This window comes from Arthrobacter sp. LAR12-1-1.1, assembly GCF_040676555.1.
Lineage (GTDB): Bacteria > Actinomycetota > Actinomycetes > Actinomycetales > Micrococcaceae > Arthrobacter.
Genome location: NZ_JBEGIG010000002.1, coordinates 1 through 56,084, shown reverse-complemented (window position 1 = coordinate 56,084; position 56,084 = coordinate 1). Strand labels below are relative to the sequence as shown.

Annotated in this window: 54 protein-coding genes, 1 tRNA gene, 1 rRNA gene and 2 pseudogenes (1 of these 58 running past the window's edge); 25 read left to right on the top strand and 33 right to left on the bottom strand. The window is 66.8% G+C overall.

The window, feature by feature from the left end:
* Window positions 1–1,134 carry the 5' portion of a pyruvate carboxylase gene (locus MRBLAR12_RS04320; RefSeq protein ID WP_229992554.1) on the bottom strand. The gene continues 2,262 nt to the left of window position 1, outside the view, so the window shows 1,134 of its 3,396 coding nt (coding positions 1–1,134); the start codon lies at window positions 1,132–1,134; its stop codon lies beyond the left edge, outside the window.
* Window positions 1,135–1,452: 318 nt separating this feature from the next.
* Between MRBLAR12_RS04320 and MRBLAR12_RS04315 the strand changes: the two genes are divergently transcribed.
* A complete protein-coding gene (locus MRBLAR12_RS04315; protein WP_229992553.1) occupies window positions 1,453–2,328 on the top strand; it encodes a ParA family protein in 876 nt (291 codons plus the stop codon).
* A 93-nt stretch (window positions 2,329–2,421) separates the two neighbouring features.
* Here MRBLAR12_RS04315 and MRBLAR12_RS04310 read toward each other — a convergent pair whose 3' ends face one another.
* The 5 genes from MRBLAR12_RS04310 to gcvH form a co-directional block, all read right to left on the bottom strand.
* The gene (locus tag MRBLAR12_RS04310) at window positions 2,422–3,018 is read right to left on the bottom strand and encodes a MerR family transcriptional regulator (RefSeq protein ID WP_018772320.1); all 597 of its coding nucleotides are present in this window, start codon (window positions 3,016–3,018) and stop codon (window positions 2,422–2,424) included.
* A gap of 350 nt (window positions 3,019–3,368) precedes the next feature.
* A complete protein-coding gene (locus tag MRBLAR12_RS04305; protein WP_229992552.1) occupies window positions 3,369–3,872 on the bottom strand; it encodes a bifunctional nuclease family protein in 504 nt (167 codons plus the stop codon).
* On the bottom strand, window positions 3,872–4,594 hold the full coding sequence (locus MRBLAR12_RS04300) for a MerR family transcriptional regulator (protein WP_229992551.1): 723 nt from the start codon (window positions 4,592–4,594) through the stop codon (window positions 3,872–3,874). Before MRBLAR12_RS04300 ends, MRBLAR12_RS04305 begins: the two co-directional genes overlap by 1 nt.
* A gap of 18 nt (window positions 4,595–4,612) precedes the next feature.
* Entirely contained in the window at window positions 4,613–5,089 is a 477-nt protein-coding gene (locus MRBLAR12_RS04295) for an FHA domain-containing protein (RefSeq protein WP_229992550.1), read from the bottom strand.
* A gap of 159 nt (window positions 5,090–5,248) precedes the next feature.
* A complete protein-coding gene (gcvH, locus tag MRBLAR12_RS04290) occupies window positions 5,249–5,635 on the bottom strand; it encodes a glycine cleavage system protein GcvH (RefSeq protein WP_229992549.1) in 387 nt (128 codons plus the stop codon).
* Between the two features lie 196 nt (window positions 5,636–5,831).
* On the opposite strand from gcvH, the gene MRBLAR12_RS04285 reads away from it, so the two are divergent.
* Together MRBLAR12_RS04285 and MRBLAR12_RS04280 are read left to right on the top strand one after the other, a co-directional pair.
* A complete protein-coding gene (locus tag MRBLAR12_RS04285) occupies window positions 5,832–6,701 on the top strand; it encodes an Fpg/Nei family DNA glycosylase (protein WP_229992548.1) in 870 nt (289 codons plus the stop codon).
* A gap of 114 nt (window positions 6,702–6,815) precedes the next feature.
* Entirely contained in the window at window positions 6,816–7,433 is a 618-nt protein-coding gene (locus tag MRBLAR12_RS04280; RefSeq protein WP_229992579.1) for an adenylate kinase, read from the top strand.
* A 62-nt stretch (window positions 7,434–7,495) separates the two neighbouring features.
* Here MRBLAR12_RS04280 and MRBLAR12_RS04275 read toward each other — a convergent pair.
* The 9 genes from MRBLAR12_RS04275 to MRBLAR12_RS04235 all read right to left on the bottom strand — a co-directional run bounded on the left by MRBLAR12_RS04275 (window position 7,496) and on the right by MRBLAR12_RS04235 (window position 15,795).
* A tRNA-Pro gene (locus MRBLAR12_RS04275) sits at window positions 7,496–7,572 on the bottom strand.
* A 149-nt stretch (window positions 7,573–7,721) separates the two neighbouring features.
* A complete protein-coding gene (gene der / locus MRBLAR12_RS04270) occupies window positions 7,722–9,272 on the bottom strand; it encodes a ribosome biogenesis GTPase Der (protein WP_229992547.1) in 1,551 nt (516 codons plus the stop codon).
* The gene (locus tag MRBLAR12_RS04265; protein ID WP_364743904.1) at window positions 9,269–9,997 is read right to left on the bottom strand and encodes a lysophospholipid acyltransferase family protein; all 729 of its coding nucleotides are present in this window, start codon (window positions 9,995–9,997) and stop codon (window positions 9,269–9,271) included. The genes der and MRBLAR12_RS04265 overlap by 4 nt, the downstream gene beginning before the upstream one ends.
* A gap of 25 nt (window positions 9,998–10,022) precedes the next feature.
* Window positions 10,023–10,766 carry a (d)CMP kinase gene (gene cmk / locus MRBLAR12_RS04260; protein WP_229992546.1) on the bottom strand — a complete coding sequence of 248 codons (744 nt, stop codon included), beginning with the start codon at window positions 10,764–10,766 and terminating at the stop codon, window positions 10,023–10,025.
* The gene (locus MRBLAR12_RS04255; protein WP_229992545.1) at window positions 10,766–11,875 is read right to left on the bottom strand and encodes a prephenate dehydrogenase; all 1,110 of its coding nucleotides are present in this window, start codon (window positions 11,873–11,875) and stop codon (window positions 10,766–10,768) included. The genes cmk and MRBLAR12_RS04255 overlap by 1 nt, the downstream gene beginning before the upstream one ends.
* A gap of 2 nt (window positions 11,876–11,877) precedes the next feature.
* Window positions 11,878–13,131 carry a pseudouridine synthase gene (locus MRBLAR12_RS04250; RefSeq protein ID WP_364743842.1) on the bottom strand — a complete coding sequence of 418 codons (1,254 nt, stop codon included), beginning with the start codon at window positions 13,129–13,131 and terminating at the stop codon, window positions 11,878–11,880.
* Between the two features lie 119 nt (window positions 13,132–13,250).
* Window positions 13,251–13,856 (bottom strand): SMC-Scp complex subunit ScpB, encoded by a 606-nt coding sequence (gene scpB, locus MRBLAR12_RS04245; RefSeq protein WP_229992577.1) that lies wholly within the window; start codon window positions 13,854–13,856, stop codon window positions 13,251–13,253.
* Window positions 13,857–13,957: 101 nt separating this feature from the next.
* Window positions 13,958–14,851 (bottom strand): segregation and condensation protein A, encoded by an 894-nt coding sequence (locus MRBLAR12_RS04240; protein WP_364743839.1) that lies wholly within the window; start codon window positions 14,849–14,851, stop codon window positions 13,958–13,960.
* 44 nt (window positions 14,852–14,895) lie between these two features.
* Window positions 14,896–15,795: a ParA family protein gene (locus MRBLAR12_RS04235; RefSeq protein ID WP_229992542.1), complete on the bottom strand. Its 900-nt coding sequence runs from the start codon at window positions 15,793–15,795 to the stop codon at window positions 14,896–14,898.
* Window positions 15,796–16,126: 331 nt separating this feature from the next.
* Here MRBLAR12_RS04235 and MRBLAR12_RS04230 point away from each other — a divergent pair, with 331 nt between their 5' ends.
* The 11 genes from MRBLAR12_RS04230 to MRBLAR12_RS04185 all read left to right on the top strand — a co-directional run bounded on the left by MRBLAR12_RS04230 (window position 16,127) and on the right by MRBLAR12_RS04185 (window position 25,175).
* A complete protein-coding gene (locus MRBLAR12_RS04230) occupies window positions 16,127–16,456 on the top strand; it encodes a hydrogenase maturation nickel metallochaperone HypA (protein ID WP_229992541.1) in 330 nt (109 codons plus the stop codon).
* 65 nt (window positions 16,457–16,521) lie between these two features.
* A complete protein-coding gene (gene hypB / locus MRBLAR12_RS04225) occupies window positions 16,522–17,379 on the top strand; it encodes a hydrogenase nickel incorporation protein HypB (protein WP_364743836.1) in 858 nt (285 codons plus the stop codon).
* 57 nt (window positions 17,380–17,436) lie between these two features.
* On the top strand, window positions 17,437–18,495 hold the full coding sequence (locus MRBLAR12_RS04220) for a hydrogenase expression protein HypE (protein WP_229992539.1): 1,059 nt from the start codon (window positions 17,437–17,439) through the stop codon (window positions 18,493–18,495).
* Window positions 18,496–18,520: 25 nt separating this feature from the next.
* Window positions 18,521–20,314: a nickel-dependent hydrogenase large subunit gene (locus tag MRBLAR12_RS04215; RefSeq protein WP_364743833.1), complete on the top strand. Its 1,794-nt coding sequence runs from the start codon at window positions 18,521–18,523 to the stop codon at window positions 20,312–20,314.
* 6 nt (window positions 20,315–20,320) lie between these two features.
* The gene (locus MRBLAR12_RS04210; protein WP_364743830.1) at window positions 20,321–21,295 is read left to right on the top strand and encodes a NifU family protein; all 975 of its coding nucleotides are present in this window, start codon (window positions 20,321–20,323) and stop codon (window positions 21,293–21,295) included.
* Window positions 21,296–21,337: 42 nt separating this feature from the next.
* Window positions 21,338–22,084, top strand: a complete 747-nt coding sequence (locus MRBLAR12_RS04205; protein ID WP_229992536.1) for a DUF5947 family protein — start codon at window positions 21,338–21,340, stop codon at window positions 22,082–22,084.
* Window positions 22,077–22,718 (top strand): DUF6084 family protein, encoded by a 642-nt coding sequence (locus MRBLAR12_RS04200; protein WP_229992535.1) that lies wholly within the window; start codon window positions 22,077–22,079, stop codon window positions 22,716–22,718. Before MRBLAR12_RS04205 ends, MRBLAR12_RS04200 begins: the two co-directional genes overlap by 8 nt.
* Window positions 22,715–24,208: a hypothetical protein gene (locus MRBLAR12_RS04195; protein WP_229992534.1), complete on the top strand. Its 1,494-nt coding sequence runs from the start codon at window positions 22,715–22,717 to the stop codon at window positions 24,206–24,208. Before MRBLAR12_RS04200 ends, MRBLAR12_RS04195 begins: the two co-directional genes overlap by 4 nt.
* Entirely contained in the window at window positions 24,205–24,324 is a 120-nt protein-coding gene (locus MRBLAR12_RS23705; protein ID WP_414645459.1) for a DUF6893 family small protein, read from the top strand. Before MRBLAR12_RS04195 ends, MRBLAR12_RS23705 begins: the two co-directional genes overlap by 4 nt.
* Before the next feature lie 7 nt (window positions 24,325–24,331).
* The gene (locus MRBLAR12_RS04190) at window positions 24,332–24,904 is read left to right on the top strand and encodes a hydrogenase maturation protease (RefSeq protein WP_229992533.1); all 573 of its coding nucleotides are present in this window, start codon (window positions 24,332–24,334) and stop codon (window positions 24,902–24,904) included.
* Window positions 24,905–24,917: 13 nt separating this feature from the next.
* Window positions 24,918–25,175: a HypC/HybG/HupF family hydrogenase formation chaperone gene (locus tag MRBLAR12_RS04185; protein WP_229992532.1), complete on the top strand. Its 258-nt coding sequence runs from the start codon at window positions 24,918–24,920 to the stop codon at window positions 25,173–25,175.
* 28 nt (window positions 25,176–25,203) lie between these two features.
* Here the strand turns inward: MRBLAR12_RS04185 and MRBLAR12_RS04180 are convergent, their stop codons facing one another.
* Window positions 25,204–25,977 (bottom strand): DUF6390 family protein, encoded by a 774-nt coding sequence (locus MRBLAR12_RS04180; protein ID WP_229992531.1) that lies wholly within the window; start codon window positions 25,975–25,977, stop codon window positions 25,204–25,206.
* 213 nt (window positions 25,978–26,190) lie between these two features.
* Between MRBLAR12_RS04180 and MRBLAR12_RS04175 the strand changes: the two genes are divergently transcribed.
* The 3 genes from MRBLAR12_RS04175 to MRBLAR12_RS04165 are packed head-to-tail and all read left to right on the top strand — an operon-like array spanning window position 26,191 to window position 29,177.
* Window positions 26,191–27,369, top strand: coding sequence for an ABC transporter substrate-binding protein (locus MRBLAR12_RS04175; RefSeq protein ID WP_364743824.1), 1,179 nt, complete (start codon window positions 26,191–26,193; stop codon window positions 27,367–27,369).
* Entirely contained in the window at window positions 27,329–28,435 is a 1,107-nt protein-coding gene (locus MRBLAR12_RS04170) for a FecCD family ABC transporter permease (protein WP_229992529.1), read from the top strand. Before MRBLAR12_RS04175 ends, MRBLAR12_RS04170 begins: the two co-directional genes overlap by 41 nt.
* Window positions 28,428–29,177: an ABC transporter ATP-binding protein gene (locus MRBLAR12_RS04165; protein WP_229992528.1), complete on the top strand. Its 750-nt coding sequence runs from the start codon at window positions 28,428–28,430 to the stop codon at window positions 29,175–29,177. The genes MRBLAR12_RS04170 and MRBLAR12_RS04165 overlap by 8 nt, the downstream gene beginning before the upstream one ends.
* Window positions 29,178–29,301: 124 nt before the next feature.
* Here MRBLAR12_RS04165 and MRBLAR12_RS04160 read toward each other — a convergent pair whose 3' ends face one another.
* Window positions 29,302–30,660: a cation:dicarboxylate symporter family transporter gene (locus MRBLAR12_RS04160; RefSeq protein ID WP_229992527.1), complete on the bottom strand. Its 1,359-nt coding sequence runs from the start codon at window positions 30,658–30,660 to the stop codon at window positions 29,302–29,304.
* A gap of 139 nt (window positions 30,661–30,799) precedes the next feature.
* Between MRBLAR12_RS04160 and MRBLAR12_RS04155 the strand changes: the two genes are divergently transcribed.
* Together MRBLAR12_RS04155 and MRBLAR12_RS04150 are read left to right on the top strand one after the other, a co-directional pair.
* Window positions 30,800–32,491 (top strand): sensor histidine kinase, encoded by a 1,692-nt coding sequence (locus MRBLAR12_RS04155; protein ID WP_229992526.1) that lies wholly within the window; start codon window positions 30,800–30,802, stop codon window positions 32,489–32,491.
* Entirely contained in the window at window positions 32,488–33,207 is a 720-nt protein-coding gene (locus tag MRBLAR12_RS04150) for a response regulator (protein ID WP_229992525.1), read from the top strand. The genes MRBLAR12_RS04155 and MRBLAR12_RS04150 overlap by 4 nt, the downstream gene beginning before the upstream one ends.
* Window positions 33,208–33,286: 79 nt before the next feature.
* On the opposite strand, the gene MRBLAR12_RS04145 is transcribed toward MRBLAR12_RS04150, so the two are convergent.
* Complete coding sequence (locus tag MRBLAR12_RS04145; RefSeq protein WP_229992524.1) at window positions 33,287–35,200, bottom strand: AMP-binding protein; 1,914 nt, start codon at window positions 35,198–35,200, stop codon at window positions 33,287–33,289.
* Between the two features lie 189 nt (window positions 35,201–35,389).
* Between MRBLAR12_RS04145 and MRBLAR12_RS04140 the strand changes: the two genes are divergently transcribed.
* The 4 genes from MRBLAR12_RS04140 (at window position 35,390) to MRBLAR12_RS04125 (ending at window position 39,666) form a co-directional block, all read left to right on the top strand.
* Window positions 35,390–36,049, top strand: coding sequence for a GntR family transcriptional regulator (locus tag MRBLAR12_RS04140; RefSeq protein ID WP_091564429.1), 660 nt, complete (start codon window positions 35,390–35,392; stop codon window positions 36,047–36,049).
* On the top strand, window positions 36,042–37,562 hold the full coding sequence (locus MRBLAR12_RS04135; RefSeq protein ID WP_229992523.1) for an MmgE/PrpD family protein: 1,521 nt from the start codon (window positions 36,042–36,044) through the stop codon (window positions 37,560–37,562). The genes MRBLAR12_RS04140 and MRBLAR12_RS04135 overlap by 8 nt, the downstream gene beginning before the upstream one ends.
* A complete protein-coding gene (gene prpB / locus MRBLAR12_RS04130; RefSeq protein ID WP_364743819.1) occupies window positions 37,562–38,464 on the top strand; it encodes a methylisocitrate lyase in 903 nt (300 codons plus the stop codon). Before MRBLAR12_RS04135 ends, prpB begins: the two co-directional genes overlap by 1 nt.
* A 62-nt stretch (window positions 38,465–38,526) precedes the next feature.
* Window positions 38,527–39,666, top strand: coding sequence for a bifunctional 2-methylcitrate synthase/citrate synthase (locus MRBLAR12_RS04125; protein WP_229992521.1), 1,140 nt, complete (start codon window positions 38,527–38,529; stop codon window positions 39,664–39,666).
* Between the two features lie 120 nt (window positions 39,667–39,786).
* Here the strand turns inward: MRBLAR12_RS04125 and MRBLAR12_RS04120 are convergent, their stop codons facing one another.
* The 14 genes and pseudogenes from MRBLAR12_RS04120 to MRBLAR12_RS04055 form a co-directional block, all read right to left on the bottom strand.
* A complete protein-coding gene (locus MRBLAR12_RS04120) occupies window positions 39,787–40,671 on the bottom strand; it encodes a hypothetical protein (protein WP_364743816.1) in 885 nt (294 codons plus the stop codon).
* 137 nt (window positions 40,672–40,808) lie between these two features.
* Complete coding sequence (locus MRBLAR12_RS04115; protein WP_364743813.1) at window positions 40,809–42,161, bottom strand: hypothetical protein; 1,353 nt, start codon at window positions 42,159–42,161, stop codon at window positions 40,809–40,811.
* Window positions 42,154–42,645: an RNA polymerase sigma factor gene (locus tag MRBLAR12_RS04110; protein ID WP_229992518.1), complete on the bottom strand. Its 492-nt coding sequence runs from the start codon at window positions 42,643–42,645 to the stop codon at window positions 42,154–42,156. The genes MRBLAR12_RS04115 and MRBLAR12_RS04110 overlap by 8 nt, the downstream gene beginning before the upstream one ends.
* Window positions 42,646–42,731: 86 nt before the next feature.
* Complete coding sequence (locus MRBLAR12_RS04105; protein ID WP_229992517.1) at window positions 42,732–43,220, bottom strand: 8-oxo-dGTP diphosphatase; 489 nt, start codon at window positions 43,218–43,220, stop codon at window positions 42,732–42,734.
* 66 nt (window positions 43,221–43,286) lie between these two features.
* Entirely contained in the window at window positions 43,287–44,336 is a 1,050-nt protein-coding gene (gene xerD, locus MRBLAR12_RS04100; protein WP_364743809.1) for a site-specific tyrosine recombinase XerD, read from the bottom strand.
* Window positions 44,333–44,998: an NUDIX hydrolase gene (locus MRBLAR12_RS04095; RefSeq protein WP_364743806.1), complete on the bottom strand. Its 666-nt coding sequence runs from the start codon at window positions 44,996–44,998 to the stop codon at window positions 44,333–44,335. Before MRBLAR12_RS04095 ends, xerD begins: the two co-directional genes overlap by 4 nt.
* Before the next feature lie 27 nt (window positions 44,999–45,025).
* Window positions 45,026–46,807 (bottom strand): CTP synthase, encoded by a 1,782-nt coding sequence (locus MRBLAR12_RS04090; protein ID WP_364743803.1) that lies wholly within the window; start codon window positions 46,805–46,807, stop codon window positions 45,026–45,028.
* 100 nt (window positions 46,808–46,907) lie between these two features.
* Window positions 46,908–48,644 (bottom strand): DNA repair protein RecN, encoded by a 1,737-nt coding sequence (gene recN / locus MRBLAR12_RS04085; protein ID WP_364743800.1) that lies wholly within the window; start codon window positions 48,642–48,644, stop codon window positions 46,908–46,910.
* Between the two features lie 3 nt (window positions 48,645–48,647).
* A complete protein-coding gene (locus tag MRBLAR12_RS04080) occupies window positions 48,648–49,673 on the bottom strand; it encodes an NAD kinase (RefSeq protein WP_229992513.1) in 1,026 nt (341 codons plus the stop codon).
* A 22-nt stretch (window positions 49,674–49,695) separates the two neighbouring features.
* Window positions 49,696–50,508, bottom strand: coding sequence for a TlyA family RNA methyltransferase (locus MRBLAR12_RS04075; RefSeq protein WP_229992512.1), 813 nt, complete (start codon window positions 50,506–50,508; stop codon window positions 49,696–49,698).
* Window positions 50,505–50,870: a hypothetical protein gene (locus MRBLAR12_RS04070; RefSeq protein ID WP_364743795.1), complete on the bottom strand. Its 366-nt coding sequence runs from the start codon at window positions 50,868–50,870 to the stop codon at window positions 50,505–50,507. Before MRBLAR12_RS04070 ends, MRBLAR12_RS04075 begins: the two co-directional genes overlap by 4 nt.
* A gap of 9 nt (window positions 50,871–50,879) precedes the next feature.
* Window positions 50,880–51,869 (bottom strand): HAD-IIA family hydrolase, encoded by a 990-nt coding sequence (locus MRBLAR12_RS04065; protein ID WP_229992509.1) that lies wholly within the window; start codon window positions 51,867–51,869, stop codon window positions 50,880–50,882.
* 4 nt (window positions 51,870–51,873) lie between these two features.
* The gene (locus MRBLAR12_RS04060) at window positions 51,874–53,025 is read right to left on the bottom strand and encodes a hypothetical protein (protein WP_364743792.1); all 1,152 of its coding nucleotides are present in this window, start codon (window positions 53,023–53,025) and stop codon (window positions 51,874–51,876) included.
* Window positions 53,026–54,360: 1,335 nt separating this feature from the next.
* Window positions 54,361–54,495 (bottom strand): annotated as a pseudogene (locus tag MRBLAR12_RS04055) (transposase); the annotation flags it as partial.
* A gap of 243 nt (window positions 54,496–54,738) precedes the next feature.
* Here MRBLAR12_RS04055 and MRBLAR12_RS04050 point away from each other — a divergent pair.
* The gene (locus MRBLAR12_RS04050) at window positions 54,739–55,320 is read left to right on the top strand and encodes a dihydrofolate reductase family protein (RefSeq protein ID WP_229992575.1); all 582 of its coding nucleotides are present in this window, start codon (window positions 54,739–54,741) and stop codon (window positions 55,318–55,320) included.
* A gap of 150 nt (window positions 55,321–55,470) precedes the next feature.
* Window positions 55,471–55,719: pseudogene (locus MRBLAR12_RS04045) on the top strand (transposase); the annotation flags it as partial.
* Window positions 55,720–56,012: 293 nt separating this feature from the next.
* Here MRBLAR12_RS04045 and rrf read toward each other — a convergent pair.
* Window positions 56,013–56,084: ribosomal RNA gene (gene rrf / locus MRBLAR12_RS23810) — 5S ribosomal RNA — on the bottom strand; the annotation flags it as partial.

Sequence of the window (56,084 nt, the reverse complement as noted above, 5' to 3'; positions counted from 1 at the left end):
GCCGCCGTCGAGCCGGACACCGGCGCCGCCGGCCGAGCGGTAGCCGGTGATCTTGCCGACGTCGGGCCGGAAGCCGTTGGCCGGGTCCTCCGTGGTGATGCGGCACTGCAGGGCGGCGCCCTTGAGCTGGACGCTCTCCTGCGACAGGCCCAGATCCGCGAGGCTCTCACCGGCGGCGATGCGCAGCTGCGCCTGGACGAGGTCGACGTCGGTGACTTCCTCGGTGACGGTGTGCTCGACCTGGATGCGCGGGTTCATTTCAATGAACACGTGCTGGCCGGCGCGCTCCCCTACTGTGTCGACAAGGAATTCGACCGTACCGGCGTTGACGTAGTTCAGCGCCTTCGCGAACTTCACGGCGTCGCGGTACAGCGCCTGCCGGATGCCTTCGTCGAGGTTCGGGGCCGGTGCGATCTCCACCACTTTCTGGTGGCGGCGCTGGATGGAGCAGTCACGCTCGAAGAGGTGCATGATGTTGCCCTGGGCATCGGCCAGGATCTGGACCTCGATGTGCCGCGGGCGCAGGACGGCCTGCTCGAGGAACATGGTGGGGTCCCCGAACGCGGCGTCCGCTTCGCGCATGGCGGCCTGCAGGGCCTCCGGGAGCGCTTCGCGGGTGTCCACGCGGCGCATGCCGCGCCCGCCGCCACCGGCGACGGCCTTGGCGAAGATCGGGAAGCCGATCTCATCCGCGGCGGCGATCAGCTCGTCCATGTCCTTCGACGGCTGGCTGGACTTGAGCACCGGGACGCCGGCCTTGCGGGCGGCCTCCAGGGCGGCAACCTTGTTGCCCGCGAGTTCCAGGACCTCCGCCGGCGGGCCGACGAACGTGATGCCGGCCGCCTTCGCGGCCCGCGCCAGGCGCGGGTTCTCGGAGAGGAAGCCGTAGCCGGGGTAGATGGCGTCCGCCCCGGACTCCTTGGCGACCCGCACCACCTCGTCTACGTCGAGGTACGCCCGGACCGGGTGGCCCTCTTCGCCGATCAGATACGCCTCATCGGCCTTCTGGCGGTGAATAGAGTTGCGGTCCTCGTGGGGAAACACAGCGACAGTCTTGGCACCCAGCTCGTAGCTCGCGCGGAAAGCGCGAATCGCGATCTCGCCGCGGTTGGCCACCAGAATCTTAGAAAACATACTTCTCCTGCATCATCGCGGGCGTATCGGTAAGTGCTCACAGTGTCTAGGACCTGTGCGGGCAAACACAAATCATTGTGGCCACTGTCACAGCATTATCCGTCACGGACGCTGCGATGGGCAGGGCCCCGGCCATAGAGCTTTCCCCGCCGGCCCGGTTCGCGAGGTTCCGGCGCCCCCGCGCCGGATGAAACGGGATTCGCCGGAGCATCAACATATGATGAGTGGGTGGGTGGCGCATGCACGCCCCGGCTCCGAAGAACGCAGGAGCCGGCACGACCCCGTCTCGGCAACCGGCGTTAGGTATTGGTTTTTCAAGTGCAAGTAGTGAGCATCAGCAGCCTCAAAGGCGGTGTCGGCAAGACATCCGTGACCACTGGACTGGCATCGGCAGCATTGGCCGCCGGCATCCCCACCCTCGTCGTTGACCTTGACCCGCACGCTGACGCCAGCACCGCCCTCGGCGTGAGCCCGGACGATCAGCTCGATATCGGCAGGATGCTGAGGTCGCCCCGGCGGGCGCACCTGGCGGACAACGTGGTTCCCAGCGGCTGGGTGGAGCGCGCCAGGATCAACGGCGCCGCCAACGGCCGCGCCAATGGTAGAACGCAAGCCGGCGCTGCAACCTCAGTCCTCGACGTAGCCGTCGGCTCTGCCTACACCGGCATCTACGACCGGCCTGACTTGGGCCGCCGCGACCTCCGCCGGCTTTCCACTGTGCTGGCCGGCGCCACGAACTACGAACTCGTCCTGGTCGATTGTCCCCCGTCGCTGAACGGCCTGACCCGGATGGCCTGGTCCGCAAGCGACAAGGTGACCCTGGTGGCCGAACCCGGACTCTTCTCGGTGGCCGGCACGGAGCGCACCATGCGCGCCATCCAGCTGTTCCGGCAGGAATTCGCGCCCAATCTGTCCCCCGCCGGCATCGTGGCCAACCGGGTGCGCAGCGGCTCGGCCGAACACACGTTCCGGCTCTCGGAGATGGAATCCATGTTCGGCCAGCTGCTGCTGAGCCCGCACATCCCTGAGCAGGCCAACTGGCAGCAAATCCAGGGCGCGGCCCACTCCATCCACCACTGGCCCGGAGACTCGGCCAAGAATGCGGCCGGACTCTTCGATGCCCTGCTGCAGAACCTGCTGCATCCCAACGGCGCGGCCCCGGCCGGCACCGTCCGCGACCGCAGCCAGCGCTGACCAGCGACCGGCGCACCCGGGCGCAACGCTCAACGAACTGAGGCCGCCTCCCTGTCCGGGAGGCGGCCTCAGTCTTGTCTGTAACGGTGTGTGCTAGCCGATCTTGCGGGCCGCGCGGCGCTTGCTCAGTTCGTCGTCGGGAAAGGACTGGTCCGCGGCGTGTTCGCTGGGAAGGGCTGCGAGGCTTCCTTCAACTTCGCGCCACACACGGCCGACGGCGATGCCGAACACCCCCTGGCCGCCCTGGACGAGATCAATCACTTCATCCGCCGACGTGCACTCGTAGACGCTCGCACCGTCGCTCATCAGCGTGATCTGGGCGAGGTCTTCGACGCCGCGCTCCCGCAGGTGCTCCACGGCGGTGCGGATCTGCTGCAGGGAGACGCCGGTGTCCAGGAGCCGTTTGACTACTTTAAGGACCAGGATGTCGCGGAAACCGTAGAGCCGCTGGGAGCCGGAGCCGGCTGCGCCGCGGACGGCGGGCTCAACCAGTCCGGTGCGTGCCCAGTAGTCGAGTTGGCGGTAGGTGATGCCGGCCGCCTTGCAGGCGGTGGGCCCGCGGTAGCCCGCATCTTCGTCCAGAACGGGAAGATCCTCGGTGAACAGCAGGCCTTGGGCACCGCTGGCGGGCACAGCAACGCCGGCCGTTGCGGCCTGCTTCAGCTCGCCTGCTTCGCCTTTCGGACTCACGTGGACCCTCCTTGTTGTGGGTTCCCCTGGGTAAGTTGCATCGGCAGCATTATCTGTGAACAGCTGCACGACACAGGATGATGACTTCACCCGTGTAATTCAGCCGGGGCTGCACTTTCCAGTGTGACTTGCGCGGCTACCGTATGCAATGGGAACTTGTACCTCCGACGTTAGGCCTGCCAGGGCCCAAGGTCAAAGACGTTGGGGCTATTCGGCGGGCGTGTCGAAAGTTTCATCCTCGGCTTTAACGTTTGGCGCCGCCACAGCTGTCCCCGGCGTTTCAGAAACCTCACCCGTAACAGGCGCACCAACAACCCCGGCAGCCTCCTTGGCTCCGGTTGCCGGGCAGTTCAGCCGCCGAAGTCTTCCGGTTCGACGTCGTCGAGGAACTCGCGGAAGCGCCGCAGTTCGCCTTCCTCGTCCACGGCGGGTCCGGGATGCGTGTCCTCGCCCTCGTCGTGTTCGGTGATCCGGACGCCGGCCTCGTCCATGACGGCGTCGGCACACCAGATCCGGCACTTGGCGCGCAGGCCAAGCGCCAGGGCATCCGAGGCGCGGGAGCTTACGGTGGTTCCGTTCTCGAACTGCAGCTGCCCGTAGAAGATGTTGTCCTCCACTGCGACGATGTTGACGCTGACGATGCTGTGGCCGAGGGCCTCGACAACGTCCACCAGGAGGTCGTGGGTCATCGGCCGGGGCGGGACGACTCCCTGCTGGGCCAGGGCAATGGCGCTGGCTTCCGGAGTCCCGATCCAGATCGGCACGTGGCGCTCACCATGGATTTCCTTGAGCAGGACAAGCGGCTGGTTGGACGGCAACTCAATCCGCACGCCGACAATCTCCACCTCAATCATCAGATGTCCATCCTTGAGATGCGGTCATGGACCAGCGCCTGGTGCAGGGACAGGCAGAGGTCGCTGATTTCCCGGGCAGCCTCGGCGGCGCGGGCGTGGGAGGCCGCGTCTTTGCGGGACGTCAGCGTGGCCACTGCGCGTTCCACGAGCCCGAATTCGCGGTCGGCAGCCGCCTGGAACGGCCGCAGGTGGCGGGGCTCCAGGCCATGGCTCTCCAGCTGGACGCAAGCCCGCGCCACCTGCAGGGCGTGTTCGTCGAACTTGCCGTTCACGTGCCCGATCAGGCCGTAGCTCAAGAGGGATTCCAGCAGCGGGACGCTCGCCCCGGATTCAGCACGGAGCTGCTCCTCGCTGAGCCGGCGCGCACGGCTCTGCAGCTCGGTGGCGAGCTCCTCGGAGACGACCCGCGGGGAGAGCGTGACCCCTGCCGGCAGGTTTTCCGGCCGTTCGCCCCGGTCGATCGCGTCAAGGTAGTCCTTGATGACCTTTAGCGGCAGGTACTGGTCACGCTGGAGGGACAGAACGAAGCGCAGCCGTTCGACGTCGTTCTCGGAATACTGTCGGTAACCGGCAGGGGTCCGCTGCGGGTTGATGAGTCCCTTTTCCTCAAGGAACCGGATTTTTGACGCCGTCATGCTGGAAAAGTCGTCGCTCAGTTGAGCCAGGACTTCCCCGATGTTCAGAACCTGGGGTCCGCGCCGATCCGCATGTGCCGTGGCCACAGGCAGCTACCCCCGGAATCAGACGTTGCCTGCTGCGCGGGCAGGGCTGAGGTAGAAGGTGAGGCGGAACTTGCCGATCTGGACCTCGTTGCCGGACTTCAGTTCCACGGAGTCCACGCGGTCGTGGTTGACGTAGGTGCCGTTCAGGCTCCCGGTGTCCACTACCTCGAAGCTGCGCGCGGTGCGGCGGAATTCCACGTGCCTGCGGGACACGGTGACGTCGTCGAGGAAGATATCGGCGTCCGGGTGGCGGCCCGCCGTCGTGACGTCCGAGTCCAGCAGGAACCGCGCGCCGGCGTTGGGGCCGCTGTGTGCCACGAGCAGGGCCGATCCGAAGGGAAGGGCCTCGACCGCTACCCGCTCCTCGGCCGAGAGCTTCGGCGTGAAGTTGGGTTCATCGCGCACCGGAGTGAGGTTGATCGACGTGGTCTCCGAAGCTTTCACTCCACCCGTGCCGTAACCGTCACCGGTGTCGTTCCGTTCGTGCCCAAACATTGAGTCCTCCTCATTCGTTGCAGGTGTCCCCCCTGCAAACAACGCATGCCGTCCGGAAAAGCCTCGCAGTCCCGGTATTGAGGCCTTTCGGCGGGGCGCGGCTTGTTTTGTTATCCCAACAACACACTCCGGCGACCCCGGACCGAACGACCTCTGTCTTTAGCCTACCTGCTGTTCATACTCGGATGCACTGAGCAGGGACTCTACCGCGTCGGCTTCCGCGAGCTTGATTTCGATCAGCCAGCCGTCACCGTACGGATCCGAGTTAATAAGGGCGGAATCGGTGTCCAGAGCCTCGTTCCGGGCCACCACCTCGCCCGTCACGGGGGCGTAGATGTCGCTGACGCTCTTGGTGGATTCGACTTCTCCAACCACGTCATTGGCCTTGATGGTTGTCCCCACTTCAGGCATCTGGGCGTAGACGACATCCCCGAGGGCGTCCTGGGCAAAATCGGTGATGCCGACGCGCACAATCCCGTCAGCATTGGGGGCCGAAACCCATTCGTGTTCTGCGGTGTAGGACAGGTCTTCGGGAATGATGCTCATGACGGGCCTTTCATCGGGTCAATCACCTATGCGGCGGCAGTCGTTTGTTCTAGCCGCCGCTGAAAGTATAGGCATATCCGGCAGGGGCCGGGGAGGGATCTGAGAAGATGGTGCGATGTCAGAACATGCGCCGCTGTGTGTCAGGAACGTGAACAACCGGGGCGCCGGGACCCTCCGGACCCGCAGGGGCTAGGCCATGCCTGAGCTTCCGGAAGTTGCGGCCCTGACGGACTTTCTCCACGAGCACCTGCGCGGGGCAGTTGTGACGAAGATCCAGCTGGTCTCCTTCGCCGTGCTCAAGACGGCAGACCCCCTCTTCACCGACCTCGAGGGCAGGGCCGTCAGCGGGGTGCGGCGGTTCGGCAAGTTCGTCAGCATGGAAGCCGACGGGCTGCATTTTGTCTTCCACCTGGCGCGGGCCGGCTGGGTCCGCTTCACTGACACGCCCACCGACGCCCAGCTGAAAATGGGCAAGGGGCACATCGCGGTGCGGCTGACATTTTCCGGCGCTTCCGGCCCGGTGGGCATGGACCTGACCGAGGCGGGCACGAAAAAGAGCCTCGCGGTCTATGTGGTCCGCGATCCGAACGACGTTCCCGGCATCGCCGCGCTCGGACCGGATCCGTTCAGTCCAGACTTCGACGTCGACGCCTTGGCCGGGATCCTCGGTTCCAGTTCCCACCAGATCAAGGGCGTCCTGCGGAGCCAGAGCATTATTGCCGGGATTGGGAATGCGTACAGCGACGAGATCCTGCACGCCGCCAGGATCTCGCCTTTCGCCCTCGCCAAGTCCCTGGACCGGACGGACGTCCAGCGCCTCTACGACGCCGTCCACACCATTCTGGGCACGGCCGTGAAGGAAGCCCAAGGCAAGCCGCCCAACGAACTCAAGGACACCAAGCGGAGCCACATGAGGGTCCACGGCCGCACCGGCGAAGCGTGTCCGGTGTGCGGCGACACGGTTCGGGAGGTCTCCTTTGCGGACACCGCCCTGCAGTACTGCCCGACGTGCCAGACGAAGGGGAAGATCCTGGCCGACCGCCGGACTTCGCGCTTCCTGAAATAGGCGCTTCTTGAAACGGGCACCGGCGTCTGAATCCCTTGCGCTGGCGCCTCCTGAGCGAACACGATACAAGGACACCTTTCAACGGCGCCTGAGGGAGTTGTCTCCAAGATGCGAATGCTGATTATGGGTCCCCCGGGGTGCGGCAAGGGCACCCAGGCCGAACGTTTGTCCCGGCGCCTCGGCATCACCGTGGTGTCAACCGGCGAGGTATTCCGCGACCATGTGAGGAACCTGACGCCGCTGGGCCGGGAAGTCATTGTGCATCTGGATGCGGGCGACTTGGTGCCCGACACCCTGACGAACCGTGTGGTGCGTGAGCGGCTGAACCAGAAGGACGTCAGGGCAGGGTTCCTCTTGGACGGGTACCCCCGAAACACGGCTCAGCTGGCTGAACTCGACGTCATCCTTGCCGCCAACGGACAGGTTCTGGACGTTGCGGTCCAGCTGACGGTTGACGACGGCGAACTTGTCCGCCGAATGCTCCACCGCGCCACTTTGACCGGACGCAGCGACGATACCGAGGACGTCATCCGGCACCGTTTGGAGCTGTACCACCACGAGACTGAGCCTGTGGCCTCAGCATACTCACAGCGCGGGATCCTCCTGAGCGTCAACGGCATGGGAAGCGAGGATCAGATCTTCGGCCGGCTGCTCGCGGCGCTCCGCGCGTCCTTCCCCGCGGCCATACCCGATGCCAACACTGCCTCCATGGACGGAACGGCGCCGAACTGAGTCGCCCTCCAAAACAGAAAACCCCGCCATTCCTTCGTCAGGAATGGCGGGGTTTCGTCTGTTGGTCGGGCTGACAGGATTTGAACCTGCGACCCCTTGACCCCCAGTCAAGTGCGCTACCAAGCTGCGCTACAGCCCGCTGGTTCCACCGTTCTCCGCTGGGAAGTCTGCCCGGATTCGCTCCAGGTTTTCTTCCAAGCAGTCCGGCCGAACCACCTCCAAAAGCTTACACGATCCCGGAGGGTGCCTGTGACAATTTCATGCTGTCACGCCCAAGGTGTGTCGGAATTAACGTTTCTTGCCGCGCTTTTCACGTACACGCATGTTGACCTCGATCGGCGTGCCCTCGAAACCGAAGGTCTCGCGGAGGCGCCGGGTGATGAAGCGGCGGTATCCCGGATCCAGGAATCCGGTGGTGAACAGCACGAACTTCGGCGGCCGGCTGGACGCCTGGGTGCCGAACAGGATGCGCGGCTGCTTGCCGCCGCGGACCGGGTGCGGGTGCGCTGCCACGAGTTCGCCAAGGAACGCGTTGAGGCGTCCGGTGGGGATGCGCTTGTCCCAGTTCTCCAGGGCAATGTCCAGGGCCGGGACCAGCCGGTCCTTGTGCCAGCCAGTCAAGGCTGAGATGTTCACGCGAGGGGCCCAGGCGACGTGTGCCAGGTCCTGCTCGATTTCGCGTTCCAGGTAGCGGCGGCGTTCGTCGTCGAGGAGGTCCCATTTGTTGAAGGCGAGCACCAGGGCGCGGCCGGATTCGACGGCGAGCTGCAGGATGCGGACATCCTGCTCGCTGAGCACTTCGTCCACGGCCAGGAGCACGACGGCGACCTCAGCCTTTTCGAGCGCGCTCTGGGTGCGCAGGGAGGCGTAGAAGTCTGCGCCCTGGGCCATGTGCTGGCGGCGCCGGATGCCGGCGGTGTCCACGAAGCGCCACGTGCGGCCGCCGAGTTCGATGAATTCATCGACCGGGTCACGGGTGGTGCCGGCGGTGTTGTCCACCACCACGCGCTCGGAACCGGCGAGCTTGTTCAGCAGCGAGGACTTCCCGACGTTCGGGCGGCCGATCAGGGCGATGCGGCGGGGTCCGCCGGAGCGCTCGAGGCCCTCGATCAGGGAGTACTCCGGGAGGGTGTCCATGACGTGGTCCAGGAGGTCGGCCACGCCGCGGCCGTGCAGGGCCGAAACCGGGTACGGTTCGCCGAAGCCGAGGCCCCAGAGGGTTGCCGAATCGGCTTCCTGGGCGAAGTCGTCCACCTTGTTGGCCACCATGATAACCGGCTTCTTCGACTTACGCAGCATCTTCATGACGCCTTCGTCGGTCGCGGTTGCGCCCACGGCGGAGTCGACGACGAACAGGACGGCGTCCGCGAGTTCTACAGCCATCTCGGCCTGCTCCGCCACACGGGCGTGGATGCCGCGGGCATCGTGTTCCCACCCGCCGGTGTCCACTACCGTGAAGTTGCGGCCGTTCCAGTTCGCCGAGTACATGACGCGGTCGCGGGTGACGCCGGGGGTGTCCTCGACGACTGCCTCGCGGCGGCCCAGGATCCTGTTGACCAGGGTGGACTTGCCCACGTTGGGCCGGCCGATGATGGCCAGGACAGGATCCAGTTTGACCGGACCGTCAAAGTCCTGGTCGTCGAACTGGCCGCTCAGCAGCGCGGCGTCGTCCTCGTCCAGCTCGTAGTCGTCAAGTCCGGCCCGAAGGGAGGCCGCGCGTAGCTCCGCTTCGTCATCGTCCAGGGCGGCGAGGTGTTCAGCCACCTGGTCGGTGCCGGTGGGCGTGTATTCGTCTTCGCCGGCGCCAAAATTGCCGGAGGTTTGAGTCGTATCGCTCATTGCACTTTCCTTAGGTGGTGATCTGCCGGCGTCCCGGCTACTGCAACATGTCGTTCGTGCGGGGATTCCGCGTGGGGCAGGGACTGCCCGGTTCTTAGTACTGAGTCCTGGACATGGCGCGCTAGCGCGGCCCGGATTTCGGTTCCCGCCCTGTCCATTGAAACACGCCCGGTCTCACCGGGCCTGCGGCTGACGTTGATGGCACCGCCGAAGCTGACATGCAGCCGCCGGCGGGGCGGGGGAACCGTGTCCAGGTGTTCGCCGCCGATTCTGGTGCCCAGGATGGCGACGGGAACCACTGTGGCGCCGGAGTTGAGCGCCAGCCAGGCGACGCCGTTGTTGATCGCGGCTGCCTCACCGCTCCCCCGGGTGCCTTCGGGCAAAATCCCGACACACCGGCCGGCGTCGAGCAGGCTCCGGGCCGTGGCCAGAGCCGCACGGCCGCCGCGGCGGTCGACGGGCAGCTGGCCCGACGCCGCCAGCACGCGGCCGAGCAACCCGGTGAACATCTCCTGCTTGACGAGGATGTGCATGGGCCGGGGCGAGGCGCCGTACATGACGGGCCCGTCGAGGAAGCTGATGTGGTTGCCGGCGAAGATGACAGGGCCGGCCGCCGGGACGTTGGACCGTCCGGTCACCGAGGTGCGGTAGACGAGGTGGTCCAGGATCCAGCCGACCGGCCGGCTCCACGCCGTCGTCCAATGGCCGGGCAGGGAGGCGTGCACGCCCGCCTGCCAATCTGCGCGCCCCTCAGTCACCGTGGACGGTCCGGTGTGGGACAGCGGTGTGGTTGACCACCGTGTCCACGATGTCGAGAGCGGCCTGAACCGTCTCGTCGAAGTCCAGCTCCGAGGAGTCGAGCGTGACGACGCCGTCGGCGGCTGTGGTGAAGTTCACAACGGTGGAGTCCCTGGCATCGCGGTGCGTGACCTGGGCTGCCAGTTGCTCGGCATTCTGGCTCCCGCCCAGCTGGATGCCGCGGCGGCGCAGCCGGGCTTCCTCGCTGGCGGTCAGCAGCATCCGGACCTCGGCATGGGGCGCGACGACGGTGGTGATGTCCCGGCCCTCGACCACCATGCGGCGGTGGTGCTTTTCGATCAGCTCCCGCTGCCGGCGGATCAGTTCCGTACGTGCGCCCAGGGTAGTGGCGACGGCGCTGACGGCCGCGGAAATGGCCGGCTCCCGGATGGCGAGAGTGACATCGTGGCCGCCGACGCGGACGTACTCTTCCTGCGGACTCGTGCTGATTTCCAGCGGGAGCGCCTCAGAGGCGGACTCGACGGCCGCCCCGTCGTCCAGGTCCGTGCCGTTCTCCAGGCAGAACCACGTCAGGGCGCGGTACATCGCGCCTGTGTCGAGGTAGGCCAGCTTAAGCCGGCGGGCCACCTCTTTGCTGACGCTGGATTTGCCGGAGCCGGAGGGGCCGTCGATGGCCACCACGAGGCTTTTCCCGGGGCGGAGCACGTCCACTGTCTCGATGAGTTCCTGGGTCATTACTGGAGTACCCGCCATCCGCGGTCGTTGAGGGCTTCGATCAAAAGGTCGTGCTTATTGGGCAGGACGGAAATTTCCACCATGCCCACATTCTGTCCCGAGGAGTGGTCGAGGCGGAGGTCCTCGACGTTGACGCCGATCTCGCCGATCTCGGTCAGGAGCTTGGCGATCTGTCCCGGCGTGTCATCCACCAGGACCGTCAGCCACGAATAGGCCTGCGGGGGTCCGCCGTGCTTGCCCGGGATCCGGGACTGGCCGGCGTTGCCTTCGCTGATCAGCTGGGCAAGGTCCAGCCGGGCACCAGGAGCGGTCGGGGCCTCCAGGGTGCCGATCAGCCGGTTGAGGTCCTCGCGGACTCCGTGCAGGATCTCCACCACCTTGTCCGCGTTCGCGCCCAGGATCTGGACCCAGAGCGTGGGATCGCTCGCAGCGATCCGGGTGACGTCCCGCAGCCCGTTCCCGGCCAGGGAAAGGGCGTGCAGGGGCGTGCCCTGCAGGCGGCTGGCCACGAGCGAGGACATCACCTGCGGCAGATGTGAGACAAGCGCCACGGCTTCGTCGTGTTCGTCGGCGGCGAATTCGGACACGACGGCGCCGAGATCGCCGGCCAGCGAACGCGCCACCTGCAGGGACTCCGGCAGAGTCTCTTCCGCGGGGCACACGACCCACGGCATGGAGGTGAACAGCTCGCCGCGGGCTGCGACGGGGCCGGATTTCTCGCGCCCCGCCATGGGGTGGGTCCCCACGTAGCGGCCCACGTCGGCACCGCGGCTGCGGAGATCGGCCAGGATGGACGCCTTCACACTCGCGATGTCCACCACGACGGCGTGCGGGTAGTCCCGGAGCGCGCCGGCAACGACGTCCGCCGTGACATCCGGCGGCGCCGCCACTACGACGAGCTCCGGCTGGTCCCCGTCGAGGCGCGCCAGTGGCAGGCCGGCGCCGATGTCAACGGCGACGGCCTGGTTGGTCGGCGAGGGATCCGAGAGGAACACAGCGACACCGCGCCCCCGCAGCCCCAGCCCGATGCTGGTGCCCAGGAGCCCGGAGCCCAAGACGACCACCGGGCCGTTCAGGTGGCCGCGGCCGTGCGTGCGGAAAGCGGACATGCTTACAGCCCCACGGATGCCAGCAGGTGGCCGACTTCCTGCTTGCCGAGGTTGCGGATGCTGCCCTGGCGCTGGTCGCCCAGACCGATGGGGCCAACCTTGACGCGGACCAGGCGCAGCACGGGGAAGCCAACGGCGTCGAACATGCGCCGAACGATCCGGTTCTTACCCGAGTGGAGCACGACCTCGATCAGCACGTGGCCGGGGGTCGAGTCGACGAGCTTGAAGGAGTCCACCGAGGCGATACCGTCCTCGAGTTCGACGCCGGCCTTGAGTTCGGCGCCGATGCCCTGCGGGAACGGCCCGCGGACCTGCACGAGGTAGGTCTTGGGCACTTCGTAGGACGGGTGCGTCAGGCGGTTGGCAAGCTCGCCGTCGTTCGTCAGGAGCAGGAGCCCTTCCGTGGCGACGTCGAGCCGGCCCACGTGGAACAGGCGTTCGCCGTGGTGGTTGCGGACGAAATCGCTGATGCACGGGCGGCCATCCGGGTCCTCCATGGTGGAGACAACGCCCTTGGGCTTGTTGAAGACCATGTAGACCATGTTCTCGTCCAGCTGGATGCGCAGTCCGTCGACGTGGATCACTGCCGTTTTCGGGTCGACGCGCACGCCGAGCTCGGTGACCACCTGGCCGTCGACCTCGACGCGGCCTTCGGCAATCATTTCCTCGCAGACGCGCCGTGAGGCGACTCCGGCGGAGGCCATGACCTTCTGGAGGCGGGTGCCGTCGGCGTCGTGCAGCTCAGACTGCGGCACCTCGCGGCGCGGTCCGCGGTTGCGGACTGGCTTGCGCACCGGTCCGAGGTTCTGGCCGAAGCGTTCGCTGCCGAAGGCCCGGGGACCGGCGAACTTGGCGGCGCCGGTGCGCGGCTTGGGCTTGAGGGCACCGGGGGTGCCGGGGGTCTTGCCGAAGCCGGGCTTGCGGGCGGCGGCCTTGCGGGCTGCTTCCTTGCCAGATGGCGCTTTGGACTTCCAGTCAGCGGAGGCCTGGCGGGCAGCCGACGGCGCGCCGTCGGGACCCTGGAGGTCCGGATCGATGAAGGCCTCTTCGCGAGGCTTGGGGTGCTTGAAGGGGCGGTCTCCGCCGCCCTTGGAGAAGTCACGGCTTCCCTTGCCGCCGGCGGCGCGCGGTCCGCCGCCCTGGACCGGACCGCGTGCGGTCTTACCCTGGCCTCTGCTTTGTCCGGCACTGCTTTGTCCGGCACTGTTGCGTCCCGAACTGCTACGTGGTGAACCCTGGCGTCCCGCCTGTGTCATGACCCGTCCTTACGTTGGTGGCCCGCGGCCGCTGTCTCCCGACAACACCCGCCGGCCGGGCAAATTATTCTGCCCGGTGGATACTCTTGTGCAGACGTTGTGCCCGCACAAGATACTTCTTACATTCTTCCTGCGTCGTAGTACTCCTCGATGCCTTCCAGACCCGGAAGGTGGGGGGAAAGCTGTGGCAATTCAGCCACAGAGCCGATTCCCATCCGCTCAAGGAAATACGATGTCGTGCGGTACAGGATTGCCCCGGATTCGGGATCAGTTCCCGAGTCCTCGATCAGCCCCCGCTGCGTCAGCGTCCGCACGACAGAGTCGACGTTGACTCCTCGAATTGCAGACACCCGCGCCCTTGATACGGGCTGGCGGTATGCGATGACGGCGAGCGTTTCGAGCGCCGCCTGCGTCAGCCTGGCTGTTTGTCCTTCCAGCACGAATCCGCCAACGATCTCGGCGAACTCCGCGCGGGAATAGATCCGCCAGCCTCCGGCGATATTCCGCAATTCAAAACCCCGGGGGGCTGCATTGTTGCCGTCAGTTTTGCCAGTGTTGCTACTGGTGTTGGTGCTGTTCTGGCTGGCGACGTCCGCATCCGGGGCATTAACAGTATAGCCGTTATAATCACGCTGCAGTTCAGCCAGGAGGGACTCGACGACGTCGACCGTCAGGTCCAGTCCGGCGGCGAGGGCCATGGTTGTGGCCGGTTCGTCGATCACCATCAGGACGGCTTCGAGGGCCGCGCGGGCCCCGCCGGGCAGGCTCCTGACGTCCGGCCGCGTGTCCGGTTCGGTGTCCGGTTCGGTGTCCGGCAATCGTTCGTTCACGGCTGGTCCTCGTATTCTTCACTCAGGTTTTCGCTGCTCCACCCGTCGGCATCGGCCGTCCAGTGCACGGTCAGCTCGCCCAGCGGCAGCAGCTGGTCAAAGCCCACCGCGCGGTCGCGGAACAGTTCCAGCAGGGCCAGGAACCGCGCCACCACCACCAGCGTGGATTCGGCGTCGGCGATCAGCGCCCGGAACGTCAGCGGCGTCCCCAGCCGCAACCGGTTCCCCAGCAGCTCGGCCTGTTCCTTGACGCTCACGGGCGTACCGTGCAGGTGCGCGAGGCCTACTTCCGTGGGGGCGGCCTCCTTGGGCTTGAGGGCCGCCTCGGCCAGGGAAGCGAACTGCTCCGGGGTGTGCCGCCAAAGAAGTTCCGGAAGGAGGGCAGCGAAGTGTCCCTCCAGGGCAACCTGCCGGGCATACCGCCGGGCTTCGAGCTCAAGGGTGGAGCCGATCATGCCGGCCACGTGCTTGAAGGCCTTGTACTGCAGCAGCCGGGCGAACAGGAGGTCCCGGGCCTCCAGCAGGGCAATGTCCTCATCGTCCTCGACCTCGCCTGCGGGCAGCAGCCGGGCCGCTTTGAGGTCCAGGAGCGTGGCCGCAATCACCAGGAATTCGCTGGCCTCATCCAGCGCCCATTCCTCCCCCAGCTGCTGCAGGCCTCGAATGTACTTGATGAATTCGTCCGTGACCGTGGACAGCGCCACCTCGGTGATGTCCAGCTGATGCTTCGAGATCAGGCCGAGAAGGAGGTCGAACGGGCCGGTGAAGTTGGCGAGCCGCACTTCGAATCCGGGCTTCTTCCCGGACGACGCAGCCAGGTCAGGTGCTGCGGGGACGGCCGGGCCTGCGGACTGCGCGGAATCCGCGCGTGTGTCGAGCTCCGCCGGCATGTCAAGCTCCGCTGGCGGAGAGAAGGCGCCTGCCACGATCCTGGCTAGGGCGCGCCGCCGCGCGAGATCAGCTCTTTGGCCAGGCGGCGGTAGGCGTCGGCACCGACGTGGTTGCCCGCGTAGGTTGTGATGGGCTCGGCCGCAACCGTGGCGTCGGCGAACTTGATGGAGCGCTTGATGACGGTTTCGAAGACCTTGTCACCGAAGGCCTCCACCAGGCGGGCGATCACTTCCCGGCTGTGAAGGGTCCGCGCGTCGTACATCGTGGCGAGCACGCCGTCGACCTGCAGGCGCGGATTGAGGCGGTCCTGGACCTTGTCGATGGTTTCCACGAGCAGCGCGACGGCGCGCAGGGCGAAGAATTCACAGATGAGCGGGATGATGACGCCGTGGGCGGCGGTCAGCGCGTTGACCGTGAGGAGCCCGAGTGAGGGCTGGCAATCGATCAGGACGACGTCGTAATCGTCTTCGACCTTTTTCAGCGCACGGTCCAGGACCTGCTCGCGGGCCACTTCGTTGACCAGCTGCACCTCGGCGGCGGAGAGGTCGATGTTGGCAGGGAGCAGATCCACGTTTTCCACGCCGGTCTTCTGGATGGCGTCGCGGATGTCCACTTTGCGGTCCATCAGCACGTTGTAAACGGTGAGATCGAGCTCGTGCGGGTTAGTGCCCAGGCCGGCGGACAGGGCACCCTGCGGATCGAAGTCGACCAGGAGCACCCGGCGGCCGTATTCGGCCAGGGCTGCGGCGAGGTTGATCGCGGACGTGGTTTTGCCCACGCCGCCCTTCTGGTTCACCATGGCAATCACCCGCGCAGGACCGTGGGAAGACAGCGGTGCGGGCTCCGGAAAGTCGCGATGGGGCCGCCCGGTGGGACCCATAACGGCGTCTTCCAGGTCGAATTCGGTGCCTTCCAGAGTTGCTGAACCCTGCTCGCTGCTCACGTATCTATCCACACTTTCGATGACGGTGATTGTCGTGCTTCATATTGCCGCCTCCGGGCTCCCAGAGCCCAGCGCGTTCCTCCCAAGGTTACAGCGCCCGACACGGTATTCGCCGGACCTTGACACCGGCGCGGGCGCTGTGCCTTGACGTTCTGGTTGAAGTCGAAGGTTGCAGTCCCCGGCCGGATAACGGCCGGAGCACGCCGGCAGCTTTGGCGGGAGCGGCTACGGGAGGAAGACAGCCGGCGAGGGGCGGCTCCGAGCCTAGTGCAGGCATATTGAAGTTTGTACCCCGCGGGCCTACATTGAAACGACGAGGTGGCAGCAGCTCATGCACGAACTTGCGATTACCCAAAGTCTTGTGGAGGCGGTCCTGAACCGGACCGGCGACCGCCCCGTCACGGGCGTCAACCTGCGAATCGGCCCCTTGAGCGGTGTCCTGCCGGACGCAGTGCGCTTTTGCTTCGAAGTGGTTTCAGCTGACACGCCGCTGGCCGGGGCAGCCCTCACTATCGATGAATCCGAGGGCCGGGCCAGGTGCCGCAGCTGCCGCGACGAATTCGTCCTCGAGGACATATTTCTGCTCTGTCCGTGCGGCAGCGCCGATGTCGAAATCGTCAGCGGCCGGGAACTCCTGGTCACGTCGGTGGAGGTTGCATAGGTATGTGTGCGACGTGCGGATGCGGCGACGACGCCGGAACAAGGGTTTCCGACCTCGACGGAACGGTGCACGACGGAACGGTGCACGACGGAACAGTGCAGAATACGGTGCACGCTGCTGCAGCCCTGCACGAGCATCCGCATCCCCATCCGCATCCCCACGGTCACGGGCACGAACATCAGCACGGTCACGGGCCTGACGGGCACAGCCACGCGCCTGACGGACGGACGCTCATTTCCCTGGAGGAGAATCTTCTCGCCAAGAACGACCTCCTGGCCGCACGGAACCGGGGATGGCTGGAAGGACGCGGCATCCGGGCCTTCAATGTCATGAGTTCCCCCGGGGCCGGCAAGACCACGCTCCTGGTGCGGACCATCCGGGAACTGGCCGGAGAACTGGACATCGGTGTCGTCGAAGGCGACCAGGAGACCTCGCTGGACGCCGACCGGATCCGGTCCACGGGGCGGCCGGTGATCCAAATTAACACCGGAGCAGGCTGCCACCTGGATGCCGGGATGCTGCAGCGGGCCCTGGACGCACTGGACCCTGGACCCGGCTCCACAGTCTTCATCGAAAACGTGGGCAACCTGGTGTGCCCGGCATTGTTCGACCTCGGCGAATCGGCCAGGGTCGTCGTGATCTCAGTTACGGAGGGCGATGATAAACCGCAGAAGTACCCCCACATGTTCCTGGCTGCCGACCTGGTGATCATCAACAAAGCAGACCTGCTCCCCTACGTGGAGTTCGACGTCGAGCGCTGCGTTGGCCAGGCGCGCCGGCTGAATCCCGGCGTCGACGTCCTGACCCTGTCAGCTACCACCGGCGAAGGCATGGATGGCTGGCTGGAGTGGATCCGGAAGAATCCCCACGCGGCGACGGCCGCCGTCGGGAGCGCACCGCGCTCCGGTGGACTACGCGTTTGACCTGCTGACGCAACATTCGAGCCGCAGCCGCAGGGCGGGGCTCCGAAGGAGGCAACGATGCCTACAGCTACTGCATTGAAAGCGGAAGAAACTTTGATCCACGTCCTGTGGATCAACGCCGGACTCAGCTGCGACGGTGACTCCGTGGCCCTGACGGCGGCAACCCAGCCCAGCGTCGAGGAGATAGCCCTCGGGGCGCTTCCCGGACTCCCCAAAATCGCCATGCACTGGCCGCTGATCGACTTCGAATGCGGCCCGCAGCAGGGAGCCGACGACTTCCTCGAGTGGTTCCGCAAGGCGGACCGCGGCGAGCTGGAGCCGTTCGTGCTGGTGGTGGAGGGGTCCATCCCGAATGAGAAGCTGCACGCCGCGGGCGGCTACTGGGCTGCCTTCGGCAACAACCTTGAGACCGGACAGCCGATCACCACCAGCGAGTGGTTGGACCGGCTGGCCCCCAAGGCGACGGCGATCATCGCGGCGGGAACCTGCGCGACCTACGGCGGCATCCATGCCATGGCCGGGAACCCCACCGGGGCCATGGGGGTGCCCGACTATCTCGGATATGACTGGCGGTCCAAGGCCGGAATCCCGATCGTGTGCGTCCCGGGCTGCCCCATCCAGCCGGACAACCTGTCAGAGACCATGACATATCTGCTGTATCAGGCCACCGGGCAGGCACCCATGATTCCCCTTGACGAGGCACTCCGGCCAACGTGGCTGTTCGGCCAGACGGTGCACGAGGGATGCGACCGCGCCGGGTACTACGAACAGGGCGACTTCGCCACCGAATACGGGTCCCCGAAGTGCATCGTCAAACTCGGCTGCTGGGGACCTGTGGTCAAGTGCAACGTGCCCAAGCGTGGCTGGATGAACGGAATCGGCGGCTGCCCGAACGTGGGCGGCATCTGCATCGGCTGCACGATGCCGGGATTCCCGGACAAATTCATGCCGTTCATGGACGAACCTCCTGGCGGCAAACTGTCCACCGCGTCGGTCATGCCCTACGGCAAGACCATCAGGACACTGCGGAACATCACGAAGCACACGCTGGACCAGGAACCACGCTGGCGCAAACCCGGCAATGAACTGCTGACCGGCGCCAAGCGGACCTGGTAGGGACGCTAAGCAGAGAGGCAATGCAATGACTTCGACGATTCCGATGCCTTCGGCGGACGGTTCCGCGGGCGAGAACCTGGTGGAGATGGCCTGGGACCCGATCACGAGGATCGTCGGCAGCCTCGGCATCTATACCAAGGTCGACTTCAAGAACAACGAAGTGGTGGAATGCCACAGCACGTCATCGATTTTCCGCGGCTACTCCATCTTCATGCGCGGCAAGGACCCCCGGGACGCCCACTTCATCACGAGCCGGATCTGCGGAATCTGTGGCGACAACCACGCCACATGCTCCTGCTACGCGCAGAACATGGCCTACGGGGTGAAGCCTCCGCACCTCGGCGAATGGATCGTCAACCTGGGCGAGGCTGCCGAGTACATGTTCGACCACAACATCTTCCAGGAGAATCTGGTCGGCGTTGACTACTGCGAGAAGATGGTCTCCGAAACCAACCCGGCGGTGCTCGCCAAAGCCGAGAACACGCCGGCCCCTCACGCGGCCGAGCACGGCTACCGCACCATCGCGGACATCATGCGCTCGTTGAACCCGTTCACCGGGGAGTTCTACCGCGAGGCGCTGCAGGTGAGCCGGATGACCCGGGAAATGTTCTGCCTGATGGAGGGCCGGCATGTCCATCCCTCCACGCTTTACCCGGGCGGCGTGGGCACCGTGGCGACGATCCAACTGATGACGGACTACATCACCCGGCTCATGCGCTACGTGGAGTTCATGAAGAAGGTCGTGCCGATGCACGACGACCTGTTCGATTTCTTCTATGAGGCACTTCCCGGTTACGAGCAGGTGGGGCTGCGGCGCACCCTGCTGGGCTGCTGGGGTTCCTTCCAGGATCCGGAGTTCTGCAATTTCGCCTACAAGGACATGACGGAGTGGGGCCGGAAGATGTTCGTCACCCCCGGAGTGGTGGTGGACGGCAAACTCGTGACCACGGACCTGGTGCGGATCAACCTGGGGATCCGCATCATGCTGGGCTCGTCGTACTACGAGGACTGGGGCGACCAGGAAATGTTCGTCACCCGTGATCCGCTGGGCAACCCGGTGGACCGCCGGCACCCTTGGAACCAGCACACCAACCCGCGGCCGCAGAAGCGCGATCTGGAGGACAAGTACAGCTGGGTAATGTCGCCACGGTGGTCTGACGGCGAAAACAATCTGGCGCTGGATACCGGCGGCGGGCCGCTTGCCCGGCTGTGGTCCACCGCCCTTGCTGGACTCGTCGAGACCGGCTACCTCAAGTCAACGGGCAGCAGCGTCCAGATCGAGCTGCCCAAGACGGCACTGAAGGGCCCGGTGACCCTGGAATGGAAGATCCCGCAGTGGAGCAACACGCTGGAGCGCAACCGGGCGCGGACCTATTTCCAGGCCTACGCGGCCGCCGCTGCACTGCACTTCGCCGAAAAGGCACTCGAGGAGATCCGGGCGGGCCGCACCAAGACCTGGGAGTCCTTTGAGGTGCCGGACGAAGCCATCAGTTGCGGCTTCACCGAAGCCGTCCGCGGCGTGCTCTCCCACCACATGGTGATCCGCGACGGCAAGATCGCCAACTATCATCCCTACCCGCCGACGCCATGGAACGCGAGCCCGCGCGACTCCGAGGGAACGCCGGGTCCGTACGAGGACGCGGTGCAGGGCCAGCCCATCTTCGAGGAGAACGACCGCGATCATTTCAAGGGCATCGACATCATGCGCACCGTCCGGAGCTTCGACCCCTGCCTGCCGTGCGGCGTCCACATGTACCTGGGGGACGGGCAGACGCTGGACCTGCTGCACTCCCCCACGCAGTCGCTCACCGGTGAGTAGCCCGCCATGGACCGGGAGAATCTGTTGGGCTCGGCCGGTGAACGGATCAGTTCGCTCCTCGATGCGCTGGGTTCCGGCGGTCCTGTGGCCCGGGACCGGGCAGAGGAACTGGTCCGGCAGGTAACGGAGCTGTACGGTGCCGGGCTGGAACGAATCCTGCATGTGCTGGATGCGCAGGGTGTGCTCGATTCTGGAACGGTGTCCGCTCTCACGTCGGACCCGTTGGTGTCCGGCCTGCTGCTGATCCACGGACTGCACCCCGTGGACCTGCCCGGGAGGGTCGCCGCCGCCCTCGACTCAGTCCGGCCTTACCTCGGCTCGCACGGCGGGGATGTGGAGCTTCTCGGCATCAGCGAAGAAGGCGTCGTCCGGCTGAGGCTGCTGGGCAGCTGCCAGGGCTGTCCGTCGTCGTCGGTCACTCTCAAACTCGCCGTCGAGGACGCGATAGAAACCGCGGCGCCGGAGGTGACCGCCATCGAAGTGGAGGAGGCGGCCCCCGCCGCCGTACCTGCCCTGATCCCGGTCGGTGCCCTGCGCTCCAGGCTGGACGGGCTGGACGGCCACGACGGCGGCCCGTCCGACGCCGGCGCACCGGACTGGACGGCGCACGACGCCGCCACGCCGGCCTCCGGCACGTGGCAGGCGGTCCCGGCCCTCGCTGAACTCGAGTCCGGGAGCGTCGCGGGCTTCCTGGTGGCGGGCGTCGAGGTGCTCACCTGCCGGATCGGCCCGGACGTTTACGCGTTTGTGGACCGCTGCCCCCGTTGCACCCATTCCATGCCGGGCGCCTCGCTGCAGCGTGCACTGGCGGCCCCGGTGGGCGGCGGGCTGTTGCGCTGCCCGCACTGCCGCAGCCACTTCGACGTCCGGAAGGCCGGGGCCTGCCTCGAGGACAAGGCACTGCATCTTGATCCTCTACCACTGCTGCTCCGCGACGGTGTTCCCTCCGTGGCCGTTCCCACCACCGCGGACCCGCTGTGAGGTGCCGCAAATGAACGCCGCGGCACGGGAACGGAGCCGGGAATGACGGCGCCGCCGGGAACCGGGAGGCCGGCGACGGGCGGCACAGGAGCCGGGAGGGAGCCCACGGGCGGTACAGGAGCCGGGGGAACGTCGGCGCTCTCCGTGCTCCGCCGGATAGCTTCCACCCGCCCGGCCCAGCCTGCCGGCGAGCGCTGCGAGATGTGCGCGGAGCCCATTCCGGAGGCCCACCAGCATGTGGTGGATCTGGAGAGCCGCTCCCTGCTGTGCACGTGCCGGCCCTGCTATCTGCTGTTCACGGACTCGTCGGCCCATCTGCGCTACCGTTCCGTCCCTGACCGCTACGTCTCATTCGAGCCCTTCGAGCTCGGGCAGGCCCAGTGGGACGAGCTGGAAATCCCGGTGGGACTGGCATTTTTCTTCTTCAACTCGGCGCTGGGCCGGACCGCTGCTTTCTACCCGAGCCCGGCGGGCGCCACGGAGTCGGAACTTCCCCTGAACGCCTGGGCATCGGTCCAAGCCGCCAACCCGGCAATCGCCATGCTCGCCCCCGACACGGAAGCCCTGCTGATCCGCTCCCCCGGCCCCGAGCGGGACCGGGCGGACTGCCATCTGGTCCCCATCGATACGTGCTACGAGCTGGTGGGCCGCCTGCGGCGGGTGTGGAAGGGCTTCGACGGCGGCCAGGAGTCCCGCCAGGAGCTCGCCGGCTTCTTCGACCGGATCAGCAGCCGCAGCAGGCCCGCCCCCGCTCCGGCCCAGGCAGAGCAGGAGGGACGCCATGGTTGACCTCGAATTCAGCGTGCTGGACATCACCCCCGAGCCCTACGCGGCCGCACCCCAGCTGACCGCGCGCCTGCGGATCCAGGAGCGAAGCGGCGCCGCCATCCACGCCATGGCCCTGCGCTGCCAGGTGCGGATCCTGGCCCAACGCCGCGGTTACGACGCCGACGAGGAAGCCGGGCTGCTGGAACTCTTCGGCAACCGCGGGCGGTGGCCCACCACCCTCAAGCCCTTCATGTGGATGCACAGCAGCGTCCTGGTGCAGGGATTTGCGGACAGCGTCGAGGTTGACCTGCCGCTCCCCTGCACCTTCGATTTCGAGGTCGCCGCGGCAAAGTACCTGAACTCCCTGCGGGACGGGACCGTTCCGCTGGAGTTCCTCTTCTCCGGGACAGTTTTCACGCGCGGCGCGGCGGGCTTCGGCGTCGAGCAGATTCCCTGGGACCGGGAAGCGCGGTACGCCCTGCCCGTGGCCGTCTGGCGCTCGCTGATAGACGCATTCTTCCCCAACCAGGGATGGATCCGCCTGGACCGCGACGTCCTGGCGGCCCTGGCCAGGTACAAGGCGGTCCACGGCCTGACTTCCTGGGAGGCGGCAATCGAGGGCCTGTTGGCCGGGGCGGGTGACCCGGTACCGTGAACGCCGGCCTCAGCCTGGCACGCGCCGTCGCCGACGCTGTCCTCTATGAGGGGTACCTCCTGTACCCGTACCGCGCCTCGTCCGCCAAGAACCAGGCCCGCTGGCAGTTCGGGGTGCTTGGGCCGCCGGGCGCGGCAGCCGCCGGCGCCGGTGAAGAGCCGGACATGGCAGCGGACTGCCTCCTCGAGCCGGGACCCGCAGCCCGGGTCGAAGTCCATCTTCGCTTCCTGCACCTGCAGACAAGGTCCGCCGAGCGCGCGGATGACGGCGGCTTCACACCCGTCGATGAACTCTTGGTCGGCCCGTCCCGGTGGCTCAGCTGGGACGAGGCCACGGATCAGGAGATCACGCTCGGGCCGTACAGCCTCGGCCAACTTGCCGCGGGCGTGCGCGCGCCGGTCAACGTCCCGGCGACCGAGGACATCGAGCCCTTACGGGACACCCGCGGCGCCACCGCCGGCAGGCTCGTACGCCGGCGTCGGACGCTCCGCGGGGAGCTGCGCCTGATGGCGACGCAAGTGGCGACACCGGTGCCGGCGGCAGGTCCGCTGTGGCGGCTCAGGGTCACGGTCGAAAACACGGCGGCAGCAACCACCGACAAGCGGTCCGCCATCGAGCTCTCGTTCATCGGAGCCCACGTCCTGCTCGCAGTCCACGACGCCGACTTCCTCTCGGTGATCGATCCGCCGCAGTGGGCGTCGGCGGCGGCGGCTTCGTGCCGCCAGCACCGCTGCTGGCCCGTGCTCGCCGGCCCCGAGGGGCAGCGCGATGTCCTGCTCCTGTCCCCGATCATCCTCTATGACCACCCCGCGGTGGCGCCGGAGAGCACCGTGGAACTGTTCGACGCGACGGAGATCGATGAAATCCTGACCCTCCGGGTGCTCACGCTGACCGATGAGGAAAAGGCGGAAGCCCGGTCAACCGATGCCCGGGCGGCAGCGATCATCGATCGCTGCGAAAACATGACAGCAGAGGAGCTCCAGCAGTTGCACGGCATCCTGCGGAACCCGCACGCCGGTTCGCCCCGCGGACCCGGGACGTCCGGGTACGACGAGTTCCCCGGCTTCGCCGTTCCGGAATATTCAGATTCGGAATTGTCCGTCCCTGAATTTTCCGTCCCGGGCAACGGCGCCGCCGCGAACACCGGCGCCGATACGCCGTGGTGGGATCCGGCCCGGGACGCAGCCGTGGATCCGGAATCGGACACTGTCTTCATCGACGGCGTCCAGGTCTCACGCGGCAGCCGGGTGCGGGTTGTTCCACTGCGCCGCGCCGATGCGCAGGACCTCTTCTTCGCCGGTAAATCGGGACGTGTCACAGGAGTCCACTTCGACGTCGACGGCGGAACGCACGTCGCGGTGGTCCTCGAAGCCGACCCGGCGGCCGAACTGCAGGAATGGTACGGCCGGTATCTGTATTTCGCCCCCGAGGAACTCGTGCCGCTCGCCGCGGCGCAGCCCCCGGACAACGGAAAGGAACCATCATCATGAAAGGTCTGGGCATCATGACCGTCGTGCTCCTGCTGGCCGCGGGCCTGGCAGTGGCCGTCGTCGGACTGCGTTCGATTCCGGACATCAAGCGCTACATGCGAATGCGCAGCATGTGAGCCCGCTGTGAGCAGGGTTCTCGTGGCGGGCGTGGGGAACGTGTTCCTCCGCGACGACGGATTCGGACCGGCCGTCGCCCGCCGCCTGGCGCAGGAGGCGTCAAGCCTGCCCGGCTGGGTGCCAGAGCACGTTCAGGTGAGGGACTACGGGGTCCGCGGGCTGCACCTCGCCTACGATCTCCTGGACGGGGTGGATGCGCTGGTGCTCGTGGATGTGCTTCCGGCCCCGGCGGACGGAAGCACAAGCGCCGGGACCCTCCGGATCCTCAAGATCCGGGCGGAGGATCTGGAACCCGGCGGACCGCTCACGCCGGCCGGCCTGCCGGTCAACCCGGAGTTCGATCCGCATGGCATGGACCCGCTGGCTGTCCTGCGCCGCCTCCGCATCCTGGGCGGATCGCTGCCGGAGACCTACCTGGTGGGTTGCATCGCGGGGCGAACAGACGACGGCATGGAGCTGACCGAGGACGTGTCCCGCGCCGTCCCGGCAGCCGTGGAGGCAGTGCGCACACTGGTCACGGCCCACATAACGTCCGCGGACGCAGCGACCGCGAGCGCCGGTTCGGATGAAGCAGGCTGAGGAGGAAGCGCGGATGTGCTTGGGAATACCGGGCCGGATCATCGAAGTGATCGACGGCTACAACGGGCAACTGGCCCTCGTGGATGTGGCAGGCGTGCAGCGAAAGATCAACATTGGGCTCCTCGACGACGGCCCGTTGGAGAGCGGTACGTGGGTCCTGATCCACATGGGCTTCGCCCTGGAGCGCGTGGACCAGGCTGGCGCCGACCGTGCCATGACGGGACTGGAGCTCATGGGACGGGGCCCGGACCCCACCGACAACGTCCCGTAGCCTGCGCTCCCCCCTTACTGTTCTGTATTCACTGTTCGAGTGCAATCGCGGCGCCGCGATGCTCCACGCCGGAGTTGGCGATCTTGAGGTGGCGCGCAAAGTAGTGCTGGAGCCGGTGGAGCTGCGCCGGCCCCAGCCGGTCGCACACCCAGTCCCAGTGAAGGGACACCATGTCGCCTGCCGTGAGGTCAGCGATGAAGCCGGACCCGGCCACGGCGTACTTGGCCGTCTCGATCACCGGTTCGCCGAGCGAGAGCGCCATCCCGTCCCAGACCAGGGGCCGGGAGCGCACCAGGGCGCTGTCCCCTTCGACGGCCACCACTTCGCCCCACCGGATGCGGCATTGGTCAAGGACGTTCAGGGCCGTGGATGAGCGCCGATCATCGCGCAACAGTCCAAGCCACGGATAGATTTCCAGCACATGGAAGCTGTGGTGCGGTACGCCGCCGGCCAGGACCCCTTCCATGAGATGCGGAAACTGATGGCCGGTCCGTGCTCGGAACCTGTCCTCCATGGAATTGCCGATGCTGCGCACACCCACGGAGTCCAGCAGCGTGTTTCCCACCCAGTAGGCCTCCACTACCGGGTAGTCAAGCGGGTCCGGGTTGCCCGTGGCACCGGCGATGAGCTCCAGATACGGCCAGGCGCCGGCGAACCCCTTGGCCAGTTCCCGCAGGCCCGCGTCCGTCACCCCCGACTGGCCATAGTGCAGCAGCGCATCGCTGTCCGGCGGCCCGCAGCTGCCCCGCGAATTCGGCGGATATGCGTACCGGACAAAGAGTTGAGCGCCATTGACTTGCATCCCGTGGCCTCGTTTCACAGGGGATATGTGCGAGGCTAGCACCGCCGCCCATCGGCAAACAATGTCCGCGTTGCCGGCATTGACACCCCTGCGCATTCGGCAGATGCTGTGAGGGAATGCCGTGCCTGGAACACTGTCGTGGCTGGAAACACTGCCATGGCTGGCGCGGAGCGAATGGCCGCTCGTGTGCGGTCCTTCCCGGGAGGTAGGCCGATGAACATCCCCGAAGCCAACCGACGATCAGTACTGGCAGCGGCCCTCTACGGCGGAGGGGCGCTGTTCCTCGCTTCCTGCGCCCCGGGAAGCACGCCGCCGCAGCCAACACCACTGTCAATGCCACCGGCAGGTACCTCGCCACCGGGTTCCGCCGCCGGTTCGGCCGGGATCCAGGTCACGGACCAGCGCGGGACCGTGCTGAGTTTCGACCGCCCGGTCACCCGGGTGGTGACCATTCCCATGCCGGCCGCCTCCCTGCTCGCCGCCGTCGACCAGGGCGCAAGCCATCTCGCCGGTATGCATAACGCCTCCTGGGTTGCCATGCGTGACGGCGCCATGGGCACCATGTACCCGGAGGCCCTGAATATTCCGCACGACATCGCCACTACCGATTTCACGCCCAATCTCGAAAGCATCCGGGCACTGAACCCGGACGTCGTGGTCCAGTGGAGCGATGCGCAACTTACGGCACCGCTGGAACAAGCCGGGATGAAGGTCCTGGGCATCACGAACACCGGTACGCAGCAGGATGTGGACACCTGGACCGCGCTGTTCGCGACGATGCTGGGGCACCCGGAGCGGGCCGCGCAGATGAAGGCGCGCAGCGACGAGCAACAGAGGTCCATCCAGGCCGAGGCCGCCTCCCGCGGCACCGGCGGCCCGGGCATCATCTACTTCAACAGGTTCAGCGGCGGGCTCAAGGTTGCCGGAAACGGCAGCTACAACGACTTCTACATCAAGCTCATCGGCGGCCACAATCCAGCAACCGGCCCGCAGGGCCTCCAGGGCAAGGGCATGGTGGGGGTCGACGTCGAACAGGTCCTGGCATGGGATCCGGAGATCATCCTGCTGGGGAACTTCGACGACGCGATGCCCGCGAACGTCTACGGCAATCCGGTGTGGCAAAGCGTGTCCGCCGTGCGTTCCCGGCGCGTGTACAAGGTGCCGCTGGGCGGGTACCGTTGGGATCCCCCGGGCCAGGAGTCACCCCTGATGTGGCGCTGGCTCAGCGATATCAGTTTCCCCTCCGGCAGCCGGTCCGCGCTGAGGGACCAGACCAGCGACTACTTCGATTTCCTGTACCGCTACCGGCCATCAGCGCCGGAGACGGACAAGATCCTGTGGACTGAAGCCAATGGCATCTCGGCCAACTACCGGCAGTTCGATGCTTCGTGAGGCCCAGCCTCTGACCACGGGACACCTTGGCGGCCGCCGCGGACCGAGGCTGCGCCAGGTCATCGGTCCATGCCTGCTCTCAGCGGCCGTCCTGGCCGCCGTGTCGGCGCTTGCCCTCGCCAGCGGCCGCTACAACGTGTCCCTCGCCCATGTCGCGGAAATCCTGGCCTCCCGGATAGTTCCCTTGGGCTCAAGCCTTCCCGCTGCCGAGGAAAACGTGGTGCTGCTGGTCAGGCTGCCCAGGGTCCTGCTGGCCCTGCTGGTGGGTGGTGGCCTCGCACTTGGCGGTGCGGCGCTGCAGGCCGTGTTCCGTAATCCCCTGGTCAGTCCGGAGGTCATCGGCGTTTCATCCGGTGCCTCCTTCGGTGGTGCCCTGGCCCTGCTGCTGGGCCTGGGTCCGGTGGCCCTCGTGGGCGGATCGTTCGGCTTCGGGCTGCTGGCACTGGCCATCGTCTTCCTCATCACGTCCGGCCGGGGCGGCACCCACATCCTCATGGTCGTCCTCGGAGGAATCGTCACGGCCTCGTTCTTCTCCGCCCTGGTGGCCCTGGTGACGTATCTGGCGGACCCGTTCACCACCCTTCCCGCAATCGTCTTCTGGCTGCTTGGCAGTGTCGCCACCGCAACCTGGGCGAAGGTACTGGTGGCCTTCATTCCGATTGCTGCCGGCGGCGTCGTCCTGCTGGCACTGCGGTGGCGGATCAATGTGCTCTCGCTCGGCGACGACGACGCCGCGGCCCTGGGCCTCCGGCCGCGTCCGCTGCGCTGGGCTGTCCTCTCCGCCGTGGCCCTCATGGTGGCAGGGGCCGTGGCCGTCAGCGGCGTCATCAGTTGGGTGGGGCTGGTCATCCCGCACCTGGCGCGGATGTGGGTGGGCCCGGACCACCGCGTCCTGCTGCCGGTCTCATTCCTGCTGGGCGGGGCGTACCTCATCGCCATAGACACCATTGCGCGCACCGCAACGGCCGGTGAAATCCCGTTAGGAGTCCTCACCGCCCTAATCGGGGCGCCGGTCTTCTTCGTGCTGTTGCGCCGGAACAGGGAGAGGATCTGGGACGGTGCTTGAACTACGCGGTGCCGGGTTTGGCTATTCACCGCAGAACTGGGTGTTCAAGGATCTGAGCTTCTCGGTGCCGCCGGGCACCGTGACGGCGGTCCTGGGGCCAAACGGCAGCGGCAAAACGACGCTGGTGCGCTGCGCGGCGGGCATGCTGGCCGTCCAGGAGGGGGCGGTGCGCCGGTCCGAGACGGCCGGCTATGTTCCCCAGGCGCGTGGCAGCACGTTCGGCTACCCGGCCCTGGACATGGTGGTCATGGGCCGTGCCCGCCACATCGGCGTCTTCCGCTCCCCCGGCACCCGGGACAGGGCTGCCGCCCTCCAGGCCATGGACCGGGTGGGGATCGCCGCCCTGGCCGACCGGCTGTTCCCGACCCTGAGCGGCGGCGAGCAGCAGCTGGTCCTCATTGCACGGGCCGTCGCGGGAGGTTCGCGGCTCCTTGTCCTGGATGAGCCGTCCACCGGGCTGGACCTGAAAAACCAGGTCCGGGTCCTCCAGCTCCTGAGGGAACTCGTGCGGAGCGGGATGTCGCTGCTGGTGAGCACCCATCACCCGGACCACGCCCTGTTCCTCGCAGACTCGGTGGTCCTCATGGGCGCCGAGGGGGTGGTGACTGGTCCTGCCGGGCCGCTACTCGCCGACGCGCAGCTCTCGGCGCTGTACGGCGTCCGTGTCAGCACACTGAACTACGACGACGCCGGGACGCCCCGCCGGACAGTGGTGACCCCATTCGGCGCAGACGAGCGCTGATCCGAACGCCAAAGCGCCCGGCAGCTTAGCTGCCGGGCGCTTTGGCGTCATCTGGCGGTTTGATGTCCGGTCCGGCCGCGGCCGGGGTTCAGGCCGCGGTTCAGGCCGGTGTCCGGCCTGGGGTTCAGGCGTGTGCCAGGACCGGCTGCGTCGGTTGTTCGACGGTTTCCTGCCCACCGATGTGGTCGGCGAGCATGGTCACTTCGTCGAACGGCTCGGCACCGGCGAGGACACGGTCCACGCGTCCGGCGTCGATCTCCTTGACCCAGGTGCCGATCAGCACCGTGGCGACGGCGTTGCCGGTGAAGTTGGTCAAGGCGCGGGCCTCGGACATGAACCGGTCGATGCCTACGATCATGCCCACGCCGCCCAGCAACTGAGGTGCATGCGCCTGGAGTCCAGCGGCCAGCGTGGCCAGGCCGGCGCCGGTGACGCCGGCGGCACCCTTGGAAGCGATGATCATGAAGACCAGCAGGGAAACCTGGGCACCAAGATCCAGCGGCGTGCCCATGGCGTTGGCGACGAAGAGCGCGGCCATGGTCAGGTAGATGGCGGTGCCGTCCAGGTTGAAGGAGTAGCCGGTGGGGACGGTGACGCCCACGACCGGCTTGGACACACCGAGGTGTTCCATCTTCGCGATCAGGCGGGGCAGCGCCGCTTCGGAGGAGGACGTCGAGAAGATCAGCAGGTATTCGCGGCCGAGGTACCTCATGAGCTTGAAGATGCTGACGCCTGCGACCACCTTGAGCAGGCCACCGAGGATCACGACGATGAACAGGGCACAGGTGACATAGAAGGCGCCCATCAGGGTCGCCATGCTGATGATGGCCTGGAAGCCGGTGGCACCGACAACTGCGGCGATCGCACCGAAGGCTCCGACCGGGGCCAGCCACATGATCATGATCAGGATGCGGAACACGAGGGCCTGTCCATAACCGACCGCCTTGAGGATCGGTGCTCCCTGAGGGCCCATCTTTTGCAGCGCGAAGCCGACCAGGATCGCGGCGAGGAGAGTCGGCAACACAGGAATGTCGCCCGGGATGATGCCGAGCAGGAAGTCAACGGTGCTGTCGACCGCCGCCTTCTTGTTCGGATCATAGGGGGCGAGCTTGAGGCCCTCGCCCGGGTGGATCAGGTTGCCCACCACGAGGCCGATCGCCAAGGCGAAGGTGGACATGACGACGAAGTAGGCAAGCGCCAGGCCGCCGACCTTGCCTACTGTGGCGGCCTTGGCGATCGAGCCGATGCCCAGCACGATCGTGCAGAAGATCACCGGAGCGATCATCATCTTGATGAGTTTGATGAAGCCGTCGCCCAGCGGTTTGAGGGATTTGCCGACCTCGGGGAACAGCAGACCGATAACGGCACCTGCAATCACGGCGACGATGACTGCAATGTAGAGGTAGTGGGACTTGTCCAGTCCCTTGCGCTTCTTGGCCGGGGCTGCGGCCGGTGCTGCTGACTCTCCTCGTTGAGAGGCCATGGTGTTCTCCTTGGATAGGCTGGACTTTCGTGAGCTTCCCGCTAGGGTCCGCTCGCGTCCGTTCTTGCGTGTACCCCCATCATTGATGACAAGGTGACGCGCATCACCCTTGCGTTCATATTGGTCATGGAAGGTGTTGATGATCCAGCGCTGGAGCATCGCCCGCAGGCTGTTTGTGGCCCAACTGCTGTTCGTGGTGGCCCTGACGGCCATCGTCGGCACGGCCACGTTCGTCGACGCGCGCGACCACGCCTACGACGAGGCCGGCCGCCGGATGGCCGGCATAGCCACGACGGTGGCCGACGCCCCCTTCGTCCTCGAGGCGGCGGGCGCCACCGACCCCACGGCCCTGCTCCAGCCGTATGCCCTCAAAATCATGAAGGATGCCGACGCCGATTTCGTCACGATCATGGCCCCGGACCGCACGCGGTGGACCCATCCGCGCGATGAGGAACTGGGCAAGCCGTATATCGGTTCGATCGATGCGGCCCTCAATGGCCAGGTGTTCACGGAGGTCACGGCCGGCACCCTCGGCCCCTCGGTGCGCACCATCGCCCCTGTCAAGGATGCGGACGGCAAGGTCCGGGCACTCGTGGCCGCTGGCGTGACCGTCCGGACCGTGGACGTGGCAGTCTCCGGCAGGCTGCCGGCGCTGCTGGCCATCGCTCTGGCGCTGCTGGTAGGCGGTTCCGTGGCGTCCTGGCTGCTCGGGCGCTACCTGCGCCGGGTGACCCGCGGCTGGGGCCCGGAGCAACTGGGCCAGCTCTTCGCGTACTACGAATCGGTGCTTCACTCGGTGCGTGAGGGCGTGATCCTCATCGACCCCAAGGGCAAAGTGGTGATGTACAACGATCAGGCCGCCGAACTGCTGGGGCTGAAGAAGCAGGCCTCCGACGCCGCTGCCGGCACGCATGCCCCCGGCGCGCCAGACGGCAGGCGCCCGGAGGCGCCCTCCCTCGCGGAGTTGCCGCTGGCACCCAGCCTTAAGGAACTCTTCGAATCCGGGCGTACCGCGCACGACGAGATCCACCTGACCGGCTCACGGATCCTGGTGGTCAACCAAGGCCCGGCGGTCGGACCCGCATCGGCCGGAGCCCGCCAGCGGGGAGCGGCTTCCGGCGCCCATGTTTACGGCACTGTGGCCACCATCCGGGACCGCACCGAAATCGAATCCCTGGGCAGCGAACTCGAAACCATGCACACGCTCTCCGACGCCCTGCGGGCACAGACGCATGAACATGCCAACCGGCTCCACACGATCGTCTCGCTCATGGAACTGGGGCGTACCCCCGAGGCGCTGGACTTCGCCACGAAGGATCTGGAACTCAGCCAGAGTCTGACGGATGACATTGTCAGCTCCATCGAGGAACCGGTGCTCGGCGCCCTGATCATGGGCAAGGCCGCCGAAGCGCACGAGCGCGGCGTCGAACTGATCCTGAACGCAGGCGGCTCCACGTCGGTGACCGGACTGGCCGTGCAGGATCTCGTAGCCATCCTTGGAAACCTGCTGGACAACGCCATCGACGCCGCGGCCGAGGCGCCGGCGCCCAGGCTCGTGGAGCTGACCGTCGAGTCCACCGGGTCCGCGCTGGAGATCACCGTGGAAGACAGCGGCCCGGGAATCGACCCCTCGGCCGTGGACGACATCTTCCGTCACGGCTTCAGCACCAAGACACCGGGACCTTTCGGACGTGGCCTCGGGCTGGCCCTGGTCCGCCAGGCAGTGCAGCGGCTGGGCGGTACCATGACAATCACCAGCCCGGCCGGGGCGCTCTTCCGCGTCACGCTGCCGGTCACAACGCTGCCGGTCACAACAGAGGGACAGCCATGAGCGAGATCAGGGTGCTCGTCGTCGAAGACGAGCCCATCGCCGCCGCGGCGCACGCCGCCTACATTGAACGGCTGGACGGTTTCACCCTGGCCGGCTCCGCGCCGGACGGGCAGTCCGCGCTGCGCCTGCTCACGGATTTCGCGGCGGCGGGCAATCCGGTGGAGCTGGTACTGCTGGACATGAACCTCCCGGACCTGCACGGGCTGGACATCGCACGCCGGATGCGGGCGGCCGGGCTCTTCGCGGACATCATCGCCATCACCGCCGTGCGGGAACTGAATATCGTCCGCAGTGCTGTGGCCACCGGCGTGGTCCAATACCTGATCAAGCCGTTCACCTACGCAACGTTTGCGGACAAACTCGCCAGTTACCGGCAATTCCGCGAGCAGCTGGCCTCCCCTGTGACCGGAGTCGCGGGGGCCCGGGCGTCCCAAAGCGATGTGGACCAGGCCTTCGCCAGCCTGCGTGCCCCGTCCGAAGTGTCGCTGCCCAAGGGCCTGGCCGTATCCACGCTGGAATCCGTCCAGGACTACATCAAAGAGCAGGACGGGGCGGTCTCGGCCAGCGAAGTCATGGAGGCGCTCGGCATGTCCCGGGTCACCGCCCGGCGCTACCTCGAGTACCTCGCCGATGCCGGAACGGTCTCCCGCGCCGCACGCTACGGCGCCCCCGGCCGGCCGGAGAACGAATACCGCTGGTTACGGCCGCGGCCCTAAGCTTCACCGCTCCCCCGCGGTTCCTGTCATCGACATGGCACTTGGCGGCAATGATTCCCGGAAACACTGCCGCCAAGTGTCATCTCGACGGCGGGCCGGGGCGCAGGGTTACGAGCAGCCGGTCGATCACGCCGGCATCCTCGATCGTGGACGGCACCACGTAGGTCTCGCCGTCGGCGATCTGGCGCATGGTCTTGCGCAGGATCTTTCCGGAACGGGTCTTGGGCAGGGCGTCGACCACGGTGACGTGCTTGAAGTCCGCCACGGCCCCGATGTCGCGCCGGACCAGGGCAATCAGGTCCTTGGCCAGAAGGTCCTCGGGAATGTCCACACCGGATTTGAGGACCACGTAGCCGCTGGGACGCTGGCCCTTGAGCGGGTCGGCGAGGCCGATCACCGCGCATTCGGCGACCGCCGGGTGCTGGCCGATCACCTGTTCCATGGCGCCGGTGGAGAGCCGGTGTCCGGCGACGTTGATGATGTCATCGGTTCGGCCCATGACAAAGACATAGCCGTCCTCGTCCCGGTAGCCGGAGTCGCCGGTGGCGTAGTAGCCTTCGAACGCCTGCAGGTAGGAGGAAATGTAGCGTTCGTCGTTGCGCCACAGCGTGGTCAGGGTGCCCGGGGGCAGCGGAAGGCCCAGGACGATGTTCCCTTCCGTGCCGGCCTCGACGTCCCCGCCCCCGCCGTCGACGATGTTGAGCCGGAAGCCGGGCATCGGGACGCTCGGTGAACCGGCCTTAATCGGCAGACCGTCGAGGCCGCGGGGGTTGGCGCAGATGGCCCAGCCCGTCTCCGTCTGCCACCAGTGGTCGACCACCGGAACGCCGAGGACCCTGGAGGCCCAGTGGAAGGTGTCTGTGTCCAGCCGCTCGCCGGCCGCGAACAGGGTCCGCAGGCTGGAAATGTCGTACTTGTCCAGGAGCTGGCCCTCAGGGTCGGCTTTTCGGATGGCGCGCAGCGCGGTGGGCGCGGTGAACAGCACGTTGACCTTATGGTCCTCGATGACCCGCCAGAACGCGCCGGCGTCCGGTGTCCCCACCGGCTTACCTTCGTACAGCACCGTGGTGGCGCCGGCCAGCAGCGGCCCGTACACAATGTAGGAGTGGCCCACCACCCAGCCGACGTCCGAGGCGGTCCACATGACGTCCCCGGGGCCGACGTCGTAGATGTTTTCCATGGTCCACTTCAGGGCCACGGCATGGCCGCCGTTGTCCCGCACCACGCCCTTCGGCGCCCCGGTGGTGCCCGAGGTGTAGAGGATGTACAGCGGATCCGTGGCCGTGACATCCACCGGCGCGGCAGGCTCGGCGGTGGCCATCTCGGCGTCCCAATCGAGCCACCCGGGCTGTTCGGCCGCCATGGAGGCCATGGTGGACGCGAAGCCTTCCCTGGCTTTGACCAGCACCGGGATGTCCGGGGCGCCGGCGATGCCGAGGGCCTCGGCGACGGCGGGAAGGTATTCGATCCGGCGCGATGGCTCGATGCCGCCGGACGCCGTCACCACCGCCGCAGGGGCAGCGTCGCGGATGCGGGCGGCAAGTTCCTTGGGGGCGAAGCCGCCGAAGACCACCGAGTGCACGGCGCCGAGCCGTGCGGTGGCCAGCATCGCGATCACGGCCTCGGGGATCATCGGCATGTAGATCACCACGCGGTCGCCCTTGCCGACGCCGCTGCGGCGCAGGACACCGGCGAACCGGGCCACGAGGTCCGTCAGTTCCGCATACGTGTAGCTCTGCTGGATACCCAACATCGCGGAATCGTAGACCAGGGCGTCCTGCGCACCCCGGCCCTGGGCAACGTGCCGGTCGAGGGCGTTGTAGGAAGTGTTCAGGACACCGTCCGGAAACCAGTCGTAGAGCGGTGCCCGGCCCGGATCGAGGGCCTGCCGCGGTGGCGTCTGCCAGGAGATCCCGTCCGCGGCCTCCAGCCAGAACTCCGCGGGGTGATCCAGGCTCCGCTCGTAGGCGGCCTGGTAGCTCTTGGTGACCATGACTTACATCCTGTCCACGACGTTGTGATGTAGCCCATGGTAAACCGGGGCGGACCGGCGTTACAAGGGCTTCTGTATACACAGCTCATCAATTTCCACCCCACGGACCGCAATTGCTGGGCAAAGCGACCCCGCGTGTATACACTGTTGATGTTCCACCGTTACGGAGCCACCACCGAAGGAGGCAGGATGCGCGCCAGCGACAAGGCCTACGCGGCCCTGCGCGACGACATCATCGAATGGCGCCTCCTGCCCGGAACCGTGCTCGCGGAAGTGGAGCAGTCGGAGCGCCTCGGCATCTCCCGCACCCCGCTGCGGGAGGCCCTGAGCCGGCTCACGGCCGAGGGCCTGACGACGACGGCGGGCGGCCGCGGCGTCGTCGTGACCGACATTTCCCTGGACGACATCGACGAACTGTTCGAACTGCGCGAAACCCTCGAAGGCAGGGCAGCAGCCCTGGCCGCCGAGCGCGGAGACCCCGCAACCTTCGAACAGCTCCGGCGCGAACTGCTCCAGGCACCGGAACTGATCGGCGGTCAGGATCCGGCTCTGCACGACTACTACGGGCTGGTCGGGCGGCTCGACGCGGCCATTGACGCCGCAATCTCCAACGCCTACCTCGTCCAGGCCATGCGCAGCCTGCGCGTCCACCTCGTGCGCGTCCGGCGCCTGGCCGCCGACGACGCCGCACGGCTCACCGCCGCCGCCGCAGAGCACGCCGCCATCGCCGAGGCGATCGCCGCAGGCAACCCGCGGCTGGCCGAGGCCGCCACTACGCTTCACCTGCACCGCAGCCTCTCACACGTCAAAGCCACTCATACACCTCAGCAAAAGGAGCACCATGGTTAAGGAACACCACGTCCGCGTTTACAAGAGCGAGGAAAACCTGGGCCGCGAGGACCAGCTCGCCTACAAGATCGCCAAGGTCGCCGCGGATCCCGTGGATGTCACCGATGAGGTCACCGACATGGTGATCAACCGGATCATCGACAACGCCTCGGTGGCGATCGCGTCGCTGAACCGTGCCCCGATCGTCGCTGCCCGGGCCCAGGCCCTCACTCACGGCCCCAGCACCGGCGGCAAGGGCTCGAAGGTCTTCGGCATCGAGGAACGCGTCTCCCCCGAATGGGCTGCCTGGGCCAACGGCGTCGCGGTCCGCGAACTCGACTACCACGACACTTTCCTGGCCGCGGACTACTCGCACCCGGGCGACAACATCCCCCCGATCCTGGCCGTCGCGCAGCACGTCGGTTCCAGCGGCCAGGACCTGATCCGCGGCATCGCCACCGGCTACGAGATCCAGGTCAACCTGGTCAAGGCCATCTGCCTGCACAAGCACAAGATCGACCACGTGGCGCACCTCGGCCCCTCCGCCGCGGCCGGCATCGGCACCCTGCTGGGACTCGACGTCGAGACCATCTTCCAGTCCGTCGGCCAGGGCCTGCACACAACCACCGCCACGCGGCAGTCCCGCAAGGGCGAAATCTCCACCTGGAAAGCCCACGCCCCCGCGTTCGCCGGCAAGATGGCCGTCGAATCCGCTGACCGCGCGATGCGCGGCCAGACCTCCCCGGTGCCGATCTACGAAGGCGAAGACGGCGTGATCGCCTGGATGCTGGACGGCCCGGACGCTTCCTACACCGTGCCGCTGCCCGAAGCTGGCGAGGCCAAGCGGGCCATTATGGACACCTACACCAAGGAACACTCCGCCGAATACCAGGCCCAGGCGTGGATCGACCTCGCCCGCAAGCTCAACGGCGAACACCCCGAAGTCACGGACCCTGCCAACGTCGAATCCGTGCTGATCAAGACCAGCCACCACACCCACTACGTGATCGGCTCCGGCGCCAACGACCCGCAGAAGTACGATCCCACGGCCAGCCGCGAGACGCTGGACCACTCGATCCCGTACATCTTCACCGTCGCCCTGCAGGACGGCACCTGGCACCACGTGGACTCCTACGCCCCGGAACGCGCCGCCCGCCCCGACACCGTGGAACTCTGGCACAAGGTCACTACGGTCGAGGACCCGGAATGGACCCGGCGCTACCACTCCCTGGACATCGCCGAGAAGGCCTTCGGCGGCACCGTGGAGATCACGCTCAAGGACGGTACCGTCATCACCGATGACATCGCGGTCGCCGATGCCCACCCGCTGGGCGCCCGCCCGTTCGCACGGGAGCAGTACGTCAACAAGTTCCGCACCCTCGCCGCCGGCCTTGTGGCCGACGAGGAGATCGAGCGCTTCCTCGCCGCTGCTGCCCGGCTCCCCGAGCTCGCCGCCGGCGAGCTGGACCAGCTGAACATCCGGGCGGCCGACGGCGTGATCGACCTCGCCGCCGCCCCGAAGGGACTCTTCTAATGTTGTATTCGAAGGTCACGCCGGAGCAGAAGCGGATCCGGTTCCGCGAACTCCTCGCCTCCGGCACCATCGCCCAGTTCCCCGGCGCGTTCAACCCGCTCTCGGCGCGGCTGATCGAGGAGAAGGGCTTCGCCGGGGTGTACATTTCCGGTGCCGTCCTCGCCAACGACCTCGGCCTGCCGGACATCGGGCTGACCACCCTCACCGAGGTCGCCACCCGCGCCGGGCAGATCGCCCGGATGACGGACCTGCCGGCAATCGTCGACGCTGACACCGGTTTTGGCGAGCCCATGAACGTGGCCCGCTCGGTCCAGGAGCTCGAGAACGCCGGCCTGGCCGGCTGCCACATCGAGGACCAGTTCAACCCCAAGCGCTGCGGCCACCTCGACGGCAAGAACGTTGTGGACCTGGACACCGCCACCAAGCGGATCCGGGCTGCGGCCGACGCCCGGCGTGACCCGAACTTCCTGATCATGGCCCGGACCGACATCCGCGCCACAGACGGCCTGCAGGCCACGCAGGAGCGCGCCCGGGCCCTGGTCGAGGCCGGTGCGGACGCGATTTTCCCCGAGGCGATGAAGGACCTGAGCGAGTTCCAGGCCATCCGCGACGCCGTCGACGTCCCGATCCTTGCCAACATGACCGAATTCGGGCAGAGTGCCCTGTTCACCGCGGAGGAGCTGGCCGGCGTCGGGGTCAATATGGTGATTTATCCGGTCACGCTGCTCCGTAGTGCCATGGGCGCTGCGGAGCGTACTCTGGAATCGATTAAGGCCGACGGAACCCAGGAGGCACAGGTTGGAAGCATGCTGACCCGTGCGCGTTTGTACGATCTCGTTGATTACGAGGCTTATAACCGTTTCGATACCGGAGTTTTCAATTTCCAGATCCCCGGTAAGTAAGCCCCGCATAGAACCTCCGGCATATGCCGGTATACAAGCGTTAGGAACAAAGGAGTTTCAGCATGGCTGAACAGGACATCAAAAAGGGCCTCGCCGGCGTCGTGGTTGACTACACCGCGGTCTCCAAGGTCAACCCGGACACCAACTCGCTGCTGTACCGCGGCTACCCCGTGCAGGAGCTGGCCGCCAAGTGCAGCTTCGAGGAGGTCGCCTACCTTTTGTGGAACGGCGAGCTGCCCACCACGGACCAGTTGGCGGAGTTCACTGCCAGGGAACGTGCCGGCCGCGCCCTGGATCCGGTTGTCAAACAGGTGATCGACGCGCTGCCCACCACCGCGCACCCCATGGATGTATGCCGGACCGCCACGTCGGTCATCGGCGCCCGGCACCCCTTGGCGGAGGATTCCTCGCGCGAGGCCAACCTGGCCAAGGCCGTTGACCTGTTCGCCGCGATGCCCGCCGTCGTGGCCTACGACCAGCGCCGCCGTCACGGCCAGGACCTCGTGGAGCCCCGCGAGGATCTGGGCTACGACGCCAACTTCCTCTGGATGACCTTCGGCGAGGAGGCCGTCCCCGAGGTAGTCGACGCTTTCAACGTCTCAATGATTTTGTACGCCGAGCACTCCTTCAATGCCTCCACCTTCACTGCCCGCGTGATCACCTCCACGCTCTCGGACCTGCACTCGGCCGTGACCGGGGCCATCGGCGCCCTCAAGGGCGCGCTGCACGGCGGCGCCAACGAGGCCGTCATGCACACCTTTGACGAGATCGGCATCAGGCCCGAGGAATCACTGGAGGACGCTCACGTCCGGGCCAAAGCCTGGATGGAAAACGCCCTGGCCCACAAGAAGAAGGTCATGGGCTTCGGCCACCGCGTCTACAAGCACGGCGACTCCCGCGTGCCCACCATGAAGTCCGCGCTGGACAAGATGATCGCCCATTATGGCCGGCCCGAGCTGCTGGGCCTCTACAACGGGCTCGAGACCGCGATGGACGAGGCGAAGGGGATCAAGCCGAACCTCGACTATCCGACCGGCCCCACGTACCACCTCATGGGCTTCGACACCGCCACCTTCACTCCCCTGTTCGTCGCCAGCCGCATCACCGGCTGGACGGCGCACATCATGGAGCAGCTGGATGCGAACTCCCTGATCCGTCCGTTGAGCGAGTACAACGGCGTCGAGGAGCGACACCTGGCGTAGCAGGGACTCCTGCAGAAAAAACGCGGGCAGAAAACACGGACCGGTCACCCCCCAAAGGTGGCCGGTCCGCGTTGTCTGCCCGCGTTTTTCTGCCTGCAGTCTTGTGCCCGCCGCGTTGTGCTAGGCAGCCTTGATTTTCAGCGAGGTGATCATCCGCTTCGCGTTCACGTACTCCGAGGTCTGCATGTAGGCCTTCGCCTCTTCCAGCGAGGGGAACGTCTTGGCGCCCTTACGGTTTCCGGTCTGCTCGGAACCACCGCTGTTGACCTGGACGGCGTCGGCAAAGTAATAGAAAGGCGACTCTGCCGGACCACTGACCACGTTGTAGAACATGCAGGACTTTCCGTCCTTGCCCGCTACTCTGCCCGCGATGCCGTACGAAGCGGTGACGCGGCCCGGTTCCTGGAGGGCGCGGAAGGCAAAGCGGGGCGTGATGGTGTCAGCCGCGGCAGTGTTGTACGGCAACGCCAGCTCCACCGAGTCCAGGACACTGTAGGGAACCGGGTTCTGGCGGCAGCCGCCGGGCCCGGCGCCGGACGGTCCGTAGTGGAGTGACGCCACCACCATGCCCGCGGCGTCCGACACGTCGACGTCGATGTTCGGCGCCGCGCCAAGGCCTGCCGGCGTTGCTAAAGTCCATCCCGCAGGATAGTCGAAGCTGACTTTCCCGTCGGTGCTCATGTAGGTCTGCCATTTGTCGGGCTCCGGCGCCGGCGCCGTGGATGTAGCGGCGGCCGACGACGACGGCGCCTGACTCGCCGTCGCAGACGCCGTAGCGGTGGGGGTAGCAGAGGCCGTCGCAGTGGTGCCCTGGCCGGCAGCCGGTGATCCCGCACTGGACGCACCGCAGGCTGTGGTGCCGAGCAACAGGGCCGTGGCTAGAGCCGCCACGGCAGCCTTCCAAGGCCCGAGTTCGCGGCTGGAAGTCTTCGCGGTTGAATGCGGCGCCGTTCCCTCGCGGCTGAAGGCAGCCTCTCCTGTGATGTTTTTCTTGGTTGAATCCATGTCGTTCCCCATTGTGCTGTTGGTGCTTCGAGTTGTGTGTGCGCGTGGTTGCCCGCAGGCTACCGGCCGGCTGGCGCATTGCTTGTCAAACGGAAGGCCCCCGCTGATCGTCCGTGAAGTTGTCCTGGTTGATAGTTCTAGTTGGTCTTCGTGACGATGAGCGAGGTGATGACCGCCTTGAGGTCCCTGTAGGCCTGGGTCCTGGTGAAAGCCACGGCCTCATCCATCGTCTGGAAGTTATAGAGGCCCCAAGTGGGTCCGCCAAGCGGACGACGATCCGTGAAGCTGTATGCCTTCAATGCGCCAGGTCCCCCCACGGCGAAATCAAGGACGCAGCCGATTCCGTCTTGTCCGGCAATGCGGTTGGAGATTCCTATCCCCGCTTGGACGGGTCCGCCGTCATTTGCCGCTGACGTCATGGCGACGAAGACGAACCGAGGCGTCCCTTCTGCCGGCGCTGCGGCATCGAACGGCAATCCCGGCATGGGCTGGCCGTCCAGGACCTTGTAGGGGGCGTTGTTGAGACAGTGGCCGGTCCTCCAGTCATCGGTGTCGCCGACGGCCAGTTGTGCCACGACCTTTCCGGTGGCGTCTTTGAGGGAAGTCCCCGGACCGTTTGACAGGGCGAGACTCTCGGATGAATCGGCCAGGCGCCACGCCGCCGGATAGTTGAAGGCCAAACTGTAGCCCGGGACCCCGTAGTTGTACGTCTTGATCCCCCGGGCGGCCAGGCTTCCCGGTTCAGGTGCTCCGACGAGCGCTCTGCGAAGTCCAACGGGGATGCCCTTGTCCACGAATTCTTTGTCCATGGCCTGTTCCGCAGTCAGTCCGTCGTTGTTGAGGTTCGCTTCGCGCCAGCTGGAAATGCTGGACGAAGGGTCCGTGTCGTCGAAAACGTAAGTGCCATTGACCAACTTCGCGATCCAGAACCTATCACCGGGAGATGCTTCGGGGGCGTCATTTGCCGCGGCGGCAATCATTCCCATTCGTCCCTCCGAACAGCCGACGAGCTCAATAACAGGCAGCACTTTCGGAAACATCCTCCAGTTGCTGGTGAGATTTTCCTTGGTGCATTCCCCATTGCCAACAGCCGCCTTCGGCGTCGACGTTGCGGACGCTGAAGGCGTCGCTGTGGGGGTGGCCGTGGCCGACGGAGTCGGAGTTGGCGCTGGCGTCGCAGTGCTGGTAGCTGTCCCGAGGCCGGCCACGGTGCCCGCCGGCTCCGGGGCCGTGGTGAGGGAACCCAGGTTGGTGGCGACCAGGACGCCGGCGGTGACGGCCGCCGCTGCCAGGGTCAGCACACCGGCCAGCCTGGCCCGCCGGTGCTTCCGGTCCGCCAGGGAGACGACATTGCGCGGCAGGCGATCGCTAAACTCGCCGGATTCGGCGAGCATCCGGCGCAGTGCTGCCTCGCCGTCGGGCACGGACGGATCGTTGTGCACGGGGTCCGTCGCGGAAATCATGTTCTTGATCGGATCCATCTCAGGCACCCATCTTCTGTGTCATCGTGTCAGCACTGACCGGCATTTGCTTGCGAAAAGCGGCCCGGGCCCGGTGCAGCCGGACCTTGGCGGCGGACTCGCTGCAGTGCAGAACGCCCGCGATGTCAGCGATACTCAATTCATCCCAGTAGGCGAGCTGGAGAATGTCCCGGTCCTTCTCCCGCAAACCGGCCAGGGCGTCCTGGACCGCCACGTTGTCCGAGCCGTCACCGAACCGGACAACGGCCGCGGAGCGCAGCTTGTCCTGCAGCGCCTGCTGCCGGTCCCGGCTACGGTACGCGTTCCCGATCAGGTTGCGGGCCACCGTCAGAAGCCACGCTGTATCCGTCCGCGGTGCGTCATCCCATTTCTGCCACACCACCCGGAAAACATCGGCGGCGAGTTCCTCCGCCAGCTCGGCTGATTCAACCCGCCGCCGCACAAATTTGTAGACCAGTGGGTAACTGTCTTTGTGAATGGCGATAAATGCCAATTCGCGCTCCGAAAGCACGCATCCCCCAAGTATGTTGTGTCCGAAACTGCTGGATAACTGTATTGTTTCCGGCCGCCGGCCCGGGGTTACACGCCCCGCAAAGAATATTCCGCGGAGGCCACGGTCTCGTTGTCGTCGTTCAGGGTGATGACGGCTTCCACAGTGCCTTCCCCCAATGCCAGCGGCAGCCAGTGCTCGGCATCCTGCCACATGCGCGCCAACGGCAGGGACGCGACCTGGAACCATTCCGGGATCATTTCCTGGCTTTCGACGGGTTCGCCACTCCAGCGGCGCGTGGTGAAAAGGCTGGTGGACATGTTCCATTCCGGCCGTGCGGGAAAGACGAATTCGATCAGCCCGGCAACGCGGAGGTCGTCCTCTATGACCACGATTCCGGCTTCCTCAAAGACTTCGCGGCAGGCAGCCTCGGCGTCGGACTCCCCCGGTTCCACGTGCCCGCCGAGCCCCACGATCTTTCCGACACCGAACCCGGTCTTCTTCGTACCGAGGAGGACCTGCGTGCCGGCAGCTCCGTCGCGTAGCAGGAAGCACAGAGTGACAGCTGTCGAGTTCATGAATCCACCCTAGCGCCAGCCCCCGGGGCCGTCGGTGCCCGGCCGCAGGCGTGCCGCGGCGCGGATTTAACCCAGGGCGCGCGGATGCGCTGCGGCGTAGATCTCCCGCAGCGTATCGGCCGTCACCTGCGTGTAGACCTGCGTGGTGGTCACCGAGGCGTGCCCCAGCAGTTCCTGGACCACCCGGACATCGGCGCCACCCTCAAGCAGGTGGGTGGCGAAGGAGTGCCGCAGGGTGTGCGGCGAAACGTCTTTGGTGATGTTGGCCTTGTCCGCGGCCGCCTTCAAAATGGTCCAGGCGCTTTGCCGGCTGATCCTGCCGCCGCGGGCGTTGAGGAACAAGGCAGGGGTGCCCTTGCCCTTGGCGGCCAGCAGGGGCCGGCCGCGGACAAGGTAGGCGTCGAGGGCGCGAGCTCCGTAGGATCCGAGCGGCACGAGGCGTTCCTTTGAGCCCTTGCCGAACAGCCTGACTATCGCCGGGCCGTCGCCTTCGCCGGCCTGTTCGGGCGTGTGCAGGGAGATGTCGTCCACATCCAGGCCCACGGCTTCGCTGATGCGGGCACCGGTGGAATAGAGGAACTCGAGCAGCGCGCGGTCGCGCAGGCCGGTGGCCGTATCCGTGCCGGCCGCCTCCAGGATCCGGGTGACCTCGTCGACGCTGATTGCCTTGGGCAGCCGTTTACCGGGCATGGGCGGGTGGACGTCACTGGCCGGATCGGTGGGAGTGATGCCTTCGAGTGCCCAGAATTTGTGGAGTCCGCGGACGGCCACCACCGTCCGGGCTGCCGAGCGGATGCCCAGGGCGGAGCCGCCGTCGGACCCGTCGGAGAGGGCCTGGACGAAGCCGGTGACGTCGTGCCGGGTGATCTCGGCGGGGCGTTCCCGGCCTGTGCTGGCGAGGTGCCTGGCGTACCGGGCCAGGTCCCGCCGGTAGGCGGAGAGGGTGTTGGCCGCGAGCCCCCGTTCCACGCCCATGTGCTGCAGATAGTCAGTTATGGCGCGGTCGATCGCTGTGAGCGGCCGGATAGGCGGGCGTTCGGGAGCGGCTGCCTCCGCCGGCGCGGGGGCCTGAAGTTGCGCGGGGGCCGGAGGCTCGGCAATCAGCGCATCGGTCATTGGCGCTGGCTGGGATGGGCGGGCCAGGGCGCGTCGGCCGGGCGGAGGCTCTCGAAGTTGTCGGCGCGGGCGGCGGCAGCGGCCAGCACGCCGACGACAGCGGACGGGTTGTGCAGGCGGCCGTCAAGCACCGCCTGCACAGCCTCGTCCAGCGGGGTCCAGTGCAGTTCGATTTCGGCTTCCTCGTCGGTGCGGACGTGCCGCTCATGTCCCGGCACCTCGCTCAGCCCGCGGGCCAGGTAGATGCGGATGGCTTCGCTGGAGGATCCCGGGGAGTTGAAGAAGTCCGCCAGCACGTTCCAGCGCTCCGCCACGAGGTCTGCTTCCTCAGCCAGTTCGCGGGCGGCGCCGATGACGAAGTCCTCCCCTTCGACGTCCAGCAGCCCGGCGGGGATCTCCCAGAGGTCCATGCCGACGGGGTGCCGGTACTGCCGGAGCAGCAGCACGTCGCCGGCGTCGTTCATGGGAAGTATGGCCACCGCGCCGGGATGGTCGATGTAGTCCCGGACCAGGGTGTCGCCGTCGTCGTTGAGCTGGAAACTGTCGCTGACAACGTCCCAGATCCTGCCTTCGTAAACCTTCCGGGACGACAAAAGACGGCGCGGGCTCGGCTCATCCGAAACCTGCCGTGCAGCATTGGGGGTCTCAGACAAACCGGGCATCGCGCCGTCCTTTGATTCAGTTGGAAATTACTTGGACACTGCTGCCGACGAGGGCTTGGGCGCAGCAGCCGGGGCATCGGCCTTTGCACTGGCCGCAGGCACGCCGTTGGCGGCCCGCTGGTGCTCAAGGGCAGCTTCGATCAGGCCCGCGAACAGGGGGTGCGGGCGCGTGGGCCGCGAGCTGAGCTCGGGGTGCGCCTGCGTGGCCACGTAGTACGGGTGCACGTCGCGGGGAAGTTCCACGAACTCGACCAGCTTGCCATCGGGCGACGTTCCAGAGAACGACAGGCCCTTGGCGGCAATCTGATCGCGGTACTTGTTGTTGACCTCGTAGCGGTGGCGGTGCCGTTCGCTGACCTTTGTGGTGCCGTAGGTCTCGGCGACGACGGAGCCTTCGTCAAGCTTGGCTTCGTACAGGCCCAGGCGCATGGTGCCGCCGAGGTCGCCCTTGCCGTCGACGATGTCCAGCTGCTCTTCCATCGTGGCGATGACGGGGTACTTGGAATCCGGCTCGAACTCGGACGAGGACGCTCCCTCGAGGCCGACCACGTTGCGGGCGTACTCGATCACCATGCACTGCAGGCCCAGGCACAGGCCCAGGACCGGGAGCTTGGTTTCGCGGGCGTACTTCAGGGCGCCGAGCTTGCCTTCGAGGCCGCGGATGCCGAAGCCGCCCGGAACGCAGATGGCGTCGACGCCGTTCAGGGACTGCACGGCACCCTCGCGGGTTTCGCATTCGTCCGAGGGGACCCAGCGGATCTTGACCTTGGTGTCGTTGGCGAAGCCGCCGGCCCGCAGGGCCTCCGTAACGGACAGGTAGGCGTCCGGCAGGTCGATGTACTTGCCCACGAGCGCGACCTCTACCTCGTGCTTCGGGTTGTGGACGGCGTCGAGCAGCTTGTCCCAGCTGGTCCAGTCCACATCCTTGAACGGCAGGTCCAGGGCGCGGACGATGTACGAATCCAGGCCCTGGGAGTGAAGGGTCTTCGGGATGTCGTAGATGCTCGGTGCGTCCGGGCAGCCGATCACGGCGTCGATGTCAACGTCGCACATGCGGCCGATCTTGTCGCGCATCGGCTGCGGGACTTCGCGGTCCGAACGGATCACGATTGCCTCCGGCTGGATGCCGATGGAGCGCAGCGCGGCAACAGAGTGCTGCGTCGGCTTGGTCTTCAGCTCCTGCGACGGGCCGATGTACGGCACGAGGGACACGTGGAGGAAGAAGACATTTCCGCGGCCGATGTCCTGGCGGACCTGTCGTGCGGACTCCAGGAACGGCTGGGACTCAATGTCGCCCACCGTGCCGCCGATTTCGGTGATGATGACGTCCGGTGCGTTCTTGCCCTCGGCGGGAAGCCGCATGCGCCGCTTGATCTCATCGGTGATGTGCGGGATGACCTGGACGGTGTCGCCGAGGTATTCGCCGCGGCGTTCCTTGGCGATGACGGTCGAGTAGACCTGGCCGGTTGTGACGTTGGCCGATCCTTCGAGGTTTTCATCGAGGAAGCGCTCATAGTGGCCGATGTCCAGGTCCGTTTCGGCGCCGTCGTCAGTGACGAAGACTTCGCCGTGCTGGAAGGGGTTCATCGTGCCCGGATCCACGTTCAGATAGGGATCGAGCTTTTGCATTGTTACAGACAGACCACGTGCCCGCAGGAGGTGGCCGAGGCTCGAAGCCGTCAGTCCCTTACCGAGCGAGGACGCTACACCACCGGTGACGAAGATGTGTTTGGTCGTCTTGGACGAGCCCGGAAACCGGGAATTTACACGAGAGTTTGATCGCTGCACCACGGGGTTTGAGCTTATCATCAATTCGGCCTTCCACGGGCTCCTTGGCGGGATCCCAATGTGATTGTTGTCCTAGCAGCGGTCCCGGCGGGAATCCTTGCGGAGGTCCCCGGCGGCCCGCCTAGATTTGCGGCAGGAGTTTGGCGTCGTCCAGCAGCTCCTGGGCGTGGGCCTGCGCTGATTCCGAGTCCTCCTGGCCTGCCAGCATGCGGGCCAGCTCGCGGACGCGTTCGGCCTCGTCCAGCAGCTGCACGTCGCTGGAGGTGAAGCCCGTGGCCGTAGCGCCGTCAGCGCCCCGCACGGAGGTCTTGGTGACCCTGATGTGCTGGTTCGCGAACGCGGCCACCTGCGGCAGGTGGGTCACCACGAGGACCTGGACGTGCTGGGCCAGCATCGCCAGCCGGCGCCCGATCTCGACGGCGGCACGGCCGCCCACGCCGGCGTCGACCTCGTCGAAGACGAATGTCGGGACGGGATCGACGGCGGCCAGCACCACTTCGATGGCGAGCATGACTCGGGAGAGTTCACCGCCCGAGGCGCCCTTGCCCAGCGGCCGGGCCGGCGCGCCGGAGTGCGGCTGCAGCAGGAACGAGATTTCATCGGCCCCGAACGGTCCCAGCTGGCCCGCGGATTCCACGTTGATCACCAGGGTGGCGTCTGCCATGGCCAGCGCGGTCAGCTCTGCACTGACCCGTGCGGAGAGATCCTTGGCGGCCTTCGTGCGCGCTTTGCTGATCGCGGCGGCCTTCTTCCGGAGCTCGGCTTCGGCCCGGGCAACCTCGGCGTCCAGCGATTCGATCCGGGTGGAGTCGTCCTGCAGTTCCTCGTGCCGGGCGCGGGCGGCCTCGGCCCAGACCAACACCTCGTCGATGCTCGGCGCGTACTTGCGCACCAGCTTGGCCAGCGCGGCCCGGCGGTCCTCGATCTCGGCGAGCCGTTCCGGGCCCTCCGTGTCCAGGGCGGCCTGGTAGCTGGCGAGTTCCGCGGCGATGTCGTTGAGCAGGAAGCCGACCTCGGCCAGGCGCGCCGCGGCGGACCCCAGCTCCTCGTCGTGTTCGGCAACGTGCTCCAGGGTGCGCTTGGCGGCATCCACCAGGGTGGTGGCGTCGGCTTCTTCGCCGAAGTCCTCCGCGATGAGCGCCTGGTGGGCGGTGCTGGCTGCGATCCGCAGTTCCTCGACGTTGGCCAGTTTCACGGCCTCGGCCTTGAGGGCATCGTCCTCCGCAGGCTGCGGGTCCACGGCGTCGATCTCGGCCAGGGCAGCCTGCAGCGACTCGGCCTCGCGGAGGCGTTCACGGGCGGCGCTGCGCAGGGCGTCCAGCTCGCCCTGGCTGGCGTGCCAGTGGGTGTAGAGGTCCTGGTAGGCGGCAAGCGTCCCCGCGAGGCTCTCGCCCGCGAATTTGTCCAGGGCGCCGCGTTGCGCCACCGGGCTCTTGAGCCGGATCTGGTCCGACTGCCCGTGCACCACCACGAGGGTTTCGCCGATTTCGGCCAGCACCCCGACCGGCGCGGCGCGTCCGCCCAGGTAGGCACGGCTGCGGCCGTCGGCTCCGACACTGCGGGCAAGCAGCAGTTCCACGCCGCCGTCGAACTCCTCAACCTCCGCGCCGGCCTCGCGGGACCGCGCGACGGCGGCGTGGCCGGCGTCGAGCTTCAACACCGCTTCCGCGGAAGCGCTCTTCGCACCGCTGCGGACGGCACCGGCGTCGGACCTGGCACCGAGAAGCAGGCCGACGGCGGTGACAACCATGGTCTTGCCGGCACCGGTTTCACCGGTCACCACGCTCAGGCCCGGGCCCAGCGGCAGGATGGCGTCGGTGATGACGCCGAGATCGCGGATACGCAGTTCTTCAAGCATGGTTCACTTCGCAGTCGAGGGATCGGGGGTGTCACCGGGATCCGTGTGGCCCGGCAAGGGCAGCGGCGGCATGGGACGGGGCGTGCGAATTATCGGGATGGGTCCGGTGTGGATGACCTCGGCCTGCGGCATGGGTCCGCGCCAGCCCTGGATCGGGAGCTCGAATTTGCGCACCAGCCTGCCGGAGAAGGGGGTCTGGTGCGTCCTGGCCAGCCGCACGGGCGTCGCGGAGCGGGTCACTTCGACGCGCGCGCCGGGCGGCAGATCCACCGAGCGGCGGCCGTCACACCAGAGGACGCCCTGGGCATCGGTCCGGTTCAGAATCTCGACCGCAAGCCTGGACCGGGGCGAGACCACGAGCGGCTTCGCGAAGAGGGCATGGGCACTGATCGGCACGATCAGCAGGGCCTCGACCTCGGGCCACACCACAGGACCGCCGGCGGAAAACGCGTAGGCCGTGGAGCCTGTGGGCGTGGCCAGGACTACGCCGTCGCAACCGAATGAGGTCAGGGGGCGTTCATCGACTTCCGTGACCACCTCCAGCATCCGTTCCCGGTTGCCCTTTTCGATCGCGGCCTCGTTGAGTGCCCACGTGTGCCAGATCTTCTGACCGCGGACCCAGACCTGGACGTCGATCGTCATGCGCTCCTCCACCGTGTAGTCACGGCTGGCGATCCACTCGACGGTCTGGGCGAGGTCGGCCCGCTCGCTCTCGGCCAGGAACCCCACGTGGCCGAGGTTGACCCCGAGCAGCGGCACGTCGACTTCACGGACGAGCTCGGCAGCGCGGAGGATGGTGCCGTCCCCGCCCAGCACCATGACGAGTTCTACCTCGGGCAGCTTCACGTGGTCGTGAAGGACCTCGACGGGGTGGTCGAGCCGGCCGAAGAAGCGGACCATGTCCCCGAGCTCGTTCTCCTGCAGCACAGGGACCAGCCCCGATTCATGCAACAGGGCGCACGCTTCCCAGGCAGCCTTGAGGGACTCCTCGCGCCCTGTGTGGGCAAGGATGAGGACACGCCTGCTCATCGGGTTCCGCCTTCTGGTGGTACTAGTGGTTCGGCCAGATTGTTCCGAGCAACGCAGCAACGGCTGCGTCCCGCTCCTCGATCTTAGGCGGGACTTCCGACATCGCGCGTTTTATCCACAGGAAGTATTCGACATTGCCGTCCTGGCCCGGCAGCGGGCTTTGGGCCAGGCCGGACAAGACCAGGCCCGCATCCACGGCGGCGGCAGCCACCTTGCCCACGGCGAGCCGGCGTTCCCGTTCCGAGGTGACCACGCCGGTCCGGCCCAGCCGGTCCTTGCCGATCTCGAATTGTGGTTTGACCATGAGGACGAGGTCGCCGCCGGGCTCGGTGCAGGCCGCCAGCGGCGCCACCACGAGTGTCAGCGAGATGAAGGACAGATCCGCCACCGTCAACGCAGACTGGCCGCCGATTTCCCCGGGCGTCATGTACCGCACGTTGAGGCCTTCGTGCACGGCAACGCGGGAGTCATTCCGGATTTCCGGCACCATTTGGCCGTGCCCTACGTCCACGGCCACCACGTGGGCGGCTCCGCGCCGAAGCAGCACATCCGTGAACCCGCCGGTCGAGGCACCGGCGTCGAGGCACCGTTTGCCCGCGACGTCGACGGCGGGAAAGGCATCCAGCGCCCCGGCCAGCTTGTGCCCGGCGCGGCTGACGTAGCCGTCCTCAGCGGAGGCCATGACATCCAGCGCGGCATCGTCCGGGACCTGCAGTGACGCCTTGGCGAGGACCTCGCCTCCGGAGCTCACCTTGCCCTCGGAAATCAGCCGGGCGGCATGCGTCCGGGACCTGGCGAGCCCCCGGCTGACGAGCGCCTGGTCTAGCCGACTCACGATCCCCCGTCCCCCGCGGCATGGATACGGCGCGCCACGCCGGCGTGGGAAGCCACGTCTTCGTTCAGGGCCTCCAGCAGGGCATCATGCATGTCGGCATAGACTTCCCCGTGCCCGGAAACGGGCGTTTGCCGCACGGCCGCAAGCCGGTCCAGCACAGCGCTGACGGCCGCGTCCTGGACGTGTGCCTGCTGTTCTGGTGCCTGCTGTTCTGATGCCGCGTCCCCGGACGGTTCCGCCGGGAGCTGCCGCGAAGGCAGATCCGGCCACGCGACGTCGGCCGCGGGGCTAGGCGCCTCCGCCTCCGCCACAGCTGGCAGCTGGATTGGGGCCTGGTTTAGCTGCTGGTTCGGCTCGGTCATGTCTCCAGCCTAGTGATCGAGCCACTCGAGGGCCGGAGCCAGTGCGCTGGTGGTCTCGGGGTTCGCTGCCCACCAGGCCGAGCAGGCGGCACGCCATGAATCGAGGTCGGCGGGGTCCCCGCTGATGTGGACGGACTGGCCCCGTACGATCGCCGAGGCCGTGCCGCTGCGGAACCGCCCGGCGTCGTGCTCCACGGCCGGGTATGGCGCGTACAGGCCGGTCAGGTCATTGATGAGGAAATCGGGGCGTTCCATGGACTTCGCGGCGAGGATTGATTCCCTGGTGTCCACGCCTGTCAGCACAGCCACCGTGGCGAAGCCGGCGTTGTTGCCGCCGAGGATGTCGGTGTCCAGTCGGTCACCGACGACGAGCGGCCGGTCCGCGGCCAGCCGCTTGGCGGCGGTGTGGAACAGCGGCGCCTCGGGTTTGCCCGCCACGATCGGGCTCTTGCCGGTCGCGGCGGCCACGGCTGCCACGAGCGTCCCGTTACCGGGGGCAATTCCGCGCGCCTGAGGTATGGACCAGTCAGTGTTGGTCGCCACCCAGAGGGCGCCGCCGGCGACGACGTACGACGCCTCGGCGAGGTCCTTCCATCCGATGTCCGGGCTAAAGCCCTGCACGACGGCGACGGGGTCATCCTCCGCGCCGCGGACGGGAACCAGACCGACCAGCTCAATTTCCTGGGCCAGTGCGGCACTGCCCGTGATCAGCACGTGGGCCCCGGCCGGCAGCAGCGAGGCCAGCAGCGCTGCCGCCGCCTGCGAGGAACTCACCACTTGGTGGTCCTCGGCGGGGGCGCCGAGATCGCGAAGGTGTTGCGCTACCTGCGCCGGAGAACGGGATGCGTTGTTGGTGACGTAGCCCAGGCCGACGCCTACACCGGCGAGCCGGCGCAGCGACTCGACGGCCCCGGGGATGGCATGGGGGCCGGCATAGACAACGCCGTCGAGGTCGGCGAGCAGGGCATCAAAGGTGGAGATCAGCGCAGTATCCGTCATGCGGTTAGTCCTCCACACGTTCACGCTGGGCAGGCTCTGAGTCGTCGACGAGTTCCTGATCCGCTTCAGCGTTCCGTTCCCCGTCGGCGTCATCTTCAGCTTCGGTGTCGGCTTCGGTGTCGGCTTCGGTGTCGGCTTCATCGAGCACGTCGGCTTCGACCGAATCCTGGTCGGACTCGGCGTCGTCGGACTCGAAGTAGTCGGCTTCGGCGTCGTCGCTGCTGTCGTCAATGGCATTGTCGTCGATGGAACTGTTGTCGCTCGCGCTGCCGTCGATCGCGTTCAGGCCGGCCGCTCCGGCTGCGGTGCCGGTGGCTTCTGCCGCGACAGCAGCGCCGGCGGCACGCGGCGCGCGCTCTTCGGTTCCGCCGTGCATGTCGGCATTCTCCTGCTCGCGGAGCCTGCGCTGCCGGTTCTCCTCGCGGGCCTCTTCTTCCTCGTCCCAGCCGAGATCGATGATGTCAGGGTCTTCGTCAGCCCCGAGTCCGAGTGCGTTTTCGGCCACGACGGCCTGCCGCTGCCACTTGTCGGCCTCGGCAGCGCGGCCGGCAGCCGTCAGTGCGTCAGCGTAGGCGCGGAACAGTCGCGGGCTGTAGGAAAAGGCGCGGTTGATGTCCAGCAGCGGAATTTCCAGTTCGGAAACCGCGGCGTCGAACTGCCCGAGGTCCGTGCGGGCCCCGGCTGCCACGATAGCCAGCTCCACCTTGCCGGGGGCGTCCAGATCCTTGGCTTCGTCGGACCGGGCCATGTCCAGGGCGCGGTCCGGGCGGCCAAGGCCCCGCTCGCAGTCGGCCATGACCGGCAGGTGCATGTTGGAGCCGCTGATCCGTCGGTAGGTGCGGAATTCCCGGAGGGCTTCACCATAGTGGCCGGCCGCATAGGCGGTCAGGCCGACAGCTTCGCGGACGGACGCAAGGCGTCCGCCGCGGCGGCTGGCTGCCAGGGCATGCTGGAAGGCAAGCTCAGGTTCTTCGTCCAGAAGCCGTCCCGCCATGACGAGGTGGCGGGCCACCCATTCGGCGCTGGTGCCTTCGAGGGTCTTGATCTGGTGCTGGGTGGCACGGTCAAGTTCCTTGCCCGTGACGTCCTCGTCGATCTGGGGTGAACGTTCCCGGTCGGGACGGTTGGCGCTGCGGAGATCGCGGGCATTGGGCACGCGTACCGGACGGTCTTCCGGACGGTCCCGCCCGTACTGGCGCGGGCCTGAGTCGCCACGGTCGAAGCTCCGTGCCGGACGGTCCTCGCGGTTGCCGAACGGCTTGCGGTTGTCGCCGCTGCCATAAGGCTTGCGGTCACGGTCACGGTCGCCGCCGCCGAAGCTGCGCTGTCCCCCGCCTTCACGCGGAGCACGATCACCATACGGCTTGCGGTCACGATCGCCACCGCCGCTATACGGCTTTCGGTCGCCATAGGTCGGGCGGCTATCGCCACCAAAGCTGCGCTGTCCCCCACCCTCATGCGGAGCACGATCACCATACGGCTTGCGGTCACGATCTCCACCGCCGCTATACGGCTTACGGTCGCCATAGGACGGGCGGCTATCGCCACCGCTGTACGGCTTGCGGTCGCCATAGGTCGGGCGGCTATCGCCGCCGAAGCTGCGCTGTCCCCCGCCTTCACGCGGAGCACGATCGCCGTACGGCTTGCGGTCACGATCGCCACCGCCGCTATACGGCTTACGGTCACCATAGGACGGGCGGCTATCGCCACCAAAGCTGCGCTGTCCCCCACCCTCACGCGGAACACGATCACCATACGGCTTACGCTCACCGCCGGAATACGGCTTACGTTCGCTACCGCCGAACCCACGCTGATCCCCGCCCTCACGCGGAGTCCGCTCACCATACGGCTTACGGTCGCCATAGGACGGGCGGCTATCGCCACCGAAGCTGCGCTGTCCCCCACCCTCACGCGGAACACGATCACCATACGGCTTACGCTCACCGCCGGAATACGGCTTACGTTCACTACCGCCGAACCCACGCTGATCCCCGCCCTCACGCGGAGCACGCTCACCATACGGCTTACGGTCACGGTCTTCCCTGGAACGGAACCCGCGAGGATCGCCGCCCGAGTTGCTCGTGCCGCGGAAAGGGGCTCCACCGGAACTGCGTCCGCCAGAGTTGTCGTGGGCCTTGCCGCCACGGTTGCCATCATTGTGCTCAGCCATGCTGGAATCCTCCTGTTGCGAGCTGACCACTGGCGCAATCGCAGCCGCTCTGTTCCGTGTTTCGTCTCCTACGCAACCCGAAATCAAGCGCTTCGAAGTCCGTACATCTCCCCCAATTCTAGGCGAGCAACCCGCCACCGGCTAACGGCAACCCCCAAGAGGGCACGTCGGTGGCGAGGCTCACAACGCCTCAGCAGCAGGGGCTCATGGGGCCGTTCAGGAACCAGGCTGAACGAGGCTCCCCCGGGATGGTGCGGGACGTGAGGGAACATGTCCAACTAGGTAGCAGCCGGGGGTAGAAAGGTAGCTAAATGGCTCTTCCTACCTGAGGTGGGGATGGGACAGTCCGCCGCCGATGAGCAGCATGCGTAGTCGGTAGTGCTTCCGGTTGCGGAAGCCGCGGGCAACGCGGCGGTGGAGTTCGATGAGGCCGTTGATCGCTTCGGTGCCGCCGGACCGGTCGACTGGGGCGACCTCGCTGGTGGCGCAGGCTACTTCGACCAGGCCCACTTCGGCCACGAGTTCCGGGCGTTCACCGGGCTCATGCCGACCCGGTACGTCGAAGTCTGGCGGCGATTCCTGCGCGAACATCCCGGCCACGCGCTGGACGGCTGGCCGCTGCCGGCCGACTAATTTCCTACTAGAGCGACAGCTCACGACACGCTAATGTGGGGGCACCCCAAAGCAGAGGAGAGCCCCGTGGGCAAGGTGGTCATGTACAGCTCGGTGTCGGTGGACGGCTTCGTCGCGGACGAGAATGACCAGCCCGGACTGCTGTTCGACTGGTTGTCCAACGGTGACGTCCCGTTGGACGAGAGCGGCGAGGTGAAGGTGTCTCAGACGTCCTACGACTACACCCGGCCGTACTGGGACCAGATCGGGGCGACAATCGTCGGCCGCCACGTCTTCGACATGACGGACGGCTGGGACGGGAAGCCTCCGAGCGGGATCGACCACGTGGTCGTCGTGACGCACCGGCCGCAGCCCGAGGGCTGGGACCCCGAGGCGCCGTTTCACTTCGTCGACGGCGTCGAGGCAGCCATGGCCAAGGCGCAAGAGCTTGCGGGTGACCGCATCGTCGAGGTCGCCGCTGGTGACGTCGGTGGCCAGATGCTTGCCGCGGGCCTGGTCGACGAGGTGCGCATGGACGTCGTACCCATCGTGTTCGGGTCCGGCAAGCGCTACTTCGGGTCGGTCCACGCACAGCACCTGTTGGAGGATCCCGACGTGGTGATTCAGGGCAACCGGGTGCTTCACCTGCGCTATCGGGTGCGCCGTTGACCGATCTGAGCGGGTACGCGAAGAAGTCCACTGCGAACGGTGACACAAGATCGGGCCTCCGGCTGCGGTTGCGCGTCGCTGCCCCGGGACCGACGCGCCAGCCAACATCCAGCCAGCGGTTACACCCTCAACTGTGAAGAGCCCGGGTCGGTCAGCGCAGGCGTTCCCGCTGCGCTGAGCGAGGTGATCACGCTGGGCCGAACGCTGAAGAAGCGCGCCGTCGACGTGCTGGCCTACTTCGACCGACCCGGCACCAGCAACGGCCCAACCGAGGCGATCAACGGACGACTCGAACACCTCCGCGGCTCCGCCCTCGGGTTCCGCAACCTCACCAACTACATCGCCAGATCGCTACTCGAGACCGGCGGCTTCAGGCCGCTGCTACATCCTGGATTGTGAAGAGCCCGGAAACCTAGGACCCTCCCTCACGTATCGCGGGACCTGTCCAGCCCCTCCCGCACGTCTTGGGTGTTCGACAGCGGCGCCGGGTCCCGGGTGCCTGCCGGCCCGTGCGGCAGCAGGCGAGGGAGCGTCCGGCAGGAGAAGCTGCAGGAAGACGTGAACGAGGCTCCCCCGGGATGGTGCGGGACGTGAGGGAGCAGGTCCAACTAGGTAGCAGCCGGGGTAGAAAGGTAGCTTAAATGCGGGAGGACCCCCGACCTGTGGTTGGGGGTCCTCGACCGTGAATGGTGTTCCGGCGGTGACCTACTCTCCCACACCCTCCCGGGTGCAGTACCATCGGCGCTGTGGGTCTTAGCTTCCGG

Bases quoted from the DNA above. Each gene is read 5' to 3' on its own strand.
- gcvH (WP_229992549.1), bottom strand. From the start codon at position 5,635: ATGAGCATCATTCCCGAAGACCTGTCCTACACCGCAGAACACGAATGG.
- MRBLAR12_RS04160 (WP_229992527.1), bottom strand. From the start codon at position 30,660: ATGGCCTCTCAACGAGGAGAGTCAGCAGCACCGGCCGCAGCCCCGGCC.
- MRBLAR12_RS04220 (WP_229992539.1), top strand. From the start codon at position 17,437: ATGCCTACAGCTACTGCATTGAAAGCGGAAGAAACTTTGATCCACGTC.
- scpB (WP_229992577.1), bottom strand. From the start codon at position 13,856: ATGGTGATCGACGAACCGGCCACAACCATGGCCCTCGCCGCCGGACTG.
- MRBLAR12_RS04170 (WP_229992529.1), top strand. From the start codon at position 27,329: ATGGCATCTCGGCCAACTACCGGCAGTTCGATGCTTCGTGAGGCCCAG.
- MRBLAR12_RS04070 (WP_364743795.1), bottom strand. From the start codon at position 50,870: ATGACCGAGCCGAACCAGCAGCTAAACCAGGCCCCAATCCAGCTGCCA.
- MRBLAR12_RS04175 (WP_364743824.1), top strand. From the start codon at position 26,191: ATGAACATCCCCGAAGCCAACCGACGATCAGTACTGGCAGCGGCCCTC.
- MRBLAR12_RS04090 (WP_364743803.1), bottom strand. From the start codon at position 46,807: ATGATAAGCTCAAACCCCGTGGTGCAGCGATCAAACTCTCGTGTAAAT.
- MRBLAR12_RS04240 (WP_364743839.1), bottom strand. From the start codon at position 14,851: ATGCCGGCGGAGCTCGACACACGCGCGGATTCCGCGCAGTCCGCAGGC.
- MRBLAR12_RS04210 (WP_364743830.1), top strand. From the start codon at position 20,321: ATGGACCGGGAGAATCTGTTGGGCTCGGCCGGTGAACGGATCAGTTCG.
- MRBLAR12_RS04200 (WP_229992535.1), top strand. From the start codon at position 22,077: ATGGTTGACCTCGAATTCAGCGTGCTGGACATCACCCCCGAGCCCTAC.
- recN (WP_364743800.1), bottom strand. From the start codon at position 48,644: ATGCTTGAAGAACTGCGTATCCGCGATCTCGGCGTCATCACCGACGCC.
- xerD (WP_364743809.1), bottom strand. From the start codon at position 44,336: ATGACCGATGCGCTGATTGCCGAGCCTCCGGCCCCCGCGCAACTTCAG.
- MRBLAR12_RS04305 (WP_229992552.1), bottom strand. From the start codon at position 3,872: ATGATTGAGGTGGAGATTGTCGGCGTGCGGATTGAGTTGCCGTCCAAC.
- MRBLAR12_RS04095 (WP_364743806.1), bottom strand. From the start codon at position 44,998: ATGCCCGGTTTGTCTGAGACCCCCAATGCTGCACGGCAGGTTTCGGAT.
- der (WP_229992547.1), bottom strand. From the start codon at position 9,272: ATGAGCGATACGACTCAAACCTCCGGCAATTTTGGCGCCGGCGAAGAC.
- MRBLAR12_RS04065 (WP_229992509.1), bottom strand. From the start codon at position 51,869: ATGACGGATACTGCGCTGATCTCCACCTTTGATGCCCTGCTCGCCGAC.
- MRBLAR12_RS04135 (WP_229992523.1), top strand. From the start codon at position 36,042: ATGGTTAAGGAACACCACGTCCGCGTTTACAAGAGCGAGGAAAACCTG.
- MRBLAR12_RS04230 (WP_229992541.1), top strand. From the start codon at position 16,127: ATGCACGAACTTGCGATTACCCAAAGTCTTGTGGAGGCGGTCCTGAAC.
- MRBLAR12_RS04140 (WP_091564429.1), top strand. From the start codon at position 35,390: ATGCGCGCCAGCGACAAGGCCTACGCGGCCCTGCGCGACGACATCATC.
- MRBLAR12_RS04285 (WP_229992548.1), top strand. From the start codon at position 5,832: ATGCCTGAGCTTCCGGAAGTTGCGGCCCTGACGGACTTTCTCCACGAG.
- MRBLAR12_RS04155 (WP_229992526.1), top strand. From the start codon at position 30,800: ATGATCCAGCGCTGGAGCATCGCCCGCAGGCTGTTTGTGGCCCAACTG.
- MRBLAR12_RS04150 (WP_229992525.1), top strand. From the start codon at position 32,488: ATGAGCGAGATCAGGGTGCTCGTCGTCGAAGACGAGCCCATCGCCGCC.
- MRBLAR12_RS04120 (WP_364743816.1), bottom strand. From the start codon at position 40,671: ATGGATTCAACCAAGAAAAACATCACAGGAGAGGCTGCCTTCAGCCGC.
- prpB (WP_364743819.1), top strand. From the start codon at position 37,562: ATGTTGTATTCGAAGGTCACGCCGGAGCAGAAGCGGATCCGGTTCCGC.
- cmk (WP_229992546.1), bottom strand. From the start codon at position 10,766: ATGACCCAGGAACTCATCGAGACAGTGGACGTGCTCCGCCCCGGGAAA.
- MRBLAR12_RS04255 (WP_229992545.1), bottom strand. From the start codon at position 11,875: ATGTCCGCTTTCCGCACGCACGGCCGCGGCCACCTGAACGGCCCGGTG.
- MRBLAR12_RS04180 (WP_229992531.1), bottom strand. From the start codon at position 25,977: ATGCAAGTCAATGGCGCTCAACTCTTTGTCCGGTACGCATATCCGCCG.
- MRBLAR12_RS04145 (WP_229992524.1), bottom strand. From the start codon at position 35,200: ATGGTCACCAAGAGCTACCAGGCCGCCTACGAGCGGAGCCTGGATCAC.
- MRBLAR12_RS04105 (WP_229992517.1), bottom strand. From the start codon at position 43,220: ATGAACTCGACAGCTGTCACTCTGTGCTTCCTGCTACGCGACGGAGCT.
- MRBLAR12_RS04205 (WP_229992536.1), top strand. From the start codon at position 21,338: ATGACGGCGCCGCCGGGAACCGGGAGGCCGGCGACGGGCGGCACAGGA.
- MRBLAR12_RS04280 (WP_229992579.1), top strand. From the start codon at position 6,816: ATGCTGATTATGGGTCCCCCGGGGTGCGGCAAGGGCACCCAGGCCGAA.
- MRBLAR12_RS04295 (WP_229992550.1), bottom strand. From the start codon at position 5,089: ATGTTTGGGCACGAACGGAACGACACCGGTGACGGTTACGGCACGGGT.
- MRBLAR12_RS04080 (WP_229992513.1), bottom strand. From the start codon at position 49,673: ATGAGCAGGCGTGTCCTCATCCTTGCCCACACAGGGCGCGAGGAGTCC.
- MRBLAR12_RS04250 (WP_364743842.1), bottom strand. From the start codon at position 13,131: ATGACACAGGCGGGACGCCAGGGTTCACCACGTAGCAGTTCGGGACGC.
- MRBLAR12_RS04125 (WP_229992521.1), top strand. From the start codon at position 38,527: ATGGCTGAACAGGACATCAAAAAGGGCCTCGCCGGCGTCGTGGTTGAC.
- MRBLAR12_RS04185 (WP_229992532.1), top strand. From the start codon at position 24,918: ATGTGCTTGGGAATACCGGGCCGGATCATCGAAGTGATCGACGGCTAC.
- MRBLAR12_RS04215 (WP_364743833.1), top strand. From the start codon at position 18,521: ATGACTTCGACGATTCCGATGCCTTCGGCGGACGGTTCCGCGGGCGAG.
- MRBLAR12_RS23705 (WP_414645459.1), top strand. From the start codon at position 24,205: ATGAAAGGTCTGGGCATCATGACCGTCGTGCTCCTGCTGGCCGCGGGC.